General features: G+C 57.7%; 49 protein-coding genes and 1 pseudogene. 31 read left to right on the forward strand and 19 right to left on the reverse strand.

All coding sequences use genetic code 11. From position 1 onward, the window contains the following. From ACW9JE_RS01530 to ACW9JE_RS01555, 6 genes and pseudogenes are all read left to right on the forward strand, one after another. On the forward strand, nt 1-431 hold a 431-nt coding region (locus ACW9JE_RS01530; RefSeq protein ID WP_457431640.1), incomplete at its 5' end, for an AMP-binding enzyme. A gap of 675 nt (nt 432-1,106) precedes the next feature. After that, nucleotides 1,107-2,264, forward strand: coding sequence for a tyrosine-type recombinase/integrase (locus tag ACW9JE_RS01535; protein WP_457431641.1), 1,158 nt, complete (start codon nt 1,107-1,109; stop codon nt 2,262-2,264). A 10-nt stretch (nt 2,265-2,274) separates the two neighbouring features. Next, complete coding sequence (locus ACW9JE_RS01540; protein ID WP_457431642.1) at nt 2,275-3,885, forward strand: hypothetical protein; 1,611 nt, start codon at nt 2,275-2,277, stop codon at nt 3,883-3,885. Further along, the gene (locus tag ACW9JE_RS01545; protein WP_457431643.1) at nt 3,882-5,726 is read left to right on the forward strand and encodes a tyrosine-type recombinase/integrase; all 1,845 of its coding nucleotides are present in this window, start codon (nt 3,882-3,884) and stop codon (nt 5,724-5,726) included. Before ACW9JE_RS01540 ends, ACW9JE_RS01545 begins: the two co-directional genes overlap by 4 nt. Then, a complete protein-coding gene (locus tag ACW9JE_RS01550; RefSeq protein ID WP_457431644.1) occupies nt 5,716-6,147 on the forward strand; it encodes a TetR family transcriptional regulator in 432 nt (143 codons plus the stop codon). Before ACW9JE_RS01545 ends, ACW9JE_RS01550 begins: the two co-directional genes overlap by 11 nt. A gap of 84 nt (nt 6,148-6,231) precedes the next feature. Beyond that, nucleotides 6,232-7,404: pseudogene (locus tag ACW9JE_RS01555) on the forward strand (Y-family DNA polymerase); the annotation flags it as partial. A 78-nt stretch (nt 7,405-7,482) separates the two neighbouring features. On the opposite strand, the gene ACW9JE_RS01560 reads toward ACW9JE_RS01555, so the two are convergent. From ACW9JE_RS01560 to xylA, 4 genes are all read right to left on the reverse strand, one after another. After that, nucleotides 7,483-8,619 carry a sugar ABC transporter permease gene (locus ACW9JE_RS01560; RefSeq protein WP_457431645.1) on the reverse strand — a complete coding sequence of 379 codons (1,137 nt, stop codon included), beginning with the start codon at nt 8,617-8,619 and terminating at the stop codon, nt 7,483-7,485. Beyond that, on the reverse strand, nt 8,620-10,176 hold the full coding sequence (gene xylG / locus ACW9JE_RS01565; RefSeq protein ID WP_457431646.1) for a D-xylose ABC transporter ATP-binding protein: 1,557 nt from the start codon (nt 10,174-10,176) through the stop codon (nt 8,620-8,622). 153 nt (nt 10,177-10,329) lie between these two features. Next, nucleotides 10,330-11,331 (reverse strand): D-xylose ABC transporter substrate-binding protein, encoded by a 1,002-nt coding sequence (gene xylF / locus ACW9JE_RS01570; RefSeq protein WP_457431647.1) that lies wholly within the window; start codon nt 11,329-11,331, stop codon nt 10,330-10,332. A 141-nt stretch (nt 11,332-11,472) separates the two neighbouring features. Beyond that, nucleotides 11,473-12,789, reverse strand: coding sequence for a xylose isomerase (gene xylA, locus ACW9JE_RS01575; RefSeq protein WP_457431648.1), 1,317 nt, complete (start codon nt 12,787-12,789; stop codon nt 11,473-11,475). Nucleotides 12,790-12,962: 173 nt separating this feature from the next. Here xylA and ACW9JE_RS01580 point away from each other — a divergent pair, with 173 nt between their 5' ends. After that, on the forward strand, nt 12,963-14,138 hold the full coding sequence (locus tag ACW9JE_RS01580) for a XylR family transcriptional regulator (protein WP_224534304.1): 1,176 nt from the start codon (nt 12,963-12,965) through the stop codon (nt 14,136-14,138). 280 nt (nt 14,139-14,418) lie between these two features. Here the strand turns inward: ACW9JE_RS01580 and ACW9JE_RS01585 are convergent, their stop codons facing one another. Then, nucleotides 14,419-14,703: a hypothetical protein gene (locus ACW9JE_RS01585; protein WP_457431649.1), complete on the reverse strand. Its 285-nt coding sequence runs from the start codon at nt 14,701-14,703 to the stop codon at nt 14,419-14,421. 176 nt (nt 14,704-14,879) lie between these two features. Then, nucleotides 14,880-15,815 carry an AraC family transcriptional regulator N-terminal domain-containing protein gene (locus ACW9JE_RS01590; RefSeq protein WP_457431650.1) on the reverse strand — a complete coding sequence of 312 codons (936 nt, stop codon included), beginning with the start codon at nt 15,813-15,815 and terminating at the stop codon, nt 14,880-14,882. 650 nt (nt 15,816-16,465) lie between these two features. Here ACW9JE_RS01590 and ACW9JE_RS01595 point away from each other — a divergent pair. The 10 genes from ACW9JE_RS01595 (at nt 16,466) to ACW9JE_RS01640 (ending at nt 26,701) form a co-directional block, all read left to right on the forward strand. Continuing rightward, nucleotides 16,466-17,683 carry an OprD family porin gene (locus tag ACW9JE_RS01595; RefSeq protein ID WP_457431683.1) on the forward strand — a complete coding sequence of 406 codons (1,218 nt, stop codon included), beginning with the start codon at nt 16,466-16,468 and terminating at the stop codon, nt 17,681-17,683. Nucleotides 17,684-17,981: 298 nt separating this feature from the next. Beyond that, the gene (locus tag ACW9JE_RS01600) at nt 17,982-18,884 is read left to right on the forward strand and encodes a LysR substrate-binding domain-containing protein (RefSeq protein ID WP_457431651.1); all 903 of its coding nucleotides are present in this window, start codon (nt 17,982-17,984) and stop codon (nt 18,882-18,884) included. Nucleotides 18,885-19,030: 146 nt separating this feature from the next. Further along, complete coding sequence (locus ACW9JE_RS01605; RefSeq protein ID WP_457431652.1) at nt 19,031-19,351, forward strand: c-type cytochrome; 321 nt, start codon at nt 19,031-19,033, stop codon at nt 19,349-19,351. Between the two features lie 85 nt (nt 19,352-19,436). Beyond that, the gene (locus ACW9JE_RS01610; RefSeq protein ID WP_457431653.1) at nt 19,437-19,922 is read left to right on the forward strand and encodes a (2Fe-2S)-binding protein; all 486 of its coding nucleotides are present in this window, start codon (nt 19,437-19,439) and stop codon (nt 19,920-19,922) included. After that, nucleotides 19,919-22,108, forward strand: a complete 2,190-nt coding sequence (locus tag ACW9JE_RS01615) for a molybdopterin cofactor-binding domain-containing protein (RefSeq protein ID WP_457431654.1) — start codon at nt 19,919-19,921, stop codon at nt 22,106-22,108. The genes ACW9JE_RS01610 and ACW9JE_RS01615 overlap by 4 nt, the downstream gene beginning before the upstream one ends. A 238-nt stretch (nt 22,109-22,346) precedes the next feature. Further along, nucleotides 22,347-22,697 (forward strand): Zn-ribbon domain-containing OB-fold protein, encoded by a 351-nt coding sequence (locus ACW9JE_RS01620; protein ID WP_224534318.1) that lies wholly within the window; start codon nt 22,347-22,349, stop codon nt 22,695-22,697. After that, a complete protein-coding gene (locus ACW9JE_RS01625; RefSeq protein WP_224534320.1) occupies nt 22,694-23,839 on the forward strand; it encodes a thiolase family protein in 1,146 nt (381 codons plus the stop codon). The genes ACW9JE_RS01620 and ACW9JE_RS01625 overlap by 4 nt, the downstream gene beginning before the upstream one ends. 1 nt (nt 23,840) lies before the next feature. After that, entirely contained in the window at nt 23,841-24,605 is a 765-nt protein-coding gene (locus tag ACW9JE_RS01630) for an SDR family NAD(P)-dependent oxidoreductase (RefSeq protein WP_224534322.1), read from the forward strand. A 10-nt stretch (nt 24,606-24,615) separates the two neighbouring features. Further along, nucleotides 24,616-25,422 carry an enoyl-CoA hydratase/isomerase family protein gene (locus ACW9JE_RS01635; protein ID WP_224534330.1) on the forward strand — a complete coding sequence of 269 codons (807 nt, stop codon included), beginning with the start codon at nt 24,616-24,618 and terminating at the stop codon, nt 25,420-25,422. 61 nt (nt 25,423-25,483) lie between these two features. Further along, complete coding sequence (locus ACW9JE_RS01640) at nt 25,484-26,701, forward strand: CaiB/BaiF CoA transferase family protein (protein ID WP_457431655.1); 1,218 nt, start codon at nt 25,484-25,486, stop codon at nt 26,699-26,701. Nucleotides 26,702-26,735: 34 nt separating this feature from the next. On the opposite strand, the gene gcvA is transcribed toward ACW9JE_RS01640, so the two are convergent. Both gcvA and ACW9JE_RS01650 read right to left on the reverse strand, forming a co-directional pair. Beyond that, nucleotides 26,736-27,644 carry a transcriptional regulator GcvA gene (gcvA, locus tag ACW9JE_RS01645; RefSeq protein ID WP_224534334.1) on the reverse strand — a complete coding sequence of 303 codons (909 nt, stop codon included), beginning with the start codon at nt 27,642-27,644 and terminating at the stop codon, nt 26,736-26,738. 135 nt (nt 27,645-27,779) lie between these two features. Then, nucleotides 27,780-29,213, reverse strand: a complete 1,434-nt coding sequence (locus ACW9JE_RS01650) for an aldehyde dehydrogenase family protein (protein ID WP_457431656.1) — start codon at nt 29,211-29,213, stop codon at nt 27,780-27,782. A 300-nt stretch (nt 29,214-29,513) separates the two neighbouring features. Here ACW9JE_RS01650 and ACW9JE_RS01655 point away from each other — a divergent pair, with 300 nt between their 5' ends. Both ACW9JE_RS01655 and ACW9JE_RS01660 read left to right on the forward strand, forming a co-directional pair. Next, complete coding sequence (locus tag ACW9JE_RS01655; protein ID WP_457431657.1) at nt 29,514-30,854, forward strand: MFS transporter; 1,341 nt, start codon at nt 29,514-29,516, stop codon at nt 30,852-30,854. A 287-nt stretch (nt 30,855-31,141) separates the two neighbouring features. Then, nucleotides 31,142-32,851: an ABC transporter ATP-binding protein gene (locus tag ACW9JE_RS01660; RefSeq protein WP_457431658.1), complete on the forward strand. Its 1,710-nt coding sequence runs from the start codon at nt 31,142-31,144 to the stop codon at nt 32,849-32,851. 7 nt (nt 32,852-32,858) lie between these two features. On the opposite strand, the gene ACW9JE_RS01665 is transcribed toward ACW9JE_RS01660, so the two are convergent. Further along, the gene (locus ACW9JE_RS01665) at nt 32,859-33,782 is read right to left on the reverse strand and encodes a LysR substrate-binding domain-containing protein (protein ID WP_457431659.1); all 924 of its coding nucleotides are present in this window, start codon (nt 33,780-33,782) and stop codon (nt 32,859-32,861) included. Between the two features lie 128 nt (nt 33,783-33,910). Further along, nucleotides 33,911-34,813 (reverse strand): LysR family transcriptional regulator, encoded by a 903-nt coding sequence (locus ACW9JE_RS01670; RefSeq protein WP_457431660.1) that lies wholly within the window; start codon nt 34,811-34,813, stop codon nt 33,911-33,913. 130 nt (nt 34,814-34,943) lie between these two features. Between ACW9JE_RS01670 and ACW9JE_RS01675 the strand changes: the two genes are divergently transcribed. The 3 genes from ACW9JE_RS01675 to ACW9JE_RS01685 all read left to right on the forward strand — a co-directional run bounded on the left by ACW9JE_RS01675 (nt 34,944) and on the right by ACW9JE_RS01685 (nt 37,759). Next, the gene (locus ACW9JE_RS01675) at nt 34,944-35,774 is read left to right on the forward strand and encodes an oxidoreductase (RefSeq protein ID WP_457431661.1); all 831 of its coding nucleotides are present in this window, start codon (nt 34,944-34,946) and stop codon (nt 35,772-35,774) included. Nucleotides 35,775-35,966: 192 nt separating this feature from the next. Continuing rightward, on the forward strand, nt 35,967-37,001 hold the full coding sequence (locus tag ACW9JE_RS01680) for a phenylacetaldoxime dehydratase family protein (RefSeq protein ID WP_457431662.1): 1,035 nt from the start codon (nt 35,967-35,969) through the stop codon (nt 36,999-37,001). Between the two features lie 200 nt (nt 37,002-37,201). Further along, nucleotides 37,202-37,759 carry a cytochrome b gene (locus ACW9JE_RS01685; protein WP_457431684.1) on the forward strand — a complete coding sequence of 186 codons (558 nt, stop codon included), beginning with the start codon at nt 37,202-37,204 and terminating at the stop codon, nt 37,757-37,759. Between the two features lie 196 nt (nt 37,760-37,955). Here the strand turns inward: ACW9JE_RS01685 and ACW9JE_RS01690 are convergent, their stop codons facing one another. Then, nucleotides 37,956-39,860 (reverse strand): sigma 54-interacting transcriptional regulator, encoded by a 1,905-nt coding sequence (locus ACW9JE_RS01690; RefSeq protein ID WP_457431663.1) that lies wholly within the window; start codon nt 39,858-39,860, stop codon nt 37,956-37,958. Nucleotides 39,861-40,102: 242 nt separating this feature from the next. Between ACW9JE_RS01690 and ACW9JE_RS01695 the strand changes: the two genes are divergently transcribed. From ACW9JE_RS01695 to ACW9JE_RS01725, 7 genes are all read left to right on the forward strand, one after another. Then, entirely contained in the window at nt 40,103-40,585 is a 483-nt protein-coding gene (locus tag ACW9JE_RS01695) for an MSMEG_0572/Sll0783 family nitrogen starvation response protein (protein WP_224534362.1), read from the forward strand. Nucleotides 40,586-40,669: 84 nt separating this feature from the next. Next, a complete protein-coding gene (locus ACW9JE_RS01700) occupies nt 40,670-41,647 on the forward strand; it encodes a Nit6803 family nitrilase (protein ID WP_224535458.1) in 978 nt (325 codons plus the stop codon). Then, nucleotides 41,634-42,716 carry an MSMEG_0568 family radical SAM protein gene (locus ACW9JE_RS01705; RefSeq protein WP_224535460.1) on the forward strand — a complete coding sequence of 361 codons (1,083 nt, stop codon included), beginning with the start codon at nt 41,634-41,636 and terminating at the stop codon, nt 42,714-42,716. Before ACW9JE_RS01700 ends, ACW9JE_RS01705 begins: the two co-directional genes overlap by 14 nt. A 14-nt stretch (nt 42,717-42,730) precedes the next feature. Then, a complete protein-coding gene (locus ACW9JE_RS01710; protein WP_224535462.1) occupies nt 42,731-43,291 on the forward strand; it encodes an MSMEG_0567/Sll0786 family nitrogen starvation N-acetyltransferase in 561 nt (186 codons plus the stop codon). Continuing rightward, on the forward strand, nt 43,284-44,306 hold the full coding sequence (locus ACW9JE_RS01715) for a sll0787 family AIR synthase-like protein (protein ID WP_457431664.1): 1,023 nt from the start codon (nt 43,284-43,286) through the stop codon (nt 44,304-44,306). The genes ACW9JE_RS01710 and ACW9JE_RS01715 overlap by 8 nt, the downstream gene beginning before the upstream one ends. A 1-nt stretch (nt 44,307) precedes the next feature. Next, nucleotides 44,308-44,643, forward strand: a complete 336-nt coding sequence (locus tag ACW9JE_RS01720; RefSeq protein WP_457431665.1) for an MSMEG_0570 family nitrogen starvation response protein — start codon at nt 44,308-44,310, stop codon at nt 44,641-44,643. Nucleotides 44,644-44,688: 45 nt separating this feature from the next. Next, the gene (locus tag ACW9JE_RS01725; RefSeq protein WP_224535468.1) at nt 44,689-45,990 is read left to right on the forward strand and encodes an MSMEG_0569 family flavin-dependent oxidoreductase; all 1,302 of its coding nucleotides are present in this window, start codon (nt 44,689-44,691) and stop codon (nt 45,988-45,990) included. 27 nt (nt 45,991-46,017) lie between these two features. Here the strand turns inward: ACW9JE_RS01725 and ACW9JE_RS01730 are convergent, their stop codons facing one another. Next, nucleotides 46,018-47,916, reverse strand: a complete 1,899-nt coding sequence (locus ACW9JE_RS01730; RefSeq protein ID WP_457431666.1) for a sigma 54-interacting transcriptional regulator — start codon at nt 47,914-47,916, stop codon at nt 46,018-46,020. 214 nt (nt 47,917-48,130) lie between these two features. Here ACW9JE_RS01730 and cynS point away from each other — a divergent pair, with 214 nt between their 5' ends. Next, nucleotides 48,131-48,571 (forward strand): cyanase, encoded by a 441-nt coding sequence (cynS, locus tag ACW9JE_RS01735; RefSeq protein ID WP_224535472.1) that lies wholly within the window; start codon nt 48,131-48,133, stop codon nt 48,569-48,571. Nucleotides 48,572-48,618: 47 nt separating this feature from the next. Beyond that, nucleotides 48,619-49,431: a formate/nitrite transporter family protein gene (locus ACW9JE_RS01740; RefSeq protein WP_457431667.1), complete on the forward strand. Its 813-nt coding sequence runs from the start codon at nt 48,619-48,621 to the stop codon at nt 49,429-49,431. Between the two features lie 90 nt (nt 49,432-49,521). On the opposite strand, the gene ACW9JE_RS01745 is transcribed toward ACW9JE_RS01740, so the two are convergent. From ACW9JE_RS01745 to ACW9JE_RS01775, 7 genes are all read right to left on the reverse strand, one after another. Beyond that, nucleotides 49,522-50,910 (reverse strand): amidohydrolase family protein, encoded by a 1,389-nt coding sequence (locus tag ACW9JE_RS01745; RefSeq protein WP_457431668.1) that lies wholly within the window; start codon nt 50,908-50,910, stop codon nt 49,522-49,524. A gap of 12 nt (nt 50,911-50,922) precedes the next feature. After that, nucleotides 50,923-52,284, reverse strand: coding sequence for a nucleobase:cation symporter-2 family protein (locus ACW9JE_RS01750; protein WP_224535479.1), 1,362 nt, complete (start codon nt 52,282-52,284; stop codon nt 50,923-50,925). Between the two features lie 185 nt (nt 52,285-52,469). Next, the gene (locus ACW9JE_RS01755; protein WP_457431669.1) at nt 52,470-53,516 is read right to left on the reverse strand and encodes a CobW family GTP-binding protein; all 1,047 of its coding nucleotides are present in this window, start codon (nt 53,514-53,516) and stop codon (nt 52,470-52,472) included. A 74-nt stretch (nt 53,517-53,590) separates the two neighbouring features. Continuing rightward, nucleotides 53,591-54,238, reverse strand: coding sequence for a UbiX family flavin prenyltransferase (locus ACW9JE_RS01760; RefSeq protein ID WP_224535482.1), 648 nt, complete (start codon nt 54,236-54,238; stop codon nt 53,591-53,593). Then, a complete protein-coding gene (locus tag ACW9JE_RS01765) occupies nt 54,235-55,620 on the reverse strand; it encodes a UbiD family decarboxylase (protein ID WP_457431670.1) in 1,386 nt (461 codons plus the stop codon). Before ACW9JE_RS01765 ends, ACW9JE_RS01760 begins: the two co-directional genes overlap by 4 nt. 132 nt (nt 55,621-55,752) lie before the next feature. Next, on the reverse strand, nt 55,753-56,658 hold the full coding sequence (locus ACW9JE_RS01770) for an amidohydrolase family protein (RefSeq protein WP_179054175.1): 906 nt from the start codon (nt 56,656-56,658) through the stop codon (nt 55,753-55,755). Nucleotides 56,659-56,662: 4 nt separating this feature from the next. After that, complete coding sequence (locus tag ACW9JE_RS01775) at nt 56,663-57,592, reverse strand: amidohydrolase family protein (RefSeq protein WP_457431671.1); 930 nt, start codon at nt 57,590-57,592, stop codon at nt 56,663-56,665. Between the last annotated feature and the right edge of the window lie 79 nt (nt 57,593-57,671).

Consider the following 57,671-nt stretch of genomic DNA (forward strand, 5'->3'; position numbering starts at 1 on the left):
GTTACTACTGGATCACCGGGCGTGTGGACGACGTGCTGAACGTGTCCGGCCACCGCATGGGTACTGCCGAGATTGAATCGGCGATGGTCGCTCACCCGAAAGTCGCCGAGGCGGCGGTGGTGGGTGTGCCGCACGACATCAAGGGGCAGGGCATTTATGTCTATGTCACGTTGATTGAAGGTGAAGAGCCGAGCGAGCAGCTGCGCCTGGAACTGAAGAACTGGGTGCGCAAGGAGATCGGGCCGATTGCTTCGCCGGATGTGATCCAGTGGGCACCGGGGCTGCCGAAGACCCGTTCGGGCAAGATCATGCGCCGGATTCTGCGCAAGATTGCGACGGCGGAGTATGAGGGGTTGGGGGATATTTCGACCCTGGCGGATCCGGGTGTGGTGCAGCATTTGATTGATATTCGAAGAATCATGAGCGCTTAAAAATCGTACTCGAGCAAGAGGTTGTTCGCACTAAAAGCTTCTACCCTGCTCGGTAAACAAACAATTGAAAATCTGCATGTTGCAAACCTTCTGAAGGCTTGCATTATTCCTACAGAATGGTTAGGCCTGGAAGAGCCCCAAAGACATGTGCAATATCCGTGACTGAGGTTATCGAATATTGCAACTGACATCATTTAACGCCACCCCGTTCAATGCCTGAAGCACACGACGAACTTGGCCGTAACCGATCCCGGTGGTGTGGACCATGATTGGCTCTCACCACCGAAGACTGTGTTTGGTCTTGACATCCGGTACACTTTCACTCTTTGCATTTAAACGCCGATCTGGCATGTTTGCAGTGCAATTTTATGGGAATGACCTACTGGTAGTGTGACTAAGCCTGCGGCCTACGCGGGTCACTCACACAGCTATCGTCTTGCTACGTTCACCTGTACCTGTAGCGAAGTTTTAGCGGCATGTCATTTCTTTTCCATCGAACCCGACCGACTCCTTTTGGCCGTTCTCTGCCAGTCGTCACTACGGCGTGTTCTGGTCAAGTCGAATGCAAACGGTTGGTCAGCACGAATGCAATTGACTGGTCAGCGGTAATGCAAATGGGTGGTCAAATGGAGTGCAATTCCACACAATTCATTGGAAGTGGTTTAAGGCAGCGGCATGAGGCTGGTATTCGCGACAAAAGACTTAGCATTAGCAGGTCGATCCTTCGAAGGTTTTCCGTTACTGATTGGGTCAGAGGGATGGCCAGTCGAGCCTGCTCAGTCCTTCCTTTGGCACACGCTCATCGAATCAGGTGAGGCCCTAAGTGATTTGACTTGGGAAGCCTATGGACGGCGTCTGTACGATTACTTTGCTTTCCTGCAAGCCAATGGGCTTGCCTGGGATGAGGAAGTCCCAGCCCACGGTCTGAGCGTTTTGTCGAGGTATAGGGATTGGTCGAGTGGAGAATTATCACTCAATCCTGGCACGGTGAATAATCGCTTGGCCCTCATCGTGAAGTTCTATCGCTGGGCTAAGCAACGCAACCTGATATCCGAGCTGCCGTTCGGTGAAAAGAGAGTAAGGGCTGCTCCCCATTCGGGTCTTCTGAGCCATGTCGCGCAACCAGGAGCTGAGCGCACAAAGGTTTCGGTGATGGTTCGTGACCGCAAGCGTCTGACAAAATTCTTGACAAAGGATCAAGTCAATGAGTGCCTTGCACTGGATACCGATCCAAGCCACCAAATACTGTTCCACCTCATGGTGCGTACCGGCCTTCGTTCTTGCGAGGCTAGGTCTTTTCCTCTGAAATATGTTTTCAATCCAAATTTTGTAAAAGGTCTACGCAAAGGGCAAATGATCAGCATTGCTCTTGATCCTGCAGACATGCGCATTAAATACGACCGGCCTAGAACTATCGATGTTCCTTGGTCACTGATGGAAAGCATGTGGTCTTACTCACTCCACCAAAGAGAGCTGCGTAATTCTCGTGGTGATGGAAATGTTAGTGCGTTACTACTGACCAATGAAGGTAGGCAGTATTCAAAAGATGCCGTTGTGGATGTTATGAAATCATATGAGCGAAAGTGTGGCTTCTATGTTCGGGCCCATATGTTACGTCATACCTATGGCACGTATACGTTACTGGCGCTTCGTAAAAGTAAACATTTTGATGGTGAGCCATTGTTGTACGTCAGGGACAGGTTAGGTCATTCAGATGTCCAGACTACGATGATCTATCTTCATCTTATTAATCAGCTTGAAGCTCAGTCTGTCCTAGCGCATGAGGATGAGATTGACATGATGTTCATGGCTAATTCCGTTAAAAACGCCTAAGGTAATAACATTGGCCCGACAGAAGAATTATAAAGCAGCATTGCCATCGGTCACGAAAGGTTTCGAGTCTGTTGAAGACAGCATTAAAATTGAATTGCCGAGGAATCCAAGAGGCTATCGACAGATCGATCATTCTCAATATTTAGGCTTAGGCTTCGATGCGTGGGCAATTCAAAGTATTAATGTGATCAGGGTATTGCTGCAAGGGGGCAATTTTTCCGCTTCCACCTTGATTGGCTATTCCGCAAAAGGATTAAGATTTTTTCTTGATTTTTTGAGCTGTGGAGCAATAAAGCTACCACCCAGAACACCAAGCAATCTAACTAGGCGCGACATGGAGTGCTTTATCTCTTGGCTGAAACTAAAGTATCCTAGCCGCTCAACTGCAAAGAATTATTATACTACCTTCAAATCATTGGTCATTGCGCTGGCTGATTATGGCTTCATTGAATCCGATACAAATAAGCTTTTGCCGCCCAATCCATTTCCAAACAACTCGCAAAGCACGAAGGATGCCGATCCGCTTTCTATGGGAGAAATGCAGAGGTTGCTGGTGGCGTTGAAGTCTGACATTGTTGCTATCCACAAAGGCACATTTACAGGCAACGGAGCGGAGGCAATGTCGGTGATGTTGCTGATCACAGCGGCAAGATCCGGTATTAACACGACGCCACTTTTAGAGATGACTAGGGACGCTCTAAAGCCTCATCCGTTTGTGCCAAATCTAAGATTGATAAATACAATAAAGCGTAGAGGCAAAGGCGCTCAGAGCAAAACAATACGGCAAACTAATCTAATGGACGAGTTCAACGCTATTCCGCTAGATGGTGTTGCAGTCCTCAATAAGGCGCTAGATCTCAGTGAGCCGCTTGTCCCCCTTGCATCCGAAGAAATCCGTTCACATGTATGGTTGTACCGTTCAGGGCAAAGAGGTGGTGAGAACAAAATAGTGTGCCTTAAACCTAGCGCTTTATATGTTTCAACGAAAAGCATCTGTGAACGTCATGATCTCCAGGACGATCAGGGTAACCGTCTCCATGTAACTCTTAGTCAACTGCGAAAGACTATGGAGAGCCGTTTGTGGAAGTTGAGCGGAGGTGACATCCTGGAGGTTTCTTCCGTCATGGGTCATAGTCCCAGTGTCGCAGATAACCATTATCTGAAGATCAACGATGAAATCAAGGTCGAAGGTGCGACATTTATTGGGGAGGCCTTTCCAGACAAACTTCGTGGTATCAATGTCACTCCAACCCCACCAGGCGGCTGCAAGGATAGTCTCTACGGTAACCGGGCGCCCAAAGATGGCGTTAATCACTGCTCTGAGTTCATTCACTGTTTAGGTTGCCCTAGCTATGCGATTGTAGGGGCGGTGGAGGATTTATTTCGTTTATTCAGCTATCAACAATTTTTATATGCGGAAATTGAATACTTCCTTACTGATGAATGGGACGAATGGCGTAAGCGTCAGCTTGACTATATTCGACTGATAAATGAGTTCACCTCGCAAAAATTTGATGCCGCGTTGGTAAATGAAGCCAAGGCCAAAGCGGAATCTGCTCCGCACCTATTCTGGGCAAAAAAAATTGAGTTCATGAAAGATAAACGGAGCGGGTTGATTTGAATATCAGAAGCACTAATGTAGCATTGAAAGCATATGACGTCCTTATTGCTCAGCCGGTTACGTCTAACGGACTGAGCCAAGAAGAGCGCGATGCCATTGTGATCAGTGCGATTATAAATGAGAAGGGTGAGACGTTAGTTCTTAGCCGCTTTAGTGATGCGCAGTGGGATTTGCGTCCTTTTTTTGATCAGGCAAATGTCTCAAAGTCTAATAAAATTATCAATTGGGACATGAGGATGCCTCGGGCGCTCATAGATGACTGCAAAGCAGTTGCTTACGCGTGGTTCAAAAGAGGTCTTCCCCGCTCCAGGCCGCCAATAGCGCGCGGCATTACTACTTTCGCTGTGGGAAGTGTTATACCATTCGTTCGGTGGCTCAATGGTCTCGGTATTTCAAAATTTTCGGATGTCCATCCTCTTCATATTAGTAACTACATTCACCATTGCAAAGAGGAATTGAAGCTAAGGCCGCTTCCTCTGTATGGACGCTTACGAGTTATTGATTTTCTCTGGGTTTTTTCTGCCGATACGATATTTCCCCTTCAGCGTTATCCATGGGGAGACGCCTCGCTATGGCGGCTTTGTGGAATTGGCAAAATTAAAGGTGCTGACGCTGTCGGTAAGAATGCAGGGCGGACAGGTATAATACCGCACGACGAACAATCCAAGATTTTTAATTACTGTGAAGAGGTCGTTCGGCAGGCCAGAGATGAATTGGCTGTGAGCGGTATTGGCTACCATCCCAACGATGACCGAATGTCCATTCGTGTCCGGGATGCTGTGTTGTACCTAGTCTCAATCACTAGCGGTATGCGTAATGACGAAGCCATAGGCATTGAAGTTGGTGCATGGCGCAGAGAATTCAAAAATGGGGTTTTATTTTGCTGGGTATCTACCATCGAGCATAAGACGGGAAAGGGGCGCGTAGAATACCTTGTACCTGAATTGGCTTTGGACGCATTGGAGCTATTAGCCAAATATTCGGTTACTATCAGAAGTGAATTGGAGCAAGAGATTAGGGCGCTCGAAAAAACGACTTACCCCAGTAACCAAACTGAACATCTTCTAAGGATGGAGAAAGCCCGAAAGGACTCAAAGAAACTATTTTTGGGGCGGCACGCCAATAGAGGAAAATTCAAAGAGAGACATGTCGAGGCACTCAGTGGTCAGGGCTCTAACGGTGCATTTGCAAGAATCGCAAAAGCTGCTGGAAGCGACTGGCAACTGAGAACACATCAGTGCAGACGAACATATGCAAGGTGTTTTGTAGAGTCTCGAATGGGGCGTACTTCACTTATCTGGCTTAAATGGCAGTTCAAACACAGCAGTATGAGCATGACCCAGCTTTATGCTTCCAATCCGCAACAAGATCTGACCCTTTTCGATGAGTTTTTTCAGCAGATGACGGAGTTTAAAATTGACCTAATTGAGTCGTGGCTCGATGACCAGCCATTGGCCGGCGGGGCGGGCGAAAAGATTGTGGAGTTGAGGGCCATTCCGATTAAGGATAGGGAAGCTTTGCTTGCCCAGACCGCGCCTCATGCCAATATTCGTGCGACAGGACATGGTTGGTGCATCGCTACGGAGCGGGGTTGCGGAGGTGCTGGCCTGTATGAAGCTACACGGTGTCCGGGTTGCAAAAATTCGGTGATTGATGAGTTTTTCGCTGGCACCTGGCAGGCTATTTATAGCCAACAGCAGGAACTGATCAAAATCAAAGACGCTGGCCCTGCCGTAAGGCAACGGGCTGAGCGCGATTTGCAGGTTGCTCTTGATGTAATCACCAGTTTGGGTCTTTCTCCCATAAACGACGATTTAGGCGAGGCTGGCAATGGCTACTAAGTCCACCGAAAGCCAGGGCGCGGGTCGTTCTAGGTCGAAGACCCTTGATGCCCTTACTAAGGTCATTGATGGTCTTGTCGCACGGAACGAAAAGCTTTCCATTGCTTCGGTTGCCCGAGAAGCAGGAGTGACGCCTGGTCTCATTCATAACACTTACCCAGCGGTGGCGGAGAGAATTCGTACCCTCATGGGCAAGTCGGTGCGCGCCCAACGTGATTCGAAACACCATGCGTTAATGAATGAGAAAGAAAAAACCAGGGCACTCCGCGCAGAAAATGACCAATTGTTAGCCGACCTTGCTCGAATAGCGTCTGTGAACCAACGTCTGCTTTTCGAATTGGCCGAGCTTAAAGCTGCCACCAGCGGAAAGGTTGTTACGCTAACTCCTAAGGGTGCGATGTCGCCTCAGGATTCAGCTTGAAATGTCTAATTCAACGAAAAATATTAGTAGTAAAAAATATTTATAAATCAATAAGTTATCGATTGTTAACTGTTAGTATCATTCAGATACAACGATGGCTGCGTCATCGCCAGGTCCTACGATGCGAAACCGTTCGTGAAGATGGGCCAGCCTTATTTCCAGATCAAAGAGCATTTGCGCCGCCATGGTGTCGTGGCGTTCAGCAGCAACTACGCGTTGTACGGCGACATGAGCGAGCGTGTCATGACCATCATCGAGTCGATGGTGCCGGCGCTGGAGGTCTACAGCATCGACGAGGCGTTCGCCGATCTCACGGGAGTCCCTGGCGACCTGACCGTTTTCGGTCGCAAATTGCGGGCAACGATCTACAAGCGCACTGGCATTCCCGTCGGTGTCGGTATTGCCGGAACCAAAACCCTGGCCAAGCTTGCGAACCACACCGCCAAACGCCTGCTCGATAAAACGGGCGGGGTGGTCGATCTCTGCGATCCTTTCAAGCGCGACTGGACGCTGCGCAACACGGATGTGGGGGAGGTGTGGGGCGTCGGCAAGCGGATGAAAGCGCATTTGCAGGGCATGGGCATCAACACGGCCATGGATCTGGCGCAAGCCGATGCCTGGACGCTGCGCAGAAAATTCAGCGTGGTGATCGAAAAGACCGCGCGTGAACTGGCCGGCGTAGCGTGCCTTGAACTCGACGAGCCCGATCCGCCCAAGCAGGAGATTTGCTGCAGCCGAATGTTCGGCACACGTCTCACTGAAATCGCACCGATCAAGGAAGCGGTGGCCACCTACATGATGCGTGCCACGGAGAAACTGCGGGCACAGCAATCACTGTGCAAAAAGATTCGCGTGAGCATACGCACGGGCATGTTCAATCCGGAGGAAGCGAAATACGCCAACGGCGTGCTGGTTGAGCTGCCGTACCCGACCGATGACGTCCGGCTCATGACAAAAGCTGCCATGGAAGCGGTAAACCGGGTTTTCCGCCCGGGCTTCAAGTACAGCAAGGCTGAGGTGCTGCTGGTCAACCTGTGCCAGAAAGGCGAATACACCGATGACCTGTTCTCGATTTCGCAACCGGTTGCGACGGAGAAAGTCATGGGCGTTCTGGATTCCATCAATGAGCGCTGGGGCAGAGGGACGATGCGTCTGGCGAGTGTGCCGGGCGATCCCGACTGGGGGATGCGCCGGGAGATGATGAGCCAGAGTTTCACGACTCGGGTGGATCAGCTTTGGAGGGTTTACAGCCGTTGAGATTTCGATATGGACAGAAAGCCCGGTGTTTATCGCTCCGGGCTCCCTCTTGTTCCTGCCGATAGGTAGCGCCGCCGCTCACCGTCGCCCGGTACGCGTACTCACGTCCACCCACACCGCCAGCACCAGAATGCTGCCCTTGACGATCATCTGCCAATAGCTGTCGACGTCGAGCATGGACATGCCGTTGTCCAGGCTGGTGATGACCAGCGCGCCGAGGAGGGCGCCGTAGACGGTGCCGGAGCCGCCGCGCATGGAGGTGCCGCCGATGAAACAGGCGGCAATGGCGTCGAGTTCGCCCATGCTGCCGGCCGAAGGCGAACCGGCGGCCAGGCGCGCGGTATTGACGACGCCGGCGAGGGCGCACATCATGCCCATGATCCCGAAGATCCACAGTTTCACGGCCTGCACGTTGATACCGGACAGGCGCGTGGCTTCCATGTTGCTGCCCACGGCATAGATGCGCCTACCGAACACGGTCTGACTGGCAACGTAGCTGAACACGCCCAGCAGAATCAGCAGCAGCAGAACCGGCACGGGTATGCCGTCATAGCTGTTGAGCGTCTGGACGAAGCCGGCCAGCACGGCGCCGATCAACAACACACGTATCACGTCACGTGCCAGGGAATGCGCCGCCAGACCATGAAGAGCGCGATTGCGCCGTTGTTTCCAGGTCAGGAACACCGTCAGCGCGAACAACACGACGCCCAGGCCGGCGCCGATGGAGTGGGGCAAATAACCCTGACCGATGTATACCAGCGGCGGCGATACCGGAGCGATGGTCGTGCCGCCGGTGATCCCCAGCAAAATGCCGCGGAAAGCCAGCATCCCACCCAGGCCGACGATGAAGGAGGGTATGCGCAGATAAGCCGCCATGTAACCGTTGGCCAGGCCGATCAACAAGCCACACAGGACAACCAGGCTCAGGTTCGCAAGCAGTGGAACGTGGTAGATCACGTCGAGAATGGCCGCCAACCCGCCGAGCAGACCCAGCAATGAGCCGACTGACAAATCGATCTCGCCACTGATGATCACCAGCACCATGCCGCAGGCAAGGATGCCAGTGATGGACATCTGGCGCAGCAGATTGGAAAGGTTGCGCGGGGTCAGAAACCCGCCTTCGGTCTGCCAGCTGAAAAACAGCCAGATCAACACCACGGCAAACACCAGCGCGAGCATCTTGTAGCGGGTGAACAGTTGTTTAACCTGATTCATTTACGCGGATTTCCGATCATTATTGTTATGGCTGCCAGGCTGGCTGAGGGCGGCGGCGAGCACCTGCTCCTGCGTGAGCTCATGGTTGACGAAATCGCCCTGCAACTTGCCTTCGCCGATCACCAGCACGCGATCGGAGACGCCGAGCACCTCGGCCAGCTCCGACGACACCATGATGATCGACACGCCTGAAGCGGCCAGCGCGCCCATCAACTTGTAGATTTCGTACTTGGCGCCGACATCCACACCCCGGGTGGGCTCATCGAGTATCAGCACCCGGGGTTGAGCCAGAAGCATCTTCGCCAAAACGGCTTTCTGTTGATTGCCGCCCGACAGACTGGTGATCGGCAGGAAAGGGCTCGCGGTCTTGAGGTGCAGCCGCGAGATCTCCCGATCGATGCTGCCCAGCTCGGCTTCGGCGTCGATGCGGGTCAGTTTCGAATAGCTGTCCAGCACGGCCAGGGTAATGTTCTGGCCGACACCCAGGTCCGGAATGATGCCTTGGCGCTTGCGGTCTTCTGGCACCAGGCAAACACCTGCACGAATGGCTTTGAGGGGCGTGCGGGTGTCGATGCGTTGACCTTCCAGCCAGACTTCGCCCTCATGGCGACCGGGATAGGCGCCGAACAGCGCGGTCACCAGCTCCGTGCGGCCGGCGCCGACCAGCCCGGCGATGCCGAGGATCTCGCCACGCTTGAGGGCGAACGAAACATCATCGACGCGTTTGCGCCTGGGATTGTCGACGTCGTAACAGGTGATGTGACGGGCCTCGAAGATCACTTCGCCAATGTCGTGGGGCTGCGTCGGGTAGAGGTTGCTCATTTCCCGGCCGACCATCTGGGTGATGATCTGTGCGATGTCCATGTCGGCCATGGCCGTGGTAGCGATGTGTTTGCCGTCACGGATCACGGAAATGGTGTCGCATACCGCGGCCACTTCATCGAGCTTGTGGGAGATGTAGACACAGGCAACGCCCTTGGCCTTGAGGTCGCGGATGATGTCCAGCAACACCTCGATTTCCGAACGGCTCAAGGCCGAGGAAGGCTCGTCGAGGATCAGCAGGCGCGCTTTCTTGTTCAGGGCCTTGGCGATTTCCACCAGTTGCTGATAACCGCCGCCGTACTGCGAAACCGGCAGCGATACATTCATGTCGGGGACTTTCAGTTCGCGCATCAGAGCTTCGGCGCGGTGGGTCATCGCCGGGTAATTCATCCGTCCGCCGGGCAGGGTCAGTTCATGGCCCATGAAGATGTTTTCGGCCACCGACAAGTCCGGAACCAGCGCGAGCTCCTGGTGAATGATGACGATGCCGGCGGCTTCCGTTTCGCTGATCGATTGTGCCGTGAGCGGTTGTCCGTCCCAGAGGATTTCACCGTCCCAGGTGCCGTGCGGGTAGACCGCCGAGAGGACTTTCATCAGCGTGGACTTACCGGCGCCGTTCTCGCCGCACAGTCCCACGCATTCACCTGGTTTGACCTTGAGATCGATGCCGTTGAGTGCTTTGACACCGCCGAAGGTTTTGACGATTGCGTTCATTTGCAGCAGATAGTCGGGCATGGAGAGGGCTCAAAATCGCAAAGACACTGGACTTTGTGGGAGCGGGCTTGCTCGCGAATGAGATGATTCAGTCTACGAAGGCGTATTTGAACTGACGCCTTCGCGAGCAAGCCCGCTCCCACAGGGGTGCATAACCAGGGATCCAGGGTCCGATCACTTACCGGCTATTTGCGCCTTGGTGTAGAAGCCGTCCTGTTCGAGCAGGTCGATGTTGTCCTTGGTCAACGCCGTGGGCGTGAGCAGGATGGTGTCGACTTTTTTGCTGCCGTTGTCGTACTGCGAGCTGTAGGCGGGTTTTTCGTTGCGCGCCAGTTGCACCGAGAGCTTGGCGGCCTCGGAGGCAATGAGTTTCAGCGGCTTGTAGACGGTCATGGTCTGGGTGCCGGCGATCACTCGCTTGATCGCGGCGAGGTCGGCGTCCTGACCCGAAATCGGCACCTTGCCGGCCAGTTGCTGAGCGGCCAGTGCCTGGATCGCGCCACCGGCGGTTGCGTCGTTGGAGGCGACGATGCCGTCGATTTTGTTGTCGTTGCGGGTCAGGGCGTTTTCAACAATGCTCAGCGCTTCGGTCGGGTTCCATTCCTTGACCCATTGTTGGCCGACGATTTTGATATCGCCCTTGTCGATGGCCGGCTGCAGCACTTTCATCTGGCCTTCGCGCAGGATCTTCGCGTTGTTGTCGGTGGGTGCACCGCCCAGCAAAAAGTAATTGCCCTTGGGCGCCGCTTGCATCACGCCGCCAGCCTGCATCTCGCCGACTTTTTCGTTGTCGAAGGAAATGTAGGCGTCGACGTCTGCGTTGAGGATCAGCCGATCATAGGACACGACCTTGATCCCCGCTTTCTTCGCTTCGGCCACCGCGTTGGTCAGCACCGTGGCGTTGAACGGCACGATGACGATGACATCGACGCCCCGGGAAATGAGGTTTTCGATCTGCGAAATCTGTTTCTGTTCGTTGGCATCCGCCGATTGCACGAACACCTTGGCATCCATTTTTTCCGCCGCCGCGACAAAGTAATCACGGTCGCGTGACCAGCGTTCCAGGCGCAGGTCATCGATGGAAAAGCCGATTTTCGGGTGGGTTGCGTCAGCCATCACCGGCAATGACAGCAGGGCCAGGGCAGAGGCCAGTAGCGTACGTTTCAGGTTCTTCATTGTGGGGCGTCCTTTTATTGTTGTTTGAAGAAACGGCCTGACGATGAGTATCGGGCTGGGTAAAACTGTAGAGAAACCGCAGGCGCCGCAAGCACTGTTTTGTCGTAGAAATGTCACAGCGCTCGCCGGCTGCGTGGGTCATCAGCGATAGATGAACCGATTGACGATGTTCTCGAGCATTTCCTGCCGGCCGCTGACGGCCTGCGGGTTCAGTTCGTTGACGAAGGCGTGCTCGGCCAGTGACTCAAGGGTGAAGTCACCCGACAACATCGCCTGGCCTAACGGCTGCTGCCATCCGGCGTAACGTTGATCCTTGAACTTCTGCAACGGGTCGCTCTGCAGCAAGGCGGCTGCGCGTTCCAGGGACTGGGCGAGCACGTCCATGGCACCGACGTGGCCATGGAACAGGTCGATCTGATCCAGGCTCTGGCGGCGAACCTTGGAATCGAAGTTGAATCCGCCATTGCTGAACCCGCCGGCCTTGAGAATTTCATAGATGGCCAGGGTCATTTCTTCGACGCTGTTGGGGAATTGATCGGTGTCCCAACCGTTTTGCGGATCGCCGCGGTTGGCGTCGATGCTGCCGAAAATGCCCAGCGAAGCCGCCGTCGCGATCTCGTGATGAAAACTGTGGCCGGCGAGGGTGGCGTGGTTGGCTTCGATGTTGACCTTGATTTCGTGTTCCAGCCCGAATTGCTGGAGAAAACCGAACACAGTGGCGCTGTCGTAATCGTACTGGTGCTTGGTCGGCTCCTGCGGTTTGGGTTCGATCAGCAGATCGCCCGTGAAACCGATCTTGTGCTTGTGTTCGACCACCATGCGCATGAAGCGGCCCAGTTGCTCGCGTTCGCGCTTCAAGTCCGTGTTGAGCAAGGTTTCGTAGCCTTCGCGACCGCCCCACAACACGTAGTTGGAGCCTTTGAGGCGATGGGTCGCGTTCATGGCGCTGAACACCTGGGCTGCGGCGCAGGCGAACACTTCGGGATCCGGGTTGCTCGCGGCACCCGCCGCAAATCGCGGATTGCTGAAGCAGTTGGCGGTGCCCCACAGCAGCTTGAGGCCGCTTTGTTCCTGATGTCGCTCCAGGTGATCAACCATCTGCGCGAAGTTATTGCGATATTCCTTCAGCGAGTTGCCTTCGGGGGCGACGTCCGTGTCGTGAAAGCAGTAGTAATCGATACCCAGTTTGGAGAAGAACTCGAACGCGGCTGCCGCCTTGCCGATGGCGAGTTCCATCGGGTCGCCGGCGTGATGCCACGGGCGCTTGAACGTACCGGCACCGAACACATCGGAACCTGGCCAGACGAAGGTGTGCCAGTAGCAGGCGGCCATGCGCAGATGTTCGCGCATCGGTTTGCCGAGGATGATTTTGTCGGCATCGTAATGACGGAAGGCAAGGGGAGAATCGCTGTTCGGACCTTCGTAGCGGATCGGATCGACTTCGGGAAAGTACTGCATTGACCATGTCCTTGTTGTTCTTAGCGGTGTCCCGATACTAGCAACGGCTCCCTGCCTGCTGATTATGAAAAACACCAACACAGAGTGCGATTTTGCGTATTGAGCTTCGTCGCCCGCGGGCCTAGTCTGTGCACATCGCCTCTGTGGAAGAGGCCCTGAACCTGCGTAGAAGAATGAAAACAGTACCGCCCGTTCACCGCATTGCCCTGTTGTTCAACGGCAGCAAGATCTACGACCGCGGCATCATCAGCGGCATCGGCAACTACCTGAGCAGCACGCGCGCGTCCTGGGATCTGTTCCTGGAGGAGGACTTTCTGTGTCGCTTGAAAGGCATCGAGCGCTGGCAGGGTGACGGGATCATTGCCGACTTCGATGATCCATTGATTGGCGAGGCGCTGGCTGACATCAAGTTGCCGGTGGTAGCGGTAGGCGGGTCATATGAGGAAAAGGGGGCCTATCCGAAAACGATTCCCTACGTCGCTACCGATAACAACGCACTGATTACCCTTGCTTACAGGCACCTGATCGAAGCGGGGTTGCAGCGTTTTGCCTGCTTCAGCCTGCCTGAAGCACAGGCCAATCGTTGGGCACAGGAGCGGGAGAAAGCTTTTCGCAGACTGATGCAGCGCGACGGCCTGCACGCCGAAATCTATCGCGGCATGGGCACTAGCGCACCGCTCTGGGACAGCGCCGTCGAACAGTTGATCGCCTGGTTGCAAAGCTTGCCCAAGCCCATCGGAATCATCGCGGTCAGTGACGCCCGCGCTCGACAGTTGCTGCAAGCCTGCCTGACCGCCGGCATTGCCGTACCGGAACAGGTGGCACTGATTGGCATCGACAACGACCCGCTGACCCGCAGCCTGACCCGCGTACCCTTGAGTTCGGTCATCCAGGGCACTGAAACCATGGGCCGAACCGCCGCCCAATTACTCCACCAGATGCTCCACGGCATGCCGTCCACCGGCACGCAAATCCTGATTCCGCCTGACGCCGTCAACGTGCAGGTGTCCAGCTTGCACCAGCCATTGGGCAACCCCCATGTCATGCAGGCGCTGCTGTTCATCCGCCAATACGCCTGCCAGGGCATCAAGACGGCGCAGGTCGCGGCCTATGTCGGCATATCGCGCTCGTCACTGGAATCGCATTTCCGCACCGAGCGCGGCTGCAGCGTGCACGACGAGATCCTGCGCTTCAAACTGGCGGCGGCTACCAGTGGCCTGAAGAATAGCGATACGGCGATTGCCGACGTTGCGAGAGCGTGTGGGTTTAAATCTGCGCAGTATCTGCACACGGTGTTTCGGCGGGAGTTCGGGTGTACGCCTCGGGAGTATCAGCAAGGGGGGCGATAGGATTGGCAAAGCATGGTGAGGCTCGAAAGCGAGTCCCACGAGCCCCTGCGGTCGGGCTGACGCTTGAACTACATCAAGCCGATTGTCGACTCGCTCAAGGATGTGCTCTCCCACCCTGGCGCGTAAACGACCGAAGCAGGTGCTGGCGATTTCATGGGCACGCGGGCGTTGGGCTTGCGATTTCCCTCCTTGAAAAAAGAAAAAGCCCTGCAAGGTTCAATTTTGCAGGGCTGATCTGTTCGATCTTAAGGCCCAATCGGGCGATGACCACCAAATGTATTCATGCCAGTCTGCGGCCAAGAGTACGATCGGAACCATCGGCGGCGACTTGCATGCCTGGGGTTCGGTCGGAGCCATCGGCGGCGACTTGCATGCCTGGGGTTCGGTCGGAGCCATCGGCGGCAACCTGCATACCCGGGGTGCGATCGGAGCCGTCTGCAGCAATGGTGTGCTGTTGTTCAGAAACCTGGGTGAAGAAGCGATCTTCCTGATTGCTCGGTACTGCGAATGCGGTAGCGCTCAGAGCAAAAGTGGCAACGGCGATCAGTTGGCTAATAGTTTTCATGGCGGTGACTCCGGTCGTAATCAAGGGTTTAGGGCCGGGTCATTCAGATCATCGTCAATCTGCTTAACCCGTGCAGTTGTGTTTCTGCATGGGTTCAGATTAGGGCCGAGGCTTGCGCCGAAGTTAGTCGATTCCTGTTCTCGATTTGCTCAATTCTGTTTGCTTGCACAAAACCGTTATCCAGCGTTTGCACGCAGGCGGGCCATGTCTTTGCTCGGCGAAGCGCCGAATAGACGGCTGTATTCTCGGCTGAATTGAGAAAGACTTTCATAGCCCATCTTGTAGCCGATTGATGAAACGTCACTTTTTTCCGAGAGCAGTAGCCGTCGTGCCTCCTGCAAACGTAATTGCTTCTGGTACTGCAGTGGGCTCATGGCCGTTACAGACTTGAAGCGATGATGGAGGGCTGATGCGCTGAGGTTGATCAACTGGGCCAGGTTGTCGATGCTCAACGGCTCGGCGTAATGATTGTTCAGCCACTCGATCGCGCGGTTGACGCGATGAGCTTGGGAGTCCGGGATGGCGATTTCGTGCAAACGCTGCCCCTGTTGCCCCTTCAACAACCGATAAAAAATTTCCTGTATGGCGAAGGGGGCGAGGGCGGATATGTCATCCGGAGTTTCGAGTAGCCTCAGCAAGCGCAGTACGGCATCCAGCAAGGATATGTCGGTGCGCTCCAGGAACAACCCTCGTTCGCCGTCTCGTGCGACAGGCACTCCGATCGGGCTGGCATCGGCGATCAAGCGACAAATCTGCGCCGGATCAATGTCGAGACGCATGCATAGATAGGGGCGCTCCGGACTGGCTTCAATTACTTTGCCGACGATGGGGAGCGTCACTGAGACCACTAGATAATTGAGCGGGTCGTAGATGTAGGTTTCGTTGGCCAGGCGGACTTCTTTGCGGCCATCGATGACCACGCACAATGCGGGCTTGAGTATTTGATGCAAGTCTTCAGTCGGAAGGTCGCTGCGGATCAGGTTTAAATTCTTGATCGCCGTGGGGTGGATACCAAAGTCGGGGGCGAATTTTTTTATCAGGGTCGCCAGTTCGGTGCGCCGTAGGTCGATGCCGTCCTGAGGCAGGACGTTAGCAACGGTAGAGGAAGACATGCGGTCACTCTCCCAAGCCCAATGATTGGATCGCAATAGTTAAGCTGATTGTGCGGCCACAGACCAGCGCGTCTGTGTCACACAATCTTGCAAAAAACAATTCGTCCCGGGAATGGAGTTACGTAGTGAGCAAACGTGCGGCTACCTGCGTTTGAACGTTCCCTGGGCCGTTGCGAGCAACTCCCCTTGGTCAGAGACCAATGTCCCCTGAACGAAATAGAGGCTACGGCCACTTAACCACGGCACAGGTGAAGGCAGGTGATCCACTGTTTTCGGCTTCTGCGAGGAACAGGCGCACATCCTAGGCAGAGCTGACTCTGGGCAACAAAGCACTTTTTCGACACACCGGCTTGAGAAAAAATCAAAGCGTATTCCGCTATACGCAAGGATTCTGGAGGCCCTCCCAATTTGATAAAAACTCAGGCGTGACGACCGTTTTAATCGATTGTCAGTGGCTTTGGACGATTTCTACGATCAGCTCCGCACACAGCGATCCGGTCAATGCACCGGGCACAACAAGAACAAGAGAGCACGTCATGAAATTGTCCCATCCGATCATCCCGGTCAACGCTTCGTCGTGGCCGGAATTCCCTGTATTCAACCGTATCCACCATTCAGTTCGGGTTTGGCCAGTGCTGATCTGCGGTGTTATGGCGGGTGTTTCGCAGAGCGCCAGTGCCGATTTTCTCAGCGACAGCAAGGCCAGTCTGGAAGCGCGCAATTATTATTTCAACCGCGATTTCAGGCAGTCCGGCGCGGCTCAAAACAAGGCGGAGGAGTGGGCTCAAGGCCTGTTATTGCGTTATGAGTCTGGCTACACCGAAGGGGTTATTGGAGTGGGGGTGGATGCCATCGGCCTGCTGGGCATCAAGCTGGACTCCAGCCCGGATCGTACGGGAACAGGTCTACTCAAATCCGATCGAGAGGCGCCGCATCGGGCAGAGGATGAATACGGTGAGGTGGGCGTGACAGGTAAGTTCAAAGTGTCAAAAAACACCCTGAAGGTTGGCACGTTGATGCCGAAGTTGCCGGTAGCGCTCTCCAACGACAGCCGCCTGCTGCCACAGACTTTTCGAGGTGGTTGGTTGAACAGCTCGCAGGTCAAGGATCTTTCTGTGGATCTGGGAAGACTCGATCGAATCAACCTGCGCAACTCGTCCGACAATGAGCCCATGGCGGTCTACAACGGCGTGTCTCGCAATATCCGATTGGGACGGCATTCAGACAGCGACAAGTTCGACTTTGGTGGCGCCACGTACAAATGGTTGCCGGATCTGAGTACCAGCTATTACTACGGTGGTCTGGAGGGTATCTACAAACAGCATTACCTGACTCTCAACCATGTGTGGAACGTCACGGCGGGGCAAACGTTAAAGTCCGATCTGCGCTGGGCGCGCAGTCTCGATGATGGAGGCAGTAACGTAGACAACCGCGCACTGCAGGCAATGTTTACTTACAGCCTGGGAGGACATGCATTCGGACTCGGTTATCAACGCATGGATGGTGATACGGGGTTCGCCAACATCAACGGTACCGACGCTTACCTGATTAACCTGGTGCAGATCAACGATTTCGGTAATCAAGAGGAAAGGTCATGGCAGGCCCGCTATGACTACAACTTCGCTGCGTTGGGTCTCCCGGGATTGACCTTCATGACACGCTACATCTCTGGCGACGATGTTGTGGTGCGGGGAAGGAGCGGGGCAGGTCAAGAGTGGGAGCGTGACAGCGAGTTGGGTTATGTGATCCAGAGCGGCCCACTGAAAAATCTCGGTCTGCGCTGGAAGAACGCCACCATGCGCAGCAACTTCACCAACGACATCGACGAGAATCGTCTGATCCTGACTTACACGCTGGCGTTGTGGTGATCGCTAAATCACGTTGAGCGCTTATGGGCAGTCGGCAAAGAGTTCGTCTAATGAACTCTGGACGTTCTTGCTGCCCGCATAAATCGCGTTTTCATATCACCAGGAACTCGTGCGATGCCGCCTTCGGGCGGCTTTTGTGAGTCAGAGACTTCTTTTCGGCCATTGAAAAGATGGATTGATTAAAACGAAACCCAGTCGTCCGTTTTATTCGCTTGTCGAGCATTCACCGCAGACTGATCTTTGCATTTCAATCTTTTGGCTAATGCGGCAATTGTCAGCAGACATTCGGAGCGAGGCTATGCGCCAGGATCAACTGGATGGTCTGGTGACCTTTGTACAGGTAGCGAGACAGCGCAGTTTCACCTGGGCTTCACAGCAGTTGGGCGTTTCGCCTTCGGCTGTCAGTCAAGTGGTGAGAAGCCTGGAACGCAGACTTGGTGTGGTGTTGTTCAAACGTACAACGCGAAGTGTCAATCTGACGGAAGCGGGCGCGCAGTTTCTCAGGCAGATAGAGCCTCTCGTCGAGGAGTTGGCAAAAGCGGCACAACACATTTCCGAGAACGCGTCTGTCCCCTCTGGCGAGCTGCGTTTGATCGCGACAACATCAGCCTATTTGGCTGTACTGCGGCCAGCATTGAGCAGCTTCCTCAAGCTCTATCCCGCGATCGATGTGGATGTGGTCTTACGTGAGTCGAAAGTTGATTTGGTGCTGGAGGGTTTTGATGCAGGGCTGGGTTTGGCAGCGCAGGTAGAGCGCGATCTTGTGGCAGTCAGCGTTGGATCTGAACTGCGAATGGGGGCATTTGCGTCTCCGGATTATCTCGCTCGTCGCATCGCGCCAAATCATCCAAGTGATCTTTATCAACACGACTGCATTGGTTATCGGCTCGGCGATCGTGGAGCGCTGGAGCGCTGGTCATTTGAGAATGGCCAAGAGTCTCATCATATAAGGGTGAAGAGTCGATTGGTTTACAACAGTCCTATCGCGCTGATGCAAGCGGCTGTTGATGGTCTTGGAATCGCCTATATGCCGGATGGGCACTTGAGTGCCCTGCTTCAAAAGGGACAACTAACCCGCTTGCTAAGTGATTGGAGTCCGACTGTTTCACCCTACATGCTCTATTTCCCGGATCGTCGCAGCATTTCCAATCGTCTTCGATTGCTCATTGATCATTTGCGCCACGCCGCAGTAGAGGCGTGAACGGATCGTCGTTGAGTGATGCTGCTGCGGATCCTGTCCAAGCCGTCAGTTTTAACTTTTCCTTCAAAGCTCATGCATGAAATCGCGCTAATTCCATGGCATACCCTGACTAATCTTGGGGAAAAGAAATTATCTGAGACCGTCATATGCGCAAACTTCACTATGCAGTAGCGGTGTTGGGGTTGTTCACCCTGGAAGGGGTCAAAGCTGATCAGGCTGCAACGCTCCAGATTTTGCAGCGCAATGCTTGCACCGCATGTCACCAGGCCACGGTCAAAACGGTAGGGCCGTCATGGCAAGACGTCGCCAATCGCTACCGGGACGGTAGTAAAACGGCTGCTGAACTTGGCGAGAGTGTGAAGAAGGGCAGCACGGGTCAATGGGGGCCTGTGCCGATGCCACCCCAAGCGCAACTCAACGATGCGGATCTTGCGACAGTTACCCAGTGGATACTCTCCAGTAATTAACCTGCCAAACGTGCATTTAATCGGCGGGAGGCTGAGTCCTTCTTCCCTGCATGTGACCAAAAACGTGTAAAGGCGAGGAGCAGACATGAGCCAGAGTCTCAATATCAATGGATCCATCTACGAGGTGGATGTCGAAGCCGACACGCCACTTTTATGGGTCTTGCGCGATGTCTTGGGAATGTACGGTACCAAGTTTGGCTGCGGCATGGCGCTCTGCGGTGCTTGTACGGTTCTCATGGACGGGACGGCCATACGTTCGTGTCTGATGCCCGTGAGCGCCTTGGCGACAGCGAAGATAACAACCATAGAGGGTGTGGGCGCGACCGATGTTGGCAAGCGTGTTCAAGAGGCGTGGCTGGCACATGAAGTGGTGCAGTGTGGTTACTGCCAGTCTGGACAAATCATGTCTGCCACGGCGCTACTGACGAGCAACGCGAAGCCCGACGATGCGGCCATCGATGGTGCAATGTCAGGCAACATCTGTCGCTGCGGCACCTACGTGAGGATACGGGAGGCAATCAAGATTGCTTCAGGTCAGGCGACGCCTTCCACTGCGGAGCAATCTTCATGAACACTCCCCATTGCGCTCCACCAAAAAACTCATTGGAGGAGTCTGAAGGTATCAGCAGACGGAGTTTCATCAAGGCGGGCGCCGCTATTGGTGGTGGCTTGTTGATCAGTTTTGCACTGCCAATTTCGATGCGTGGGGCGCAGGCGCAAGAGAGCGGGTTCAACCCGAATGCTTATATTCGTATTGATCGCGATGGACGCATTTTCCTGACTATTCAGCCGGTGGAAATGGGGCAGGGGACTTACACGTCCATGCCGGCATTGATCGCTGAAGAGCTGGAGGTCGGTCTAGATCAGGTCGTCATTGAACACGCTCCTGCCGATGACAAACGTTATGCCAATCCCATGCTTGGCTTCCAGGTAACTGGTGGCTCGACATCAGTGCCAGGTAACTGGAAACCGCTTCGAGAAGCCGGTGCCGTCGCCCGAGTCCTGCTGATCAGCGCCGCAGCCCAGCAATGGAAAGTGCCTGTAAACAGCTGTACCGCCGATAAGGGCGTGGTGTTGCACGCCGAAAGCGGTCGTCGCTTGGGCTACGGCGAATTGGTTGACGCTGCGGCCAAACTGCCCTTGCCGGAAAACATCCCTTTGAAGGATCCGAGCCAATTCAAGTTGATTGGAACGTCGGCCAAACGCACGGATTCGCCTTCCAAGGTCAATGGCACTGCAGTCTTCGGGATCGACGTACGTCCTGAAGGTTTAAAAGTGGCTGCCGTGATGCTGTGCCCTGTCGTTGGGGGAACATTGGAGTCTGTCGACCCGGCACCCGCCATGGCAGTTAAAGGTGTGCGGCAGGTATTACGTACTGACAACTCGGTTGCAGTGGTCGCCGACCATATGGGAGCTGCGCGCAAGGGGCTGGCGGCGCTACAAATCAAATGGAATGGCGGGGCCAACGCCACGGTCTCCAGCGAGTCGATGCTCAAAAACATCAGAGAGGCATCCCTTGGGCCGGGTCTTGAAGTGCGTAACGACGGTGACGTGACGGCGGCCATGGCTCAGGCCAGGAAGAAAGTCGAGGTGGTCTATCAAGTACCGTTTCTGGCCCACGCCTGCCTCGAACCCGTCAACTGTACGGTGCATGTGCGCAAGGACAGTTGTGATCTGTGGTTGGGCATCCAGGTGCCGGCACGCGCTAAAGCGGTTGCTGCAAAAATTACCGGACTTCCCGAAGATTCGATACAGGTGCATAACCATTTGATCGGCGGAGGTTTCGGCAGGCGTCTGGAGGTCGATTTCGTTGAAGATGCTGTGAAGCTCGCCCGTCAGGTCGATTATCCGTTGAAGGTGATTTGGTCACGGGAAGAAGACACTCGCCACAGTACCCTCAGACCGTTTCACTACAACCATCTCAGTGCCGCGCTGGATGACTCGGGCAAGCCTGTCGCTTGGACTCACAAAGTAACGGGTGGGTCGATCCTCGCCCGATGGGCACCGGCTGTATTCAAGAATGGAATAGACGGTGATGCGACTCGCGATGCATTCGGCCCCTACGCTTTTCCCAATGTGAACGTCCAATACGTTCGTCACGAACCGCCGACAGGCATCACTCCCGCGTTCTGGCGAGGGGTTGGGCATACTCAAAACGCGTTCATGGTTGAAGGTCTGCTTGATGAGCTCGCTCAACTGAACAACTCGAACCCGTTTGAGTATCGGTACCCTTTGCTGGAAAAACATCCCCGAGCCATCAAGGTACTGCAAATGCTCAGGGAAAAATCCGGTTGGGATACGCCACTGGCACCTGGGCATGGTCGCGGTCTGGCGCTGACTTCATGTTTTAGCACCTATGCAGCTCAAGTGGCGGAAGTCAGTGTCAGCGACAGTGGTGATGTGAAAGTGCACAAGGTGACCACGGTGGTTGATTGCGGTATTGCCATCAACCCGGACAGTGTCGTTGCGCAGGTACAAGGCGGAACAGTGTTCGGATTGAGCGCGGCGTTATTCGGCAATATAACGTTCAAGGATGGCAAGGTTGAGCAGGGAAACTTCGACACCTATCGGGTGTTGCGCATCAATGAGGTTCCACAAATCGACACATGGCGAGTGGATAGCAAAGAAGCGCCGGGTGGGCTTGGAGAGGTTTCGACGGTGACGATCGCTCCGGCCGTGGTCAATGCGATATTTGCCGCAACAGGAAAGCGACTCCGTACCCTGCCGATTGACCCGCAAGCGCTGCGTAAAGTCTGAGATCCAGAGAGAGTGACTGTCACCTGCGTGGTGGTGGTCACTCCACTACACGACTTCATTTCATCTTCGAGTCCCCTCCAGAAGCCGTACAGACAGGCGTTCGAAACCTCCTGAGTTTCTTTCTTTGATTTTTTCTCAAGGGAGAGGCTTTTTTATATCGTTTGTCCAGCTTGCATGGACTGTTGAACATGACCTCCATGGCGCCGCGATCGCGGCATCTGTTACTGGAGGTCGAACAATGAATACGTCCCTGTGGAGCAGCGAGGCCCCTGTGCGTCTGCTCGCATCCCAACATCGTGTATCGGGCGAGCTGGTCTTCCCGCCTGTTTCTGTCCATTCCCCACTGGCTGAGCAATACGACGCGGTCACCCTGGCCGATGAAGGTGCTCTGTACAGCTACACCATCATCCATCCGAGTCCGAAGAGCGGGTTGCAGCCGTTCGCCCTTGGCTATGTGGATTTGCCTGGCCCGGCTCGTTTGTTCGGCCGTGTGAATGGTCAACGGCGACCTGTGATTGGTGATGTCTGCCGGGTGTTGCCAGATGACACCTACGGCTATGTATTTGAACTGGTGGAGGATGGGCAATGACGAGCATGCACGTGATGGGCGGGGCGATGACCCGCTTCGGCAAGCACCCGGGTGTGAAGGCTCCGGAACTGGCGCAACAGGCGATCCTGGCGGCCGTGGCCGATGCCGGTGTTGAGCTCAAGGATATCCAGGCCATCTACTGTGCCAACGTCCTGGGTGGGATGATTCTTGGACAGGTCATCCTGCGTGACCTCGGTCTGGCGGGTATTCCGGTCTACAACATCGAAAACGCCTGCGCCAGTGGCGCCACTGCTGTTCACTTGGCTCGCCATGCCTTGTTGGCAGATCAGTACGACACTGTCCTGGTGTTCGGGATTGAGCAACTGACCCAACTGGGCGGTGGCACCATCCCGATGCAGCGCAATGATGAGAAAACCGACCTCTTCGCCCAGGCTGGCATGGTGCTGCCAGCGATCTACGCGATGCGCGGCACTCGTTTCCTGCACGAGCGCGATGCTCAGCCAGCCGATCTTGCGGCGATTGCCGTGAAGAACCGTTACCACGGCTCGCTGAACGAATTTGCCCAGCAGCAAACCACCGTGACCCTGGAAGAAGTGTTGGCTTCTCGCATGATTGCCGACCCTCTGACGCTGTTGCAGTGCTGCCCATCTCAAGTGGATGGCGCCGCAGCGCTGGTTCTGAGCAAACGTGCCGGCCCTCATGCCAAAGATGTGCGTGTTCTCGGCTCCACCGTAGTATCGGGCCTGGCTGAAGGAGCCCGCGATGACATTCTTGACGCAGAAATTACTGCACGTGCTGCGCGCCAAGCGTACGAACAGGCAGGGATCGATCCACGCGACATCGGTGTGGTTGAGTTGCACGACGCCTTTACCATCGCAGAGTTGATCTACTACGAAGCCCTTGGACTGGCTGCGCACGGCGAGGCGGTGTCCTTGCTGAAGTCCGGCGCTACCCAAATCGGTGGACGCGTGGCGGTCAACCCAAGCGGCGGCTTGCTCGCCAAAGGTCATCCATTGGGTGCCACGGGTGTGGCGCAAATGGTTGAGTTGATGTGGCAGTTGCAGGGCCGCGCCGGTAAGCGTCAATCCAACGCACCGCGCATCGGCGTCGCTCAGTGCACAGGCGGCGGCATCGCAGGTGTTGATCACGCGGCGTCGTCCGTTCACGTACTGGGGGTGTGACATGTCTGCACAACGTTTTCAAAGCGGTCAGGTTGCGGCGGTCACCGGCGCAGCGCGTGGTATCGGCTTGCGCATCGCACAACGTCTGGCAGAGGCCGGCGTCATCACCTATTTGCTGGATCGTGACGAGCTAGTGCTCAACGAGGCTGTTGAACGCCTGACCGCAGATGGTTTGCCCGTCCATGGTATTGCGCTGGATCTGACTGAAGCCTCGGCGGTTGAACGAGCTTTCGCCGAAATCGGCGAGGCTTATGGAGCCCTGGATTTTCTGGTGAACAACGCCGGTGTGGTGCGCGACAAACGCTTCCTGAAAATGACCGAGGAAGACTGGGATCTGGTGGTGAACACCAACCTGCGTGCGCAGTTTCTCTGCTGCAAGGCCGCATTGCCACTGATGCTGGAGCGTAACTTCGGGCGCATCGTCAACCTGTCGTCTCGCGCCTGGCTGGGTGGTTTTGGTCAGGCGAACTACTCGGCTGCCAAAGGTGGTGTGGTCAGTCTGACCCGCAGCCTGGCCATCGAGTTTGCCGCCAAAGGCATCACGGTCAACACGATTGCTCCTGGGATCGTTGACACCCCGCTGTTCCAGAGTTTCGAGGAAGCTGTTCAGGCGCGCCTGAAAGATACCGTGCCGGTCAAACGCATTGGCACGCCAGACGATATCGCTAATGCCGTGGAGTTTTTCCTCGACCCGGCGAGCAGCTACGTCACCGGACAAACCTTGTACGTCTGCGGTGGCCGAAGCCTGTCTTCGGCCAGCGTTTGAGGGAATTCCCATGCCAGTAACGATGGAAATTCAAGGGGCGGTAGCGCGAATTACGCTCGATCGCCCCGAAGCCTTGAATGCGCTGAACCTGGATTCCCTGCGAGTGCTGCGTGCTTGTCTGGTGGAGGTGCGTGACCGGCGTGAAATTCGCACAGCCATTATCACCGGCGGCGGCAATCGGGCGTTTTGCGTCGGAGCCGACCTGAAAAGTACCCGGGAATCGTCGGCCTCCTATGCAGAATCGCTGTTTCTGGAAAACGAAGCGGCTGCCGACGCGGGGCTCTACATTCGCCTGATGGATCTGAGTGATCTTGATCTGCGTAAGCCGCTGATCGCCGCAGTCAATGGCCACTGCCTGGGCGGCGGCCTGGAGCTGGCCTTGCAGTGCAGTCTGCGCATCGCGTCGAGCAATGCCAGTTTCGGCTTGCCCGAAGCCGTGGTGGGTTCGATCCCGGCAGTTTCCGGCCTGCATCGGTTGCTGCGGGCGGTCCCTTCTGCTCATGCGATGCAGATGGCCCTGACCGGACAGCGCATTGATGCGCTGCACGCGTCGGTGATCGGCCTGGTGTCGGAAGTTGTCGATAGCCAGGAGCAACTGGTCGAGCGTTCTTTTGAGCTGGCTGAACGCATCGCCTGCGCTGCACCTTTGGCCATCCAGGCGTTGCAATCTCTGTCAACGCAAACCGCTCACCTGTCCGATCGTGATGCGCAGCGGCTGACCGAGTTGTACTGGGGCGTTCTGCGCGATACCGAGGACAGGCTTGAAGGGCGGGCGGCATTCTCCGAGAAGCGCTCACCGCAGTACCAGGGCCGCTAAGGCCTGGAGGCCATCATGACAATAAAAAATCCCGACACGTTCAAAGCGGGAGGACTACAGCATGTTGCGTGACGCATTGAAAGGCTTGACGGTGCTGGACTTCACCCAGATTGCTGCAGGCCCTACCTGCACCATGCTGCTCGCCGATATGGGGGCGCAGGTCATCAAGGTCGAGCCTCCGGAAGGCGAGTTGGGGCGCACCCTTGGCCCGGCCTGGGTCGGTGAAGACAGTGCGCTCTACCACGGCTTCAACCGTGGCAAGCTGGGTGTTTGTCTCGACCTCAAGCATCCTGATAGCCTGGCTATCGTGATGCGCATGGTGGCCGAAGCTGACGTGCTCATTGAAAGCATGCGTCCCGGTGTCATGGCGCGCCTGGGACTCGGGTATGAGGCGGTGGCTGAGGTTAACCCGAAGCTGATTTACTGCTCCATTTCCGCCTACGGACAGCAGGGCCCTTACGCTGAGCGGGCAGGTGTGGACGGTATCCTGCAGGCGGACTCAGGTTTGATGAGTCTGATTGGTCTGCCGGACTCGCCGCCATGCAAAGTCCAGGCGCCGGTCGTCGATGTGGTGACGGGCTACATGGCCAGCATGTCGATTCTGGCAAAGCTGCAGGCGCGTCATGTCGACGGCAAGGGCGGTCATCTGGACGTCAGTCTTATGAACAGCGCCTTGGCTTTGCAGCAGTCTTCCATCACCAGCTACCTGCAGGATGGGCAGTTGCCCAAGCCTATCGGCAGCGCGGCGCCGTACGCGGCGCCCAACGAAGCCTTCCGCACTGAGGATGGCTGGATCATGGTTGCGGCTTACAACGGCAATCGCTGGGAGCGTTTGTGCGCGGTGCTCGGGCATGGGGAGTGGGTGCAGGACCCGCGTTTCGACAGCTCGGGTAATCGGGTCAAGCACCGGGCGTTGATGCAGGCAATGCTCGATTCGGTTTTTGTCACGCGTCCTACGACGCACTGGCTGGAAGCCCTGCGCAAAGCCGACATCCTGTGTGCAAAGGTCGCCGACTACAGTGACCTGCTGGTGCATCCGCAACTGGCTGACAATGCATTGCTGGCGAGCATCGAACATCCACGACACGGCACGTTGCGTACGGTTGGTTTCCCGGTCAACAGCGCTGCCGCAGCGGCTGAGCCCTACAGGCCGGCACCCGATCTGGGTGAGCATTCGCGTAGTGTTTTGAGAGACTTTGCGTTCAGCGATGAAGAAATCGACCGGTACTTGCAGGGCGGCGCTGTCCGCGAATCCAGGGAGCCCAAAGCTCCTCGGTAGGTAAAAATCAATCCCGGCTCAGGCCGGGATTTTTTCATTCTGCTGTGCGGCTCAGTCGCGCCTGTTCCAGTATCCATTGGCGGAATATCGTCATGTCCTCTCGCTCGGGACGATGCTTGGGCGTCAGTAAATAGTACGTGTAGGCACCACGGTCAACGGTTTGCTCGAATGGGCGTACCAGCGTGCCTTCACGTAATTCCTTTCCCACCAGAAACAACTGAGCCATGGCAATCCCTTGCCCACCGATGGCGGCGGCATAGACCATGGATGAGCTCTGATAAATCATGCCTGCGCGCGAATCGACCTGACTGATGACGCCCGTTTCCTCAAGCCAATAGGCCCAATCGTCAGGGCGGGCTATGGAATGAAGCATGGTGTATTCGGCAACGTCGACAGGCGAATGCAAGCCGGGTTCAGTGTTCAGCAGAGCAGGGCTGCACACCGGGGCCAGTAAGTTCTCGCTCAGTACATAACTGTTGCAATTAGGCCAGTCTCCTGCGCCAAGCCGAATCGCCGCATCCAGATCCTCTTTCTGAAAATCCACCGGATCCAGGGAAGCGGTGAGCAATACTTCGATCTTTGGATTTTCATGATGAAAGCTGGCCAGGCGCGGGATCAGCCACTGCATGGCAAACGTGGTGTAAGCGCGAACCTTGATCTGCCGACGTTTAGTTGGACGCTTCAGTTGCCGTGTAGCGCTGCGCAGTTCTTCAATGATTCGTGCCACGGCATTGAAATATTGTTCACCGGCTGCCGTGAGGCTGACCTGTCGATGGCCTCGCGTGAAAAGGGGCTGCTCCATGTAGTCCTCCAGCGAGCGAATCTGCCTGGATACAGCACCTGGAGTGACATTCAGTTCTTCAGCGGCCAATGTAATGCTCAAGTGACGCGCGACAGCTTCGAAGGCGCGAATGGCGTTGAGTGGAGGTAGTCTGTCCTTCATGGGGATCTTCTTGTACGACATAAATGGCCCTGGATGAGGATGACAAAAGCTCAAGTGAGCCGGATTGTCAAACGCCAACACCCCGCCGCGGTTTGATCCACGGCAGGGTGCTTGGGTTGGTAGGGGAGGGACGCGTCAGAGGCGGATGATGACCGACTTCAGCTGGGTGTAGTGAGACAAGGCATCGATGCCTTGCTCGCGCCCGTAGCCGCTCTGTTTAAATCCACCGCAAGGCGTCTGCACGAACCCGCCGCTATATTCGTTGACCACGATTCGGCCAGCTTCAAGGCCAGCAGCGACTCGATGAACCCGACCAATGTCGCGGCTCCAGATACCGGCGCCGAGGCCGAACTCACTGTCGTTGGCGATGCGCAGGGCATCCGCCTCATCTTTGAATGGGATCACGCAGACGATCGGCCCGAAAATCTCTTCCTTGGCCAAGGTCATGTCATTGGTTACACCGGTGTATACCGTCGGTTCGATGTACCAGCCCGTACCCAGATGCTCGCCAGTACCGACCTTACCACCGATAGCAGGCTTGAGGCCTTCACGTTCTGCGACATCGAAATAGCTTTTGATTTTCTCGAACTGTGCCTTGGTGGTAATCGGCCCCGAGGTGGAGTCGAAGTCTGGGCCCACGCGCAGCGCCGCTACTTCACTGATGAATTTTTCAACAAACTGATCGTGAATGTTTTCCTGAACCAGCAGGCGAGTGCCAGCTGCACACCACTGACCGCTGTTCCAGGTAAAGGCGCGAGTGGCACCCTTGGCAGCGGCAGCCAGATCGGCATCGTCAAACACGATGTTGGCGGACTTGCCACCCAGTTCCAGCGTCAGCGGCAAGATGCGTTCTGCTGCGATACGTCCCAGCTCCTGGCCGGCAGTCAGGCCGCCGGTGAACGAAATTTTACGCATCAGCGGGTGACGCGCCATGACGGGGCCAATGACGCTGCCCTTGCCCACAATTACGTTGAAAACACCGGGTGGCAGGCCCGCTTCTTCAACGGCGATTCTTGCCAGTTCTACAAGCGAAGCGGAGGTGTGTTCCGACGGCTTGGCCACCACGGTATTGCCGGTAGCCAACGCAGGCGCAATGGCGCGAGCGGCCTGATGTAGCGGGGCGTTCCACGGCAGAATGACGCCGATAACACCGAACGGATCGCGTCGGGTGTATACGTGATAGTCAGGGCCCTGATTGATGACTTCACCGTCCATGACGTTGACCAGCCCGGCATAGTATTCAAAGTACTGGGCGGTCAGATCCATCAAGGCCGCCATTTCCTGGCCAGGCTTGCCGGTCTCGGCACTTTCCAGCGTGCCAATACGGTTAACGCCAGTGCGCACGATACGGGCCAGCTCAATGAGAATACGACCACGTTCGGAAGGGCGCATATCGCGCCAGGCGGGTACGGCCTGGTGAGCGTTTTCGATGGCAAATTCGACGTCTTGCGGGCCACTGTTAGCGACTTCGCCCATTTTTTCGCCGCTGCGCGGATCCAGTTTGTCCACGAAGTGACCGGTGCACGGTGGCAGGGTGGCGCCGGCAATGTAACTTTCAACTTTTAACATCGGGTGTCTCCTCGGTGCACGCGACAGACAATGTCGGTGCGCCTCTTGTTGTCTGAACTTTGATGACTGGCGGCAGATTCGACCTTTATGCATAGGTTGTTCAAGGGAGTTTTCAGCGTCCTTCGCTTGAGAAAAACTCAGCTGACGCTGAGCTTATGGAACGCAAGCACCTGCGGCATGGGATTTCGAACCCGGTTGATCAAACGTCAACTGAGTAGGGCATTAAACTCGCTTCACTGCGCAGAAAAGCGATGCCATCGTTTCCGTCACAACAAGAAATGTGCTTACGGGAACAATGCTATGAACAATGAGAGTAATGCGGCCCTGCATCACCTGCCCGAACTGGAAAGCAGTTCGAACACCAATGGACGAAAGTTAAGCAAAACCGAGCGTAAGGCCATGGTGGCCGCCACACTCGGAACGATTGTGGAATACACCGACTGGGTGATTTACGCGACGTTCTCCACAATCCTGGCCCGTCAGTTTTTCCCCAGCGGCAACAGCCTGACTGCGTTGCTGTCGGTACTTGCTGTATTCGCTGTCGGATTTCTGATGCGACCAATCGGCGGTGCGGTATTGGGAACATTCGCTGACCGTTACGGACGGAAAAAAGGGCTGACCCTGTCCATCCTCCTGATGTCGCTTGCCTCGCTCGTTATCGGTATCTGCCCCAACTACGAAAGCATCGGCATCGCTGCTCCGATCATCCTGGTACTTGCGCGTCTCACCCAAGGCTTTTCCGCCGGCGGCGAGTTCGGTTCTGCTTCGGCTTTCCTGATCGAGTCCGCACCCTCGAATCGCCGGGCTTTCGCAGGCTCCTGGCAATGGTTTGCGATAAATGCCGGTACGTTAGTGTCATTCCTGTTGGGTTATATGCTGGCATCGATCGGGAGTGACACCGCTCTGGAGGATTGGGGCTGGCGCGTGGCTTTTGTGATCGCCGCTCTGATGGGGTTGTTGACCTTGTGGATTCGTCTTTCTGTCCGTGAGACTGAAGTGTTCCAGTCCAGAGTTGCCAAGAAAACGGTAAAAAAGAGCCCACTGCGCGAGATCTTTACCACTCACCGCAAGGATGTGCTGCGCGTGATCGGCGTGGCGATGGCAGGCAATCTGCTGAACTACGTGTGGATGGTGAGTTATCCGTCGCAAGTGCATTTGATTACTGGCATGTCTATTCGTGACACGTTGCTGGCCGGATCCATTGCAGTTGGGGTCTCGTTGTTGCTCATGCCCTTCGTTGGCATGCTGGCCGACCGTGTCGGTCGTCGCCCTGTCCTGATTGCGTTCGCTTTCAGTGCAGCATTGTGGGCCTGGCCGAGTTTTGGTTTGCTGTATCAAGGCATCAGCCTGGCTGAAGTGGCGATGATTCAAACTGTATCGATGGTGATTCTGACCGGCTTCGGTGCAGCCTCAGCGGTGACCATGGCCGAGCAGTTCCCGGCAGAGGTTCGGGTAACCGGGATCGCACTTCCATATGCTTTGTCCGTTACTGTCTTTGGCGGTACCTCTCCGTACCTGATGACGGCAATGACTGGCGGTGGGTACGGCCATTTGTTCTGGATTTACCTGGCGGCGATCAGTTTGATCAGCGGCATCGTTTACCTGCGAATGTCTGAGATGAAGGGACAACCGCTGCGTTAAACGTAAAATTGTCCTCGAAGGCCGCCCCGAAACGGGCGGCCTTTTCGTTTTTGTGGTCAATCCGCTGGATTAGTAAGTGCAGCTTCAAAGGGTGAGGGGGGGAGGCATCTTGTTCGAACCCTTCGGGAAACTCACCATGTGCATGCCCTGATCTCAGCGGCAATGCTCCGACTACCCGCTCACTTTGGAGACAGCGATGCGCCGCATCTGCCGATACTCGAGTCTCCCGAGTGCCACGCTATTGAAGATGACCTCGCCCGCGTTGGCGTGGACGTGAAGGTGCCGTGATGAATGAACAATTTCGTCCTTACCCCTACAGCCAGGTGCTCGGCTTCGTGGCCAGAATGTGGATGCGGCGACGTGGTTTTTTTATCTCGGGTACTTTGCTGACTCTCGCCGCTACAGGGTTCGATCTGTTGTTGCCTTGGGCGTCAGCAAGGCTGATCGAAAGCGTCGCTTTGAATACTGATGCGCCCACCGTGTGGCAGAACTGGTTCATCCTCCTGGGCGCCTTCGCAGGATTCGCCATCAGCCGTAATCTCGCCCATCGCTTGTGGATTCCGCTGGCGTCGCGAAACATGCAGGCGGTCTTGCTGAAAAGTTTTGAACATGTGCTGTCCGCACCTGCCCACTGGCATGCGGTGCAGTCCTCCGGTGATACGTTGCGACGCTTACGTCGGTCGATGTCGGGATATGACAAGGTAACTGATGCGGTCACGGTGCATTTGGGGCCGGCCTTGATGGTGTTGCTGGGACTCGTCGTGATGATCGGTTGGCGTGAGCCACTGGCTGGCCTGTTTGCTTTGCTGGTAGTGATCGCGTTTATCGTCAGTAACCTGGTGGTCGGCATGCAGTGGATACGCCCGGCTCACCTGAACGCAAACTTTAACGACGGACAGTTGAGCGGACTGGCCGCTGATGTGCTGGCTGCTGCCACAACCATCAAGAGTTTCAGAGCGGAGACGCGTGAGCGTGCACGCATGGAAGAGGTCGCGCAGGAGTGGGGGCTGGCATCTTCGAAGGCCTGGCGGCGTGTTGTCGACTTGGGGTTGATGCAGAACCTGCTGCTGTTGTTACTGCTTGCAGGGCTCAGTGGCGTCGCACTGCTTGCCTGGTCAAAAGGGGCCACTCGCCCGGGTGACGTTGCATTTGCCGTCACGTCGTTTCTACTGATGGCAGGCTATCTGCGTGGGTTTGGTGAAAACCTTCGGGCGGCTCAGTCGGGGCTTGAGGATGCTGCGGACGCTCTGTTCTTGACCGGGTTGCCCCAGGAGGAATCCGGCTCCAGTGAAACGCTGGCGATTGTGGATGACCGGCGCGGGGAGGTGGTGTTCGACAACATCGGGTTCACTTACCCAGGGACGGACGCACCCGTCCTGGAAGGGTTCAGTCTGCACGTGCTGTCCGGTGAGACCGTCGCCATTGCTGGTGCCAGTGGTTCAGGAAAATCAACGGTATCCAAGTTGTTGCAGCGCTTCTACGAACCCCACGGTGGGCAGGTCATGCTGGATGGACGTGACATCTCGACGTTGCCCCTGGACGTGCTTCGGCGCAACGTTTCCATGGTAGGACAGGACGCGGTGCTGTTGAGTCGCTCCATACGCGACAACATCAGCTATTCAAGACCCAACGCCAGTCTGGAAGAAATTGTCGCAGCCGCCACTGCTGCGTGTGCGCATGAATTCATCATGGCCCTCCCCGAAGGCTATAACACCCATGTCGGTAGTTATGGGGCGTTGTTGTCAGGTGGGCAGCGGCAGCGCATTGCGCTGGCCAGGGCAGTATTGGCAGATGCTCCTGTACTGGTACTGGACGAAGCCACCTCGGCTCTGGACACGCAAACCGAGGCACGGGTATTGGCTAGCATCGTCGCTTTTCGGCCACAGCAAACACGGATTGTTATTGCTCATCGTCCAGCGGCCATTCTTGCAGCGGACAGAGTGCTCTGGCTGGAGCAGGGGGCGGCATTCGAAACCGCAGCCAGTTGTGTCATTTGACTGCGGGTTACAGAATCAGATTTTCGAGTGGTGGAGCAGCGTAATCGCTGCGTAGGAAGTCGATCAGGACGCGCAACTTTGCGGGTACCCGGCGTCGGTCAGGATAGTAAAGGTGCAAGGAAGGAATGACCGGGCACCATTCCTCCAGCACTCTTACTAGCCGTCCTTGCCGCAGGAAGGGCTCGATATAGCCATTGATCATGTAAGCGATGCCTAATCCGTCCATCGCAGAACGAACCAGGATCTCCGAGTCGTTGAGGATCAGTCGACCCTTGATCTGCAAGTCGATTTTTTCTTCACCGTTATCGAACTCCCAGCGCTCAATCTGCCCCGTGCTGGATTGTCGAAAGCCAATGCAATTGTGCATCAATAAATCACGGGGATGTTCGGGCTGACCAAATCGCGCTACATATTCGGGAGCGGCTATGATCTGCGCCTTCAAGGCGGGGCCGATCGGTAAGGCCACCATATCTTTCTCGACGGCGCTACCAAACCGGATACCCGCGTCGAACCCCTGGCTGACGATATCCACCAACTGATTCTCGACACGTATTTCCAGATTGATTTCGGGGTATGTGGTCATGAAACGTTGAAGTATCGGTTGCAGCAGAATCAAGTACGCGGCACGCGGAACATTGATACGCAACAGGCCTGCGGGAAGGCTGGCCTCCCGGCCGAGCTCTTGTGAGGCAGAGGAGAGTTGTTCCAGTGCAGGTTGCACTCGCTCCAAATATCGCTCACCAATCTCGGTCAGACAGACACTGCGGGTGGTTCGATTGAACAACACCAGCCCCAGTCGCTGTTCAAGCCCTCGAATGCTTTGGCTGACAGCTGAAGGGGAAATACCTAGTTTTATAGCGGCGTTTGAGAAGCCCTTTTCTTCAGCCACCGTCATGAAGGTTACCAATCCATCCAGGTGATCCTGACGCATGATTGTTCTCCCACCACGGTGGCCAAGAAACAACGTTTAGCACCATCCACCTGACGCTGCAAAAGCAGCTGCACAATAGATTCTTACCGGATGTTGCTCGAAATGACCCTTTGCAGCAGATCGTGAAACTACGTCGCCTGTTGCCGGGCAGACCGGGCGAAATCTATGAAGGCTTTGAGCGGTGCAGGAACATGGCGGCGACTTGGGTAATAAAGGTGCAGGCCCGGGTAGTAGGGGCACCAATCCGCTAGAACCTGGATCAAGCTACCGTCAGCCAGAGCGCCAGTGACCATGTTTTCGAAAACATACGCCAGGCCGAGGCCCTGCTGCGCGGGGCCGACCATCAGGCTCACATCGCCAAGGGTGAGCGGGCCGTTGACTTCGATCTCCTGGGCAATTCCACCTCTTTCAAATTCCCAGCGGTACATCGAGCCGCTGGGGAATCGATGGCGAATGCACGGGATACCGTGAAGATCCTCTGGCTTTTGTGGTGCGATGTGCCGTTCGAAAAACGCCGGGGCTCCCACGACCACTGAGCGCATGTTTGGCCCTATGGGAAGCGACACCATATCGGCCTCCAGGCGATTACCGAATCTAACTCCAGCGTCAAATCCGCCCGCCACCACATCCACCAGCGCATCGCTATCTACGACTTCCAGCCGGATATCCGGATACGCCTGGAGAAACTGGCTGACAATCGGCAGCAGCACCAGCTCGCACGCCTGACGGCCTGCCGTGAGGCGCAGATTGCCTGATGGCTTGTCGCGGAAGCTGTTGAGATCTTCGAGCGCATCATCGATGTCTCGAAAAGCCGGTTTGAGCCTGGTGTAAAGACGCTCCCCGGCTTCTGTCATCGCAACACTGCGTGTGGTGCGATTGAACAGCCGCACGCCCAGTCGGTTTTCCAGAGCTCGCAAGGAGTGGCTCAGAGCCGAGGGAGTAAGGCCTAGCTCCACCGCCGCGCGGCTGAAATTCAGATGCTGGGCAATGCAGAGAAAGATCGACAGGTCGGCGGTAGAGGGGGATTTCATTTGTGAGCACCTTTCACAAAGTCATGCAAAATACCTGGGATTATCACATCAGTAATGCAGATTTAAAGTAGCGTCAACTCATCGAGAAGGCCCGGCAATAACGCTCGGGTCGCTGACAGGAGGAGTTGAAATGCGTACTTGGTTCATTACTGGAGCTTCCCGTGGTTTTGGTACCCTCATCGCAGAACACGCTCTGCGTGCCGGCGACGCAGTGATTGCCACCGCTCGTAACCCACAAGACATCACGGATCGTTTGGGCAGCCACCCGAACCTTCTGGCAGTACGTCTGGATGTCACCAGCGAGACAGAATCGCAGCAGGCGGTAGCGGAAGGGATCAAGCGTTTCGGCCGCATCGATGTGGTGGTCAACAATGCCGGTTTCGGTGTGCTGGGTGCAGTAGAAGAAACCAGTGCCAGCGAAACTGAACGTCTGTTCGCCACCAACGTTTTCGGTGTGCTGAATGTCACTCGCGCTGTACTGCCGCACATGCGTCGTGAGCGCAGTGGACACATCATCAACATCTCTTCGATCGGCGGCTACCAGGCTTACATGGGCTGGGGTGTCTACGGTTCCACCAAGTTTGCGGTGGAAGGCATTACCGAAGCCATGTACCAGGAACTGGCGCCGCTGGGCATTCACGCGACCGTTGTTGAACCAGGCTTTTTCCGCACCGATTTTCTCGATGAGCAGTCACTGATCAAGACTGCACTGGAGTTGTCGGATTACGACGACACCGTAGGCGTGATGCGCAAGCACGCAGAAGCTGCGAACCATGCACAGCCTGGCGATCCGGTTAAGTTCGCGGAAGCGATTTTGGCCTTGGCCAATGCACCGAAGCCGCCACAGCGTCTGGCACTGGGCAGCGATACTGTCGCACGCATCGGCGAGAAGAACCGCTTTGTGGAGGCTGAACTGGCGGAGTGGAAAGAGCTGGCTCTGTCCACGGACTTCCAAGCCTGAGGCGGTTGATTCACAAGCGTTTCGCAAAAACCGGGTCTGCCCGGTTTTTGCGTTTTTCGGCCATGAACCGGGTGAAGTGATCAAGCTGAAAACGGAGAAGGGGCTGCACTACCTTCATCCCGGAAAGGGCGAGCCTGGTGACGTCTATAGTGAATGACTTCGACCCAATTTGACGAAACATCGGAGGCGTATATGGAATCGGCTATCCCTGCGCACCTGCGTGCGACACGTACCCAACCTGCGGCAATGTCGGAGGGCCATACACCTCCTTTTCCAGCGTGGGCCACACGGTTCGACCCTTTGATCGGTCAGGTGGTCATGGCCTATTTCGGGGTACAGTCAGCTGCTACTCCGGGGATCGAGGCGCTAGAGCCGATCACGAGCCTGTTCTCGTTGCCCGATGGCCCAGGCTATTGGGATCCTGCTCACTGTCAGGATGCTGCAGGTTTTCACAACCTCATCGCCATCGCTTATTGGTCGGATCCTGTGACCTTCGAGCGCTGGCGTCAGGAAAGCGGATTCGATGCATGGTGGAACGACCCACAACGACTAACAGAGCAAGTGGGTTGGTTTATCGAGATCGTCAGCCCAACCGCCGATCGTTTCGAAACGCTCCAGGCTTCTCTCGGGGCGCCTGAGGGGGTCAGCCACTTGGCCAAATCGTTGAGCGACAATCCTGTTCAGGAGCATGGCTACTGGGGCAGTGTGCGTGACCGGTTTGCCATCGCTCAAACTGACCCACTGCAGGGTGAAAAGCCTGAGGCTTCGACATTTAGTGGTCAGTCTCGCGTTCGCCTTCCCGGCCGGCAGAATCTTTGCCTCATCCGTTCCGGTCAGGACTGGGCTGCCACTCGCGACAAGGAGCGCCATCTGTATCTTCAAGACATCCAGCCGGTGCTGGAGGAGGGGATGACGTATCTGCGAGATCAGGGCAGGGCATTGGGCTGCCTGTCCTGTCGCTTCATGAGAGTGCTGGACACCACTACCGGAGAGCCACTCGAAAAGAGTTTCGGCCTTGCACATTTCGACGATCTGGCTCACTTGGAGGAGTGGGCAAAAACACACCCGACTCACCTGGCTATCTTCGGAGGTTTCATGCGCTACGTGCGGGCCCTGGATTTCCAGGTTGCACTGCGTTTGTACCATGAGGTGTCGGTGATTCCGGCTGATGCGCAGTGTTTTGAGTACATCAATTGCCATCCAGGAAGTGGTTTATTGAGGTCATGAACTCGTCCCGGCGCCGTGCTCATTCCACGTCATGAGAATGAAACCTCGTGAGGTTTCAGTATGAATTTGACGCAGGTGAATGCCATAGGTGAGGCTCACATATCAAATTAATAGATCAATTCAACTCAAAAAAAGTGATTTTTTTGATGGGCTGTGCTGACCATAATTGCCCGCAATGATCTATTTGAATGGGTACCGCGATGGCAAAGGTAGACAGCTATACCAGCACTGCAAAATGGCTGCATTGGGGCATGGCGCTCCTGTGGTTGGGGGCTTGGTGTATTGGAATGCTCGCAACACATTGGCGCGACGAACTGAACGCTCAGCATGAGCTGACGTTTTTGCATAAAGCCATGGCCAGCACGCTTCTGTTTTTAGTTGTCGCTCGAATCGCCTGGCGCCTGACTCATCCTGCGCCGGCGCTTCCGAAGAAGATGAGTCTAACCATGAAACGGGGAGCACTGGTCGGACATATTCTGCTGTATGTCGTCGCTCTGGTTGGCCTGCCTGTTTCGGGCTGGTACTGGAGTTCGGTGGCGGACAAACAGATCATGGTGGCAGGGTTGTTCGTTTTGCCCCCATTGGTAGCACCCGACAAAGATCTGTATGACCTGGCCAAGTGGGTTCATACATACACAGCGTGGTTGTGTGGGGCGCTGGTGGGCGGTCATGTCCTGGTTGCACTGAAGCATCATTTCATTGATGGAGATGATGTGCTCACCGGCATGCTTCCGGGTAATGACGCTCGAAAAGCTTGAATCAATGGGGCTCGGGAGTCATGGTTGCCTTGAAAGATATGAGGGCATGATCGAGCAACCGTGTTGCCTGCCATCTGCGCTTCGCTATCGAGACGTTGCCGAGTAGCCTGTTTAAAGTAGCAACCGGACACCGAGATCGGATTGAACCGAGGTACGTGTTCACTCAAGAAGCTGTCGCATCCAGGCTGAACAGCCTCTATTCGAGCTTGATACCCAGGCGCTTGAACCGCGACGCCAATGTTGTCGGTTTCAGCCCCAGTATCTGCGCCGCGCCACCTTTGCCGAACAACTTGCCTCCCGCCGCCTTCAATGCGGCCTGCATGTTGCTGCGTTCCAGCTCGCGAATCTGCGCGTCGGTCATGATCGCAACGTCCGGAGAGGATTGCTGGGGTGCAGGCTCGCAGGTTTTGGGCTCGTCCGGCAGGTCCAGATTCAGGTCGGCCCCCGTCGAGGTGATCAACGCGCGCTCGATCACGTTTTGCAGTTCGCGAATATTTCCCGGCCATGAGTAGCGTTGCAGGCGTTCGATATCGCTGTTGCGCAGACGTCGGCCAGGCATGTTCAGGCGTTTGCCGGTCTGTGCGAGGAAGTGCGCGGCCAACGCGCCGATATCCATCAGGCGATCGCGCAGCGCCGGGGACTGGATCGGGAACACGTTGAGGCGAAAATACAGGTCTTCACGAAAGTGTTTGGCCGCCACTTCCTGACGCAGGTCGCGGTTGGTCGCGGCGACGATCCGCACATCGACCTTGCGCGTGCGCTCTTCGCCGACCCGCTCGAACTGACCCTCCTGCAACACGCGCAAAAGTTTGCTTTGCAGTTCCAGCGGGATTTCGCCGATTTCATCGAGAAATAGCGTACCGCCATCCGCCAGTTCGAAGCGGCCGACACGATCACGCACGGCACCGGTAAAGGCGCCGCGGATGTGGCCGAAAAATTCGCTCTCGAACAGTTCTGCGGGGATCGCCGCACAGTTGACCCGGATCAGCGGGTGGCCGTTACGGCGGCTGGCCTGGTGAATCGCGCGGGCGATCAGTTCCTTGCCGGTACCCGATTCACCGTTGATCAACACGCTGGCGTCGGTGGGGGCGACGACGTCGATCTGCCGGATGATTTTCCTGATCGGCTCGCTCTGGCCGACGATCTCGCGATAGTTGTGCTCGATGTGAATCTCTTCCTGCAGATAGGCGTTTTGCTCTTCCAGCCGATCCTTGAACACCTTTAGTTCTTCGAGGGCGCTTTGCAGTTGGTTTTCCGTGCTGCGCCGCTCGGTGATGTCGCGGAACACCACCACGGCGCCAACGATACGTCCATCGGAGATCACCGGGGTGCTGGTGAATTCCACCGGGAACGAACTGCCGTCGCGGCGCCAGAAAATCTCCTGCCGGCCCTCATGAACCACTCCGTCGTGCACCGCTTTATAGATCGGGCACTGTTCCACCGGGTAATGGCTGCCGTCGGCATGGGTGTGGTGATGAATGCGGTGGATGTTCTTGCCGATCATGTCCTGGGTTTCCCAGCCCAGCATGCGCGCGCAAGCCGGGTTGACAAAGGTGGCCAGGCCTTCGCTGTCGATGCTGTAGATGCCATCGCCCACTGAGCTGAGCAGCAACTGGTTGTCGCGTTCGTTTTCCTGGAACAGGTTGAGAATGTTGCGCCACTCGATCAGCCCGCCGCGCATGGTGCGTTCAGTGTGAGCCTGGTCGCGCTGGTACTTCTGCTCGCTCAGTTCCCGCAGCACCAGAATCAGCTGCTGCTGGCCCTTGATCTGCAGTGTGGTGGCGGAGATTTCCAGCTCGATGCGTTCGCCGCTTTTGCAATTGCAACTGAGCTCATCGGTCCAGGCGCGGCCCTTGTCCATTACCGCCTGGGTAAACACGATCAGGTCGGCCAGTTGATGACCGAAAAGCTTGCTTACCGGTAGCTCCAACAACTCCTGGCGAGGGTACCCCAGCAGTTTGCAGGCGGCGATGTTGAGGTCCACCAGCAGATCGGAATACGGATTGAGCAGCGCGATGGCCTCGGCGCAGTGTTCAAACACCATGTGCCGTGACGAATAGGCCAGGTCGGCCCAACCGTTGAGGGAGTCAGCTTCGTTCATGCCTACGAAATCTCGTGTTCAGTGACTACGAATATTCGTATTTCTACGGGAGTGCGTGGTTCAGCGATAGCTGCAGATACGTTGAAAAAAACCGGATCAGATTGGGATGTCAAACAAAATCATATGGTTAGCTAATTTCTAAAATCGTTTTTCTTTTTTGGCACGGCGTTCGCTCTACCACTTGCAACCCGGCAGCCGACCCAGGCTGGCGTTCAAGCACGAAGATACTGGAGAGCGACACTATGCCAAGCGTGGACATCCCCCAATACAAAGACGGCGACTTCCTGGTCAATTACGAAGAGAAAGTCTTCGAGGACATCAAAGCCGAACCGGGCGAAAAAGTCCTGATCACCTTTCACACCATCGCTTTCGAGGGCTCCATCGGCCTGGTCAACATGCTTCAGGCCAAGCGCCTGCTACGCAAAGGCTTCGAAACCAAAATCCTGCTGTATGGACCGGGCGTGCAACTGGGCGTGCAACGCGGCTTCCCGACCCTGGGCGCCGAAGCGTTTCCCGGGCATTTGGCGGTGAACAAGCAATTGATGCAGTTCATGGAGGAGGGGGGTGAGGTATACGCCTGCCGCTTTGCCCTGCAAGCCCTGTACGGCCAGACCGAAAAGGCCCTGATCGAAGGCATCCGCCCGATCAACCCACTGGACGTGATGGACCTGCGTCTGCTGATGCGCCGTGAAGGCGCGATGATCATCGATACCTGGACAGCCTGACAGCAGCGCTGCAATCCCCCAGTGGCGAGCGAGCAAGCTCGCTCGCCACAACAGCCAGAGCACTCATCATTTCAGGACCCCATCATGCCCATCATTCGCGCAGCAGCCGTCCAACTCAGCCCAGTGCTTTACAGCCGCGAAGGCACCGTGGACAAGGTCTGCCAGCAAATCATCGCTTTGGGCCAACAAGGCGTGCAGTTCGCCGTGTTCCCCGAGACGGTGGTGCCGTACTACCCCTATTTTTCCTTCGTGCAGCCGGCTTTCGCCATGGGGGCACAACACCTCAAGCTGCTCGATCAATCGGTCACCGTGCCGTCCGCCACCACCCACGCCATAGGCGAGGCCTGCAAGCAGGCGGGGATGGTGGTGTCCATCGGCGTCAACGAGCGCGACGGCGGCACGATCTACAACGCGCAACTGCTGTTCGACGCCGACGGCACGCTGATCCAGCATCGCCGCAAAATCACGCCCACCTATCACGAGCGCATGGTCTGGGGGCAGGGCGACGGCTCCGGACTGCGAGCCGTAGACAGCGCCATCGGCCGCATCGGTTCGCTGGCGTGCTGGGAACATTACAACCCTCTGGCGCGTTATGCCTTGATGGCTGACGGCGAGCAGATCCACGCGGCGATGTTCCCCGGCTCCCTGGTCGGGGACATTTTCGCCGAGCAGATCGAGGTCACCATCCGCCATCACGCCTTGGAGTCCGGTTGTTTCGTGGTCAACGCCACCGCCTGGCTGGACGCCGATCAGCAGGGCCAGATCATGCAGGACACCGGCTGCGGCCTCGGCCCGATTTCCGGCGGCTGCTTCACCGCCATCGTCTCGCCGGAAGGCAAATTGCTCGGTGAGCCATTGCGCAGCGGGGAAGGCGTGGTGATTGCCGACCTCGACCTGGCCTTGATCGACAAGCGCAAACGCATGATGGATTCAGTTGGGCACTACAGCCGTCCGGAACTGCTCAGCCTGTTGATCGACCGTACACCCGCCGCCCATGTGCATGAGCGCGCCGCACACCTCAACGCCACTGCCACCGAGGAGCTCGATCATGCAAGCCAATGAACTGCTGGCCGAATTGCAATGCCACGGGGTGCGCTGGCCAGCGGCGCACAACGGCCTGTCTCGTCAAGGCGGCGCGGGACCGTCGGACCACAAGGCGCTGACGTTCGGCAGCCGGACCATGATGGTGCCGATCCTCAATCAGGCTTCGCAGACCTCGCCTTACCAGGCGCAACCCAGTGCCGATGGCAGCCAGGCGTTGATCTTCCGTGAAGGCTTGCAGGTCGGGCAGGTACAAATGCCCGGCGTGCCGAACTTCTACGGTTTGAGTACCGCCGACGGCATTCCCTACTGGAAAATCGCCACCCTGCACGGCAGCGATGTATTGGCGACCACGGTATTGCAACACTGCATTCGCTTCAACGATCGCGCCAGCTCCTGCCAGTTTTGCGCTATCGGCCAGTCACTGGCGGCGGGCAAGACCATCGCTCGCAAGCGTCCGCAGCAATTGGCGCAAGTGGCAAAGGCCGCGGTGGAGCTCGACGGCGTCAAGCACATGGTGATGACCACCGGGACACCGCAAACCGCGGACCGTGGCGCGGCGATCTTGTGTGAATCCGCCGCGGCAGTGACAGCCGCGGTAGACCTGCCGATCCAGGCGCAATGCGAGCCTCCGGACGACGACCGATGGTTCCAGCGCCTGGCCGACAGTGGTGTGGTCTCCCTGGGCATGCACCTGGAGGCGGTCACCGATGAAGTGCGCCAGCGGATCATGCCGGGCAAGGCCGAAGTGCCTCTGAGTCGCTATTTCGAAGCCTTCAGCGCAGCCGTCGAGGTGTTCGGACGCGGTCAGGTCAGTACCTACATCCTCGCCGGCCTGGGGGACAGCGAAGCAGCCATCAGCGAGATGAGCGAGCGTTTGTGCGCGCTGGGCGTGTACCCGTTCGTGGTGCCCTTCGTGCCCATCGACGGCACGCCGTTGGCTCATCACCCCAAACCGGACAGCGCGATGATGGCTCGCCTGTATCCGCAGATCGGCGCAAGCCTGCGCCGTCATGGCCTGCACTCCGATCAGATCAACGCCGGCTGCGCCAAGTGCGGCGCCTGCTCGGCCCTGAAAAACTACGAATAAGCCGGAGAACTCCCATGGCCCATTCCGTCTTTGCTTTGGTCGACAGCACGTTCGAGCCGTTCCGCGCTGGTGAATTGCTGGTCAAGCCCGCCAGTGAGCCCTGGGAGAAACAGGCGTATTTCGCCTTGCGCCGTTCGGTGTTTTCCGATGAGCAGCAACTGCTGGTACAGGACAAGGACAGTCACGATTTCCAGGCTATCGCCATTGTCGCCCTGGCCGGCAATTGCGGGATCGCCGACCAGGTGGTGGGCGCGGTGCGTATCTATCAGCCGCAGCCCGGCCTTTGGTTTGGCGGGCGCTTGTGTGTGGCCGCGGCGTATCGGCGGCACAGTATGATCGGCAAGGCGCTGGTCAACGAGGCGGTATCCCGGGCCAAGGACTTGGGCTGTGAGGTGTTCCGGGCAACCGTGCAGGCGCAGAACGAGAGCTACTTTCATGGCCTGCGCTGGCAGACCCTTGAGCATACCGAGCTCCTTGGCCAGCCCCATTGCCTGATGCAGGCGGATCTGTCGAGCTACCCGCTGATGCCACGTCAGGTGTCACTGCGTGCGCTGAAGGTGACTCGCCATGACTGACCTCGCGGCTCTGATCGACGTCCTGCGCAACACCCAGGCGATGCGCTCGAAACAGGCGATTCAACAGCCAGCGGCAGTGATCAGCCACTCGGAAAAAGCCCTGACCCGCGAGCAGCTTTACGCCCTGCCCGGTGATGACACCGCGGCGATTGCCTGCGGCGATCATTTTCAACTGCTGGCCATCGAAGGCATGTTGCCTGCGTTCGTCGATGCCGCGCCCTGGTTTGCCGGATGGTCGGCGGTCATGGCCAATGTCAGCGACATTACCGCCATGGGCGGACGTGCGACGGCAGTGGTCGATGCCTACTGGCATCACGACAATAGCGCCGCGCAACAGATCCTGGCGGGTATTCAAGCGGCCTGCGAAGCCTATGGACTGCTGCTGGCCGGCGGTCACACCAGCCTCGCGTCGGGCAACCCCGCCGCGTTGGCGGTGGCAATCATTGGCGTTGCGAAAACACTGCTGTCGACCCTGCATGTCGCGCCGGGCCAGGTGATCGCCATGGCGGTGGACCTCGAAGGCGTCTGGCACGCCGACAGCACTTATTGGAAGGCCTTCGAAGGTGTTCCCGCCGAACGCCTGTGCAGCAAGCTCGACGTGCTGCCGCGCCTGGCCGATGCCGGGCTGCTGCACGCCGCCAAGGACATCAGCAACGCCGGCGTGCTGGGCAGCCTGCTGATGCTGCTGGAAACCACCGGTTGCGGCGCGACTGTCGACTTGGCGGCGCTGCCATGCCCGCCGGACGCCGACCTTGAGCGCTGGCTGCAAGTGTTTCCCAGCTACGGATTTCTGATGACCCTTGATGAAGGCGACTGGGACCAGGTCCAGACCGCTTTCGCTTTCGAAGGGCTGCGTTGCGAGCGTATCGCCCGAGTCGACGCGAGCGGCGTTTTGAACGTTCGCCTCGGCCAGCAGCATGGCCATTTCTGGAATCTGCGTGAGCAGCCATTTACCGGTTTCAACTACGCCCATCTCGATCTTTCCCCTTTGAACCTCAAGCAACAGGAGCACTGACATGCCCGCCGTCAATTTCAGGATCCGCTGGCCCAATGGCCGCGAAGCCAGCGGCTACTCGCCGTCGACCGTGATTTTTCAGCATTTGGAGGAGGGCTCCAGTTACCCGCTTCCGGATTTTTTGCAACGCCTGGAAAGTGCCTTGAACAACGCTTCGGAGCGGGTCAAGGAGGTCAAGGGCTTCTATTGCAGCTCGGCCATGGACACCTTGAGTTCGTTGAAAGGCCAGGCCAGTTATCTGGTTGAGCCGACCGACGTCGAGGGGAGGGTGGAGGTGATCAGCATGCGCACCGAGGGCGCCGGGCAAGCGATCGGTGCGGGCTGGAGCTCATTCTGATTTTTTTCTGAACTTTTTATCGACACCGATGACCGGAGCAATGCCATGACCAGCCACCTCACTTCCATCAAAACCACACACCACAGCGTGATCGTCGTCGGCGGCGGCCAGGCCGGGTTGTCCGCCAGTTACTACCTGCAGCAGGAGGGGATCGATCATCTGGTGCTGGAAAAGCACAGCGTGACACACACCTGGCGCCACCAGCGCTGGGACGCCTTCAGCCTGGTCACGCCGAACTGGCAGTGCGCCTTGCCGGGTTACACCTACGTCGATGAATTCAAGGGCACCGATCCCCATGGGTTCATGAAGAAAGACGAGATCAACGCGTACCTGGCGGGCTTCGTCAAAGCGGTGAATGCGCCGGTGCGTGAAGGCGTGACAGTGCTGCGCGTGGTGCCGCGCGCCATCGGTGGCTTTGAGGTGCATACCTCCCAGGGCGAGTTTTCGGCTGACCACGTGATCGTCGCCTCGGGTGGTTATCACACGCCGATCATTCCGCGCCTGGCGGAGCGTTTGCCTGCAGACATTCACCAGATCCACTCCGAGCAATACCGCAACCCGCAGGCCCTGCCTTCAGGCAATGTGCTGGTGGTCGGCTCCGGGCAGTCGGGCGCGCAGATCGCCGAGGACCTGCACCTGGCCGGGCGCAAAGTGTTCCTGGCCGTCGGCGATGCACCACGTTGCGCGCGTTTCTATCGCGGTAAGGACGTGGTCGATTGGCTGGCAGAGATGGGGTACTACGAGATCGGCGTCGACACCCATCCGCTGCGTGAAGGGGTTCGCGACAACACCAACCACTATGTCACCGGGCGTGACGGCGGGCGTGACATCGACCTGCGCAAGTTTGCCGGGCAAGGCATGGAATTGTTCGGTCGACTCGAAGGCTTGCAAGGTACACGGATGCAGTTCGCGCCTAACCTGGCGCAGAGCCTGGACAACGCCGATGCGGTGTACAACCGCATCAACGGCTCGATCGACAAGTACATCGAACAGCATGGCATCGAGGCGCCGACCGGTGAGCGCTATGTTCCCACCTGGACGCCTGAGCAAGAGCGCTGCGAAGTGGACCTTGAGGCGGCAAACATCACCAGCATCATCTGGTGTATCGGCTTCAGCCCGGACTTCACCTGGGTCGAGGCACCGGTCTTCAATGGCCGCGGCCATCCGGGGCATCAACGCGGCGTTACCGGGCAGCCGGGTCTGTATTTTCTTGGTTTGCCGTGGTTATACACCTGGGGCTCGGGGCGTTTTTCCGGTGTGGCAAAAGATGCGAGGTACTTGGTGGATCGGATCAGCGCTGCCCACGCAAAGCACCCGGTTCAGGACAAGCGGGCGGCCGTGCGGTGATGGATGACAGTCCCCAAGTCAGAATGCTCAAGATCCTGGGGATCGGTTCGGTTTGTACTCGCGCGGGTCGATGCTCCATTTGCGCAGCCGTGACGCCAGGGTAGTCGGTTTCAACCCCAGCAGTTGCGCGGCGCCGCCTTCGCCGGAGACTTTGCCCCCGGTGCGCTTGAGCATGGCCAAGGTGTTCTGCCGAAGTTGCTGTTGCAAATCTTCATCGCGCAGCGGTTCGCTGTCGTCCAGTGGAGCAATGGGCGCAGCGACCTGCTCGCGCGCGGAGGCGGGCAACAGGTCATCGAAACGCAAGCGCCCGTCCTGCGACACGATGATCTGCCGCTCGATCACATTCTCCAGCTCTCGAATATTGCCCGGCCACGAATAACGCTTGAGTACCTCGACCTGGGTCAGCGGCAGGCGCACACCCGGTTTGTTGAAGGCCTGGCAAGCACGCTGAAGAAAGTGGCCAGCCAACAGCGGTATGTCGCCCAGGCGCTCACGCAGAGGCACCGAGCGCACCGGGAAAACGTTCAAGCGAAAATACAGATCCTCACGAAACCCGCCGGCAGCGACCATCTCCCGCAAGTCGCGATTGGTGGCGGCAATCACCCGCACATCCACCGCGCGGGTCAGGTTATCGCCCACACGCTCGAATTGCTGGTCTTGCAGCACACGCAGCAATCTGCTTTGCAGTTCCAGAGGGATTTCGCCGACCTCATCGAGAAACAAGGTGCCGCCATCGGCCAGTTCGAAACGTCCGACCCGGTCATGGGTGGCCCCGGTGAACGCGCCTTTGACGTGACCGAAAAATTCGCTTTCGAACAAGTCCCGAGGAATCGCCGCGCAATTGACGCGAATCAGCGGCCGGTCGCTGCGCCGACTGCTGGCGTGAATGGCGCGGGCAATCAATTCCTTTCCGGTGCCCGATTCACCGGTGACCAGCACGTTGGCATCGGTCGGCGCCACCAGTTCGATCTGGCGGATCAGGTGCAGCACCGCTGGACTGTCGCCGACGATCTCATGATGATTTCGCTCGGCTTTGATCTCTTCCTGCAAATACTGGTTTTCCAGTTCCAGGCGTTGTTTGAGTTGTTCCACTTCATTCAGGGCTTCGCGCAAACGCAGTTCAGCCCGCTGCCGCTCTCGGATGTCGCGAAAAAGCACCACCGCACCCACCAGCCTGCCCATCTCGAAGATCGGCGTGCTGGTGTATTCGACGGGAATGGCGTCACCGTTCTTGTGCCAGAACACCTCGTTATCCACGCGATGCACCTGGCCGTCACTGAACGAGGTGTGAATGGAGCATTGCTCGACTTCAAATGGGCTGCCGTCGCTGTGGCTGTGATGGAACAACTGATGGGCGTCATGGCCGACCATATCCCCGGCGCTCCAACCAAGAATTCGCTCGGCAGCCGGGTTGATGAAAGTGGTTTGACCCGTCGCGTCGAGCCCATATATGCCTTCACCAACGGCGCCGAGAATCAGCCGATTCTGCCGCTCGATACGCTCGAATACCTGACTGATGCGCTCCCATCCGACATGACCCAGACGGTGCTGACGACGGGCTTCCGAGCGGTTGCGTCGAGTCTCCAGGAGGTCACGGTCCTGAATGATCAGCACGATATGCTGACCGTCCTCCAGCGCACGGGCGTTGACCTCCACGGCATGGTGTCGGCGCGCCAGATCGAGCAGGCTCAGGTCATCGGACCAGGCCTGACCCTGGGTCAGCACTTCATCGGTAAAGCTGACCCACTGCGCGATCGCGCCTGCGAAGAAGTGGCTGAAGCGGGGAAGGGCGATAGCATTTTCTTCATAACCCAGCAGAGCGAGGCCGGCGGCGTTGACCTGAACTACAGCGTCGGATGCCGGGTGCACTACTAGCATGGCGAGTGGCGCGTGGGCAGCGCAATTGGCGTCGATAACGGTTGGCATAGCGGGGCGTCCTGAGGCGAAAACGACTGCTCGAATATACGAAAAATCGTGAAATAATTAACTAAAATTCGTTAGTAACGAAATATCGTTAATTTCTGCCGAGTATTAATCCTAAATAAATCTATACAAATCAGATAGATATGAGATTTTCGAGAGTTGGCACAACTCTCGCTATCTCTCCTGTGTCGCCAACCTCACAAGAGAGATCCACACTATGAACAAAGTCGAAATGCACCACACCGTCATGGCCGCCAAGGCGCGCAAGGAAATGACCTGGGACCGTCTGAGCGAACTGGTTGGCAAAGCGCCGGTATGGCTGGCATCGGTGTGCTACGGCATGAACAGCGCCTCGCCGCAAGTGGCGGCGCGCATCTGTGAAGTACTGGAATTGGGCGAAGACGTCGCCATGGCCATGATCGAATATCCGGTCAAAGGCTGGGAAAAGACCGTGCCTCAGGACCCGTTGATCTATCGCCTGTACGAAGTCGTCGGCGTTTACGGTCCGACCCTCAAAGACGTGATTCAGGAGAAATTCGGTGACGGCATCATGAGCGCCATCGACTTTTCCATGCATGTCGAAAAAATCGAAGACCCCAAGGGCGACCGCGTATTGCTGACCCTCAATGGCAAATTCCTGCCGTACCGGTCCTGGTGATCGAGCAGCAGGCCCCAATTTGAAGAGTCAGTCTTGAGGAAAACCCAATGTCCTATCTACTTCCGTTTGAATTCGTCACCAAAATGCTCGATGCCGGCGAATCGAAAATTCACATGGCGACCCGCGACACCCTGATCCGCAGCTTCATGGCCGGGGCGATCCTGGCGCTGGCGGCTGTGTTCGCGGTAACGATCGCGGTGCAGAGCGGTTCTGCATTGTTGGGTGCCGTGCTGTTTCCCGTGGGGTTTTCGATGCTCTACCTGATGGGTTTCGACCTGCTGACCGGGGTGTTCATGCTCACGCCGCTGGCGTTGCTGGACAAGCGCCCGGGCGTCACGGTGCGGGGCGTACTGCGAAATTGGGGGCTGGTGTTCGTCGGCAACTTCGCCGGCGCCCTGACCGTGGCCTTCATGATGGCCTTTGTGTTCACCTACGGCTTCAACGCCGGTCCCGGCGCAGTCGGGGAAAAGATCGCCAGCATCGGCGAGGCTCGAACCTTAGGCTATGCGCACTATGGCGTTGGCGGCTGGATCACGATTTTCCTGCGCGGCATGCTATGCAACTGGATGGTGTCCATGGGCGTGGTCGGCGCGATGATCTCGACCTCGGTGAGCGGCAAGGTGATCGCCATGTGGATGCCGATCATGCTGTTCTTTTTCATGGGCTTCGAGCACTCGGTGGTCAACATGTTCCTGTTCCCATCGGCGATGATCATGGGTGGCGGGTTCTCGGTGATGGACTATCTGGTCTGGAACGAGATCCCGACTGTACTCGGCAATTTGGTCGGTGGATTGGCTTTCACTGGATTGACGCTGTACAGCACGCACGTCAGAACGGCGGCCAGGCGCGTGGCGTCGTGACTTGAAATCTCTGACGATCTGACACTTGCCCCGACTTCGGTTGGGAGCGAGCAGGCTCGCTCCCACAGGAGTAAAGGTGTGACAGGAAAGTCAGTCGTCCAAGCTCATTAACTGCCGCACCCCATCCCACGCCTCGGCCCGCATCCGCTGTACATCCATCCCCGGAATCACACCGTTATCGACCACCACCCGGCCACCGACCAGGCTGTACTTCACCGCAATCGGCTCGCCCGCCACCACGGGCGCCACGGCAATGTCGTGGAAACCGAAGAAGCGCGGATGGTCGAGACCGTAGATCACCAGGTCTGCCGCCTGACCGACTTCAAGGGTCCCGACCGCACCCAGCCCGAGCACCTGTGCACCGCCAGCCGTGCCCCAGTGAATGACATCTTCGGCTGTTGTCGCCGAGGCGCCTTGTTCGGCCCGGTGAATCAGCCACGCGGTGTTCGCTTCACCGACCATGCTCCCGGACTCGTTGGACGCCACGCCATCCACGCCGAGGGAAATCGGCACCCCGGCCTCGAACATCTGTGGCACCGGCGCCACGCCGCTACCCAGGCGCGCATTGCTCACCGGGCAGTGGGAAATGCCGGTGCCGGTTTGCGCGAGCATGCGGATTTCAGCGGGTTGCATGTGCACCGCGTGGGCAAACCACACGTCCGGGCCGAGCCATTCATGTTCGGCGACGAACTCCACCGGCAGGCAGTTGTACTTCTCGCGGCAGAAGTTGACGTAGTTCTGTGTCTCCGACAGGTGCGTGTGCAATCGCAAACCGAGGCCCCGGGCGGTGTGGGCCAGCTCCCGCAGCAGCATAGGCGGCAGGGAAAAAGTCGGCGTGGTCGGCGCGACCACCACCCGGCGCAAGGCGTCCGGGGTGTCCTGGTGATAGCGCGATTTCAGTCGTTCGATGTCACCCACCATCTGGTCCAGGGTTTCCGGTTGCAGCGCGGTTTTCGAGAACCCCGGATGGGCACTGGCCGACTCCAGCGCGCCGCCGCGGCACAGAACGAAACGCAGGCCGAATTCCTCGGCCATATCGAACAGCAGGTCACCGGTCTCGGTGGTGCCATTGGCGTGATAGAGGTAATGGTGATCGGCGCAGGTGGTCACCCCCGACAGCAGCAACTCGGCCATGCCCAGATGTGCGGCGATCCGCGCCAGTTGCGGAGTAAAGCGGCTGAGGCGCGGGTAGGGCACGCTGGCCAGCCAGCCTTGCAGGTCCTGGTTCAAGCCCTCGGGCACGGCTTTGAGCAGGTTCTGGAACAGGTGATGGTGGGTGTTGATCCAGCCCGGATACACCACCGAGTGACGCGCATCGATCACCCGCTCGCCGGACTGCTCTTCAAGGCCCGGGGCCATTTCGGCGATGCGCCCGTTGACGATGCGGATATCCACCGCACCGGCCCGAGCCCGCGGGCCACGCAGGCCTGTCATGACCGCCAGCGGGTTCTTGATCAGTATGTTTTGCAGTTGAGTCATGGTCGGCTCCAGTCAGAGGCTGTGTGTGGCGGATTTGCTGACGGCGGCATCAGGCGCGCTGACACCGTTGAGGGTGGCGTTGAGCAACACCGACACCAGGCAGGCGATGACCACGCTGCTGTGCAGGAAAGGCTGCGACCACTCGGGCAATTGCTTGAACAGGGGCGGGGCCAGCACCGGCACCAGGGCCGCGGCGATGGTGAAGCCGACGATCAGTACGTTGTAGCGATTGCGCTCGTAGTCCACCTTGGCCAGGGTCTGGATCCCCGCCGCCGCGACCACGCCGAACATGGCGATGCCGGCACCGCCGAGGGCCGCGGTCGGCATCGAAGCGATGATCGCACCGGCCTTTGGCACCAGCGCTACCGAGCACATCAACAGGCCGCTGATGGCAACGACCCAGCGGCTGCGCACGCCGGTGAGGATCACCAGCCCGACGTTCTCCATGAAGGCAATGAACGGAAACGCCGCGAACATCCCGGCGATGGTGCTGGCCAGGCCATTGGCGCGCAGGCCGTTGATCACCTGTTTTTCTTCAACCGGTTTGTCGACGATGTCACCGATGGCCACGAACAGCCCCATGGATTCGACCATCTGCACGATCATCACCACCACCATGGTGGCGATGGGGATCAGGCTGAAGGTCGGCAGGCCGAAGTAGAACGGGTAGGGCACGGTGAGCCATGGCGACTCTTGCACGCTGTGAAAGCTGCCCATGCCCAGCCCGTAGGCCAGCGCCGCGCCCACCAGCATGCCCACCAGCACCGCCATGTTGCGCAGCATCGGACTGCCGTAACGGTTGACCAGCAGGATGCTGAGCAACACCACCGCCGCAACGGCCAGGTACGCCGGCGCGCCGAAGTCGCTGGCATGCCGCCCGCCGCCGACCCACTCATAGGCTATCGGAAACAACTGCAAGCCGATCACGGTGACAATGCAACCGGTGACCACCGGTGGAAAAAAGCGCCGTAATCGACCCACGAACGGCGCCACCAGCATGGTGAAAATCCCCGCGCCGATCACTGCGCCGCAGACCCCGGTGAAACCGACTTCCGGATTGCTGCCGATGGCGATCACCGGTCCCACGCTGCTGAACGCCACGCCCTGGAGGATCGGCAGGCGCACGCCGAATTTCCAGAAACCGACGGCTTGCAGCAGGGTGGCGATGCCGGAGCAGAACAGCGTGGTGCTGATCAGCACCACCGTGTCGGCCTGGGACATCTTCAAGGCGCTGGCGACAATCAACGGCACCGCGATGGCGCCGATGTACGAGACGGCCATGTGTTGCAGGCCGAGGGTGAGCATTTGCCGCACCGGCAGAATCCGGTCGACGGGGTGGATGGTGGACGTTGCAGGGGTATTGGCTGACGACATGGGGAATCACCTCTTGCTGTTTTTATGCTGTAGAGAGGGGTATTCGTTCTGACGCCGATCGCCGGAACACCATTGATCCCAGTGGGAGCGAGCAGGCTCGCTCCCACCGTTTTTGGGTGTCCTGACTGTCTGGTATCAGTCATTCGTGTGCCCGGAACCGCCATCCACCGGCTCCGATGCCTTTTTTAGCCTGCCAGGCAGGCGGCAAAGCCCTGGTTCAGGGCCGCGCGGTCCAGGTCGCGGCCGATGAACACAATCTTGCTGGAGCGCGGTTCGGTGCCCCATGAAGTGGACGCCCGGAACTCGACGAGGCTGTGCACCCCTTGCAGCACGTAGCGCTGGTCCTGATCGGCCACCGCCAGCACGCCCTTCATGCGGTACAGGTTGTCGGCCTGCTCGCTGCGTAACTTCGTGATCCAGCGATGGAAGTCCCCCAGGTTCACCGCACCCTCCACGGTAATACCCACCGAGGACACACTCGGGTCGTGCTCATGGCCAGGTTCGTCATGGGCGTGGTGATGTTCATCGGCGTGGTCATCGTGCCCGGCACCGATCTCCATGAGTTTTTGCGTGGACTCGAAGGCCCCGATGCCAAGAATCTTCGACAGATTGATCTCGGCGTAGCTGGAGGTCACCAGATCCGCCGTGGCATTCAGACTCCGGATCTTGTCGCTCAGGGACGCCACTTCGGCGGCGCTGACCAGATCGACCTTGTTGATGACGATGCGGTCGGCGCAGACGATCTGATCTACCGCCTGGTTGTCCACGCCATCGAGTTGCAGGTCTTCCAGGTGCTGAGCGATGTGCTTGGCATCGACCATGGTGACGATGGCGTCCAGTTCCACTTCATCGGCAATCGGGTCGTTGATGAAGAAGCTCTGGGCCACCGGATACGGGTCGGCCAGGCCGCTGGTTTCGATCAGGATGTGGTCGAGCCGCACGGGCCGCGCCACCAGCTCGCGGACGATACGCACCAGGTCTTCGCGGACCTCGGCGGTGCAGCACACGCAGCCGTTGACCATTTCGTAGATTTCTTCGGTTTCAGAACTGAGTACCAGGTCGCCGTCGATGCCGACTTCGCCGAACTCGTTTTCGATCACGGCGATCTTGCGCCCGTGGTTTTCCTTGAGGATGTAGTTGAGCAGGGTGGTTTTGCCGGCGCCGAGGAAGCCGGTGAGGATGGTCACCGGGATTTTGGTATTCGGGGTCGGGGCGTTGAATGGACTGTTCATGTAGAGCTCCTTACTGACGAATGGGTCGCAGTGCTGTCAATTGTGGGCGCGGGCTTGCTCGCGATGAGGGCGTATCAGTCGGCATTGATGCTGACTGACCCATGGCTATCGCGATCAAGCTCGCTCCTGCAGGCTTTGTGCGTGGTTGGCGGGTATGACGGTTCTCTCCAGCGCAGCGCAGTTCCGGCGTCGAGGCCGAACAGATCGAGAACACGGCCGAGGCTGTGATCGACCATTTGCGCAAGGTCTCGCGGGCGGGCGTAAAAGGCCGGAACCGGTGGGGCGATGATGCCGCCCATCTCGGTGACGGCCGTCATGTTGCGCAAGTGGGCGAGGGTCAGCGGGGTTTCCCGGGCCATCAGTACCAGCGTGCGGCGCTCCTTGAGGGTGACGTCGGCGGCACGACCGATCAGGCCTGACGAGGTGCCGGTGGCGATCTCCGCCAGGGTGCGCATGGAACACGGTGCAACCACCATACCCAGGCAGCGGAACGAACCGCTGGCGATCCCGGCGGCCACATCGTCAGCGCGGTGGTAATGGCTGGCCAGTGCGGTGACGTCGGCCAGTTTGTAGTCGGTCTCGTGGGCCATGGTCAGCAGCGCGGCGCGGCTGATGATCAGGTGGCTTTCGATGTCGAGCTCCGCGAGCAATTGCAGCAGGCGCACGCCGTAGATGAAACCCGATGCACCGCTGATGCCGACCACCATGCGCGGGCGGTTCATGATTGCAGGCCTGCGAGCAGTTGACGCGCACGCTCGGCCACATCCTGATCCAGCTGCGCCTTGATCCCGTCGAAACCCGAACCGCGAGTGGCGTCCAGCCCCATGCGCGAGGTGGTGCCGTTGACAGAGGACGATGGGTCCAGCGGGCTGCCGGGCAGGCCATCGATGACGAAGATGTCCTGGTGCGGCTGGAAGTGCGTGGCCAGCGCCCACAGCACCTGGCTGTCGTCACTGATGTCGATGTCGCTGTCCACCGCGATCACGGTTTTCAGGTACGGGTCCCAGCCGAGCAGGGCGAGCATGATCTGCCGCGCCTCGCCGTTGCGACTCTGATCCAGGGCAACATAGCAATGAAAATGGGTGCCGGAGTTCGGGTAGTGCACGGCGGTGACGGCGGGGAAACGCGCCTTGAGTTTCTCGCTCATCTCCGCTTCCCGGGGCAGTCGCGCCAGGGTCAGGTGTTCGGCATAACGTCCGCCGACCACGTCCACCAGCCAGGCGTCCTTGCGCCGCATCAGGGTGTCGACCCGCAACACGTTATTGGTCGAGCGGTCCGAGGAATAGCCGCTGAATTCACCGAACGGGCCTTCTTCGGCGTAGGCCGCCGGATCGATGGTACCTTCCAGGACAAACTCCGCATGGGCCGGTACACCGATGCCATAGCGCGGAGTCTTGACCAGTTCCAGCGGAGCGCCAAACAGACCGCCAGCCACCGTGCGTTCATCACTGCCAAATGGCAGGCGTGCTGCTGCCGCGAGCATGAACAGCGGATGCGCGCCGACCACCATCGCCACGCGCAATTCTTCGCCGCGCTCGCGAGCGGTCTGCAGCATGCGCCACAAGTGACCGCGTGAATGCAGGCTGGTGGCGAGGGTCTGCCGGGAATGGCGCATCGAACGGTGATAGCTCATGTTGGCGATGCCGGTGACCGGGTCCTCGGCAATGATGATTGCGTTGGTGATGTACGGCCCGCGATCGCTGTCGAAGTGCTTGAGCATAGGTAGCAGCGCGAGGTCCATGGCCTCGCCTTCAAAAATCTCGTCGAGTATCGGGCCGGTTTCGACGTAGCGCGGTGCAATCGGGTGGTTGGCACGGGCCTGGAAGGTTTCGTGCAACTGTTCCGGGCTGACGCCGAAGATGCGTGCGATACGGGTCCGGGACGCGAACAGATTGGTAGCGACCTGCACACCGAGGCTGCCAACCTTCTCGCAGATCAGCAACGGGTCGCGACCCTGGGTGGCCAGGGCATCGACCAAGGCGGTGACGTCCTGATCGGCCGAAATCGATTGGTGAACGGTCAGCACATCGTCCGGGTATTGCCGGCGATAGGCGTCGATGAAATCGTGGAAGTCCTGGGTATCGCCGAGCGTAGAGAGGGTCATGGTTTCACCTCGTAAAAAGCAGGCGTGCAGGGCTGAGGGCGACGTTCGATCGACAAGCCGTTGGCCTGCCGGTCGATCGAACGCCGGGTCATCTGTACGCCTGTAAAGTCGCTGTGCTCTGGTTTTAAACGCTTAGAGGTAGGTCGTGGTCAGACGAATGTCTGCCTCGACCAGGTCCTTGGGTGGCGGTGTCGGTTCGATGCCGCACAACCGGGCAATGTTGTTGCCCAGATAGTCCTCAAGGTGATCTTCATCGATCCCCAGCCCTTGCGGCGCTGGCGAGCAAAGTACCTCCAGTTCCCGCAGCCACATTCCCGGTTCGTTCGGCGGCGAGTCAGTGCCGAAGACGATCTTGTTGCGCGGCAGGTCCTTGGCGAACTCGACGATCCGCGACTGGAAGCACCAGCCGGATTCGCAGTACACGTTCGGTGTATCCATGGCCATCCAGAATGCTTCGAACGAGTAGTTGCCACCAGTCTGGATACCGAAGTGGCCGATGATGAAATTGACCATCGGGAACTCGCGGATGATCGGGTAGAACATCGTCGGGATGGTGTACGGCCCGTCCCCGGTGTGAATCAGCACCACGATGTTGTACTTGGCGCACACCTTCATCGCCGGGCGCAGCCAGTCCAGCGCCCGGTCCGGGCGGTAGCCGTGCATGTTGGCGTGCAGCTTGAGCATCTTGAAGCCGTATTCCTTGATGTGGAATTCCAGCTCCGCCGCGCCGTTTTCCGGTCCCCAGCGCGGGTTGAAGTTGAAGTTGCCGATGAAGCGGTCCGGGTATTTCACGCACAGCTCGGCGACGTAGGACATGTAGTCACGCACGCCCTCACGACCCCGGCGGTTACCGTCGCGATAACCGGTGTTGCCCGGTGGCGGCTGGATGAAACCCATGTCGATGCGGCGCGGTTTACCGTTGATCATGTACGGACCGTCCATCAGCTTGAGCATGCGCTCGCCGGTGAAAGGTTCGCCGGTGTGGCGCCAGGCCTCGTCGACCAGGTTGGTGGGGTGCAGATGGGTATCGATAATCATCGGTTCAGCTCCTGGCCAGTTGCGTGGTGACGGGGCGCTTGAGTTGCGCCTCTGCTTCGGAAACGGAACGAGGTGGCGGGGTCGGTTCGAGGCCGATCATCTGGGCAGTGTTGTTGCCCAGATACGCTTCGAGGGTGTCCTCGTCGAGGTTCAACCCCTGCGGCGGCTCGTGGCACAACACTTCCAGCAGGCGCAGCCACATACCCGGTTCGTTCGGTGGCGTATCGGTACCGAACAGGATCTTGTGGGTCGGCAGGACCTTGGCGAACTCGACGATCCGCGACTGCAGGCACCAGCCCGATTCGCAGTAGACGTTGGGCAGCTCCATCGCCCATTGCATCGGTTCGAACACATAGACGCCGCCGGTCTGCACGCCGAAGTGCGCCATGATGAAGTCGACGTTGGGGAACTCCTTGATCATCGGCACCCATTCCGACGGGATGCTGTAAGGGCCGTCGCCGGTGTGCAGCTTGACCGGAATGCCCAGTTCGGCGCATTTCTCGAAGGCCGGGCGCACCCAGTCCATGGCTCGGTCAGGACGGTAGGCGTGCATGTTGGCCTGCATCTGGACCATCTTGAAACCGTGTTCCTTGACGTAGCGTTCGATTGCTTCGACGCCGTTTTCCACACCGCAGCGCGGGTTGTAGACGAAACAGCCGATGAAACGGTCCGGGTAGGTCTGCACCATTTTCAGGGTGTAGGCCATGTAGGCGTCGATGGACTCACGGCCACTGAGTTCGCCGTCGGTCCAGGTGTAGATGGTGTTGCCCTGCGGTGGCTGGATGAAGGCTTTGTCGATGCGGCGAGGCTTGCCGTTGACCATGTACGGGCCATCCATCATCTCCAGGAGACGCTCGCCGGTGAACGGGTCACCGTCATGCCTCCAGGCGAGGTCCACCAGATCGGTGGGATAGCAGCTGATATCGATGATCATTGAAGTCGATCTCCTGATAGCGGGGAAGGGAACCTTGCGGTTCGCAGCAGCCACGTCCCGGGCAATCGGCCATTTCTAT

Source organism: Pseudomonas sp. SDO55104_S430, assembly GCF_054070595.1.

What these genes read in the sequence shown, in the direction of transcription:
- ACW9JE_RS01765 (WP_457431670.1), bottom strand. Translation starts at nt 55,620, where the DNA reads ATGACCCTCTCTACGCTCGGCGATACCCAGGACTTCCACGATTTCATC.
- xylF (WP_457431647.1), bottom strand. Translation starts at nt 11,331, where the DNA reads ATGAAGAACCTGAAACGTACGCTACTGGCCTCTGCCCTGGCCCTGCTG.
- ACW9JE_RS01745 (WP_457431668.1), bottom strand. Translation starts at nt 50,910, where the DNA reads ATGACTCAACTGCAAAACATACTGATCAAGAACCCGCTGGCGGTCATG.
- ACW9JE_RS01710 (WP_224535462.1), top strand. Translation starts at nt 42,731, where the DNA reads ATGGCCCATTCCGTCTTTGCTTTGGTCGACAGCACGTTCGAGCCGTTC.
- ACW9JE_RS01690 (WP_457431663.1), bottom strand. Translation starts at nt 39,860, where the DNA reads ATGAACGAAGCTGACTCCCTCAACGGTTGGGCCGACCTGGCCTATTCG.
- ACW9JE_RS01720 (WP_457431665.1), top strand. Translation starts at nt 44,308, where the DNA reads ATGCCCGCCGTCAATTTCAGGATCCGCTGGCCCAATGGCCGCGAAGCC.
- ACW9JE_RS01605 (WP_457431652.1), top strand. Translation starts at nt 19,031, where the DNA reads ATGCGCAAACTTCACTATGCAGTAGCGGTGTTGGGGTTGTTCACCCTG.
- ACW9JE_RS01750 (WP_224535479.1), bottom strand. Translation starts at nt 52,284, where the DNA reads ATGTCGTCAGCCAATACCCCTGCAACGTCCACCATCCACCCCGTCGAC.
- ACW9JE_RS01590 (WP_457431650.1), bottom strand. Translation starts at nt 15,815, where the DNA reads ATGTCTTCCTCTACCGTTGCTAACGTCCTGCCTCAGGACGGCATCGAC.
- ACW9JE_RS01725 (WP_224535468.1), top strand. Translation starts at nt 44,689, where the DNA reads ATGACCAGCCACCTCACTTCCATCAAAACCACACACCACAGCGTGATC.
- ACW9JE_RS01775 (WP_457431671.1), bottom strand. Translation starts at nt 57,592, where the DNA reads ATGATCATCGATATCAGCTGCTATCCCACCGATCTGGTGGACCTCGCC.
- ACW9JE_RS01560 (WP_457431645.1), bottom strand. Translation starts at nt 8,619, where the DNA reads ATGAATCAGGTTAAACAACTGTTCACCCGCTACAAGATGCTCGCGCTG.
- ACW9JE_RS01650 (WP_457431656.1), bottom strand. Translation starts at nt 29,213, where the DNA reads ATGTTAAAAGTTGAAAGTTACATTGCCGGCGCCACCCTGCCACCGTGC.
- ACW9JE_RS01730 (WP_457431666.1), bottom strand. Translation starts at nt 47,916, where the DNA reads ATGCCAACCGTTATCGACGCCAATTGCGCTGCCCACGCGCCACTCGCC.
- ACW9JE_RS01755 (WP_457431669.1), bottom strand. Translation starts at nt 53,516, where the DNA reads ATGAACAGTCCATTCAACGCCCCGACCCCGAATACCAAAATCCCGGTG.
- ACW9JE_RS01670 (WP_457431660.1), bottom strand. Translation starts at nt 34,813, where the DNA reads ATGAAATCCCCCTCTACCGCCGACCTGTCGATCTTTCTCTGCATTGCC.
- ACW9JE_RS01680 (WP_457431662.1), top strand. Translation starts at nt 35,967, where the DNA reads ATGGAATCGGCTATCCCTGCGCACCTGCGTGCGACACGTACCCAACCT.
- ACW9JE_RS01675 (WP_457431661.1), top strand. Translation starts at nt 34,944, where the DNA reads ATGCGTACTTGGTTCATTACTGGAGCTTCCCGTGGTTTTGGTACCCTC.
- xylA (WP_457431648.1), bottom strand. Translation starts at nt 12,789, where the DNA reads ATGCAGTACTTTCCCGAAGTCGATCCGATCCGCTACGAAGGTCCGAAC.
- ACW9JE_RS01760 (WP_224535482.1), bottom strand. Translation starts at nt 54,238, where the DNA reads ATGAACCGCCCGCGCATGGTGGTCGGCATCAGCGGTGCATCGGGTTTC.
- ACW9JE_RS01655 (WP_457431657.1), top strand. Translation starts at nt 29,514, where the DNA reads ATGAACAATGAGAGTAATGCGGCCCTGCATCACCTGCCCGAACTGGAA.
- ACW9JE_RS01640 (WP_457431655.1), top strand. Translation starts at nt 25,484, where the DNA reads ATGTTGCGTGACGCATTGAAAGGCTTGACGGTGCTGGACTTCACCCAG.
- ACW9JE_RS01705 (WP_224535460.1), top strand. Translation starts at nt 41,634, where the DNA reads ATGCAAGCCAATGAACTGCTGGCCGAATTGCAATGCCACGGGGTGCGC.
- ACW9JE_RS01595 (WP_457431683.1), top strand. Translation starts at nt 16,466, where the DNA reads ATGGCGGGTGTTTCGCAGAGCGCCAGTGCCGATTTTCTCAGCGACAGC.
- ACW9JE_RS01695 (WP_224534362.1), top strand. Translation starts at nt 40,103, where the DNA reads ATGCCAAGCGTGGACATCCCCCAATACAAAGACGGCGACTTCCTGGTC.
- ACW9JE_RS01740 (WP_457431667.1), top strand. Translation starts at nt 48,619, where the DNA reads ATGTCCTATCTACTTCCGTTTGAATTCGTCACCAAAATGCTCGATGCC.
- ACW9JE_RS01550 (WP_457431644.1), top strand. Translation starts at nt 5,716, where the DNA reads ATGGCTACTAAGTCCACCGAAAGCCAGGGCGCGGGTCGTTCTAGGTCG.
- ACW9JE_RS01700 (WP_224535458.1), top strand. Translation starts at nt 40,670, where the DNA reads ATGCCCATCATTCGCGCAGCAGCCGTCCAACTCAGCCCAGTGCTTTAC.
- ACW9JE_RS01630 (WP_224534322.1), top strand. Translation starts at nt 23,841, where the DNA reads ATGTCTGCACAACGTTTTCAAAGCGGTCAGGTTGCGGCGGTCACCGGC.
- cynS (WP_224535472.1), top strand. Translation starts at nt 48,131, where the DNA reads ATGAACAAAGTCGAAATGCACCACACCGTCATGGCCGCCAAGGCGCGC.
- ACW9JE_RS01580 (WP_224534304.1), top strand. Translation starts at nt 12,963, where the DNA reads ATGAAAACAGTACCGCCCGTTCACCGCATTGCCCTGTTGTTCAACGGC.
- ACW9JE_RS01615 (WP_457431654.1), top strand. Translation starts at nt 19,919, where the DNA reads ATGAACACTCCCCATTGCGCTCCACCAAAAAACTCATTGGAGGAGTCT.
- xylG (WP_457431646.1), bottom strand. Translation starts at nt 10,176, where the DNA reads ATGCCCGACTATCTGCTGCAAATGAACGCAATCGTCAAAACCTTCGGC.
- ACW9JE_RS01685 (WP_457431684.1), top strand. Translation starts at nt 37,202, where the DNA reads ATGGCAAAGGTAGACAGCTATACCAGCACTGCAAAATGGCTGCATTGG.
- ACW9JE_RS01635 (WP_224534330.1), top strand. Translation starts at nt 24,616, where the DNA reads ATGCCAGTAACGATGGAAATTCAAGGGGCGGTAGCGCGAATTACGCTC.
- ACW9JE_RS01535 (WP_457431641.1), top strand. Translation starts at nt 1,107, where the DNA reads ATGAGGCTGGTATTCGCGACAAAAGACTTAGCATTAGCAGGTCGATCC.
- ACW9JE_RS01715 (WP_457431664.1), top strand. Translation starts at nt 43,284, where the DNA reads ATGACTGACCTCGCGGCTCTGATCGACGTCCTGCGCAACACCCAGGCG.
- ACW9JE_RS01770 (WP_179054175.1), bottom strand. Translation starts at nt 56,658, where the DNA reads ATGATTATCGATACCCATCTGCACCCCACCAACCTGGTCGACGAGGCC.
- ACW9JE_RS01600 (WP_457431651.1), top strand. Translation starts at nt 17,982, where the DNA reads ATGCGCCAGGATCAACTGGATGGTCTGGTGACCTTTGTACAGGTAGCG.
- ACW9JE_RS01625 (WP_224534320.1), top strand. Translation starts at nt 22,694, where the DNA reads ATGACGAGCATGCACGTGATGGGCGGGGCGATGACCCGCTTCGGCAAG.
- ACW9JE_RS01660 (WP_457431658.1), top strand. Translation starts at nt 31,142, where the DNA reads ATGAATGAACAATTTCGTCCTTACCCCTACAGCCAGGTGCTCGGCTTC.
- ACW9JE_RS01610 (WP_457431653.1), top strand. Translation starts at nt 19,437, where the DNA reads ATGAGCCAGAGTCTCAATATCAATGGATCCATCTACGAGGTGGATGTC.
- gcvA (WP_224534334.1), bottom strand. Translation starts at nt 27,644, where the DNA reads ATGAAGGACAGACTACCTCCACTCAACGCCATTCGCGCCTTCGAAGCT.
- ACW9JE_RS01665 (WP_457431659.1), bottom strand. Translation starts at nt 33,782, where the DNA reads ATGCGTCAGGATCACCTGGATGGATTGGTAACCTTCATGACGGTGGCT.
- ACW9JE_RS01620 (WP_224534318.1), top strand. Translation starts at nt 22,347, where the DNA reads ATGAATACGTCCCTGTGGAGCAGCGAGGCCCCTGTGCGTCTGCTCGCA.
- ACW9JE_RS01585 (WP_457431649.1), bottom strand. Translation starts at nt 14,703, where the DNA reads ATGAAAACTATTAGCCAACTGATCGCCGTTGCCACTTTTGCTCTGAGC.